Consider the following 57671-nt stretch of genomic DNA (forward strand, 5'->3'; position numbering starts at 1 on the left):
GATCGCGGAGGTCGCGACCAATATTCCGCTGATCAAGGGCTTCTCCATTGTCGGCCTACGCGCTGGCGAATATGCGCGCCGCTTTCCTGAGCGAGGCCGCGCAATCAATGCCGCCATCGCGGATCTCGCCTCGGGGGGCCGGATAACCCCCGCCATCGACCGCATCCTGCCCTTGTCCCGCTGGCGTGAAGGTTTTGAGGCGATGGCAAACCGCAAACTGGTGGGCAAAGTGGTGTTTGAGCCGGGCGGCTAGCCATACAAAAGTCCCCCTGAAGGCAGGGATCTGTATCGAGTCTGCGCTTTGCCCATTAGAGACCCCCGCCTGCGCGAGGGTTCGCGAACATGAAAAAGGCGGCCCAATCGAGCCGCCTCTTCATAATCCACGGTAGGCCAGCGCTTAGATCGCCGAGATTACCTCATCGGCCAGCGTACGGTCGGCGTCGGCATCATGCTTATCAGCGATAATCTTGCGCGAAGCAGAGGCAGCGGCGTCAACCGCGCTGCTGCGAACTTCCTCAACCGCATCGCGTTCCGCCGCAGCGATCTTATCTTCAGCCATACGCTGACGGCGAGCGACCATAGCCGCGCCGTCTTCTTTGGCCTTGGCAAGGATAGCGTCCGCCTCGCGGCTCGCGCCTTCCATCATCGCTTCGGCGTCTTTTTCTGCGCCAGCGATTTTGGTGGCATATTCGTCGCGCAGAGCCTCTGCCTCAGCGCGCAGGCTCTTGGCTTCGTCAAGCTGCTGCTTGATTTCAGCGATCTTCTTATCGAGTCCGCCGGTGATCAAGCTTGGAACTTTCTTCCAAACGAAGATCAGGATCAGCACCAGCATAGCCAGCGAAACCCACTGGTAATCCTGAAGGAACAGCGCTGATGGTTCATCCTTAAGGTAGACCGAACCCGCCTCATCTGTCGCCAACATGCTTTCAGTGGCGTTGCTGAGCGGCAACCAAGAGTGACATGAGATCAGCCATTGGCGAGCGCTTTCTTCACCGCAGAACGCGCGGTGCGTTTGTCGACTTTGGCTCCGGCAAGGCGGGAGACAATGTCTTGCGTTGCTTCAGCAGCGACGGTTTCAACCTCAGCCATGGCGCTGATGCGGGCCTCGGAGATCGCTGCTTCCGCTGCTTCCAGCTTTGCATCGATCTTCGTCTGCGCCTTTGCCAGAGTGGCTTCGGTTTTGGCCGCAGCCTTGGTTTTGGCCTCTGCAATGGTTGCCTGAGCAGCGGCGCGATTTTCATTCTCGCGCTTGCGCCATGCTTCCTCTTGCTCGTCCGCCGCGTCACGAGCGGCCTGCGCCGCAGCCAGATCGTCAGCGATCTGATTGTCACGCAGTTCGACCGTTCCCATCACTTTGGGCACCATTCCGCGTCCGATGACGAAGAATGTCAGGCCGAAAAACACCAGCGACCAGAAAATCTGGCTGGAGTAGAACTCGGCTAATTGGGCTATCTGAGGCATGAGAGCGGTCCGAAACCTGTGAAGTGGATCTTAAAACGTCGTCGATAGAAATTCGGGTGACCCAGCCCACTGGTTCAGCAGGCCGGGATACCAAATCACTATTAGGCAACGAAGATCAAGATCATCGCGACAACAAACGCCAGCAGGCCGAGAAGCTCAGCCGCGGCGAAGCCGATGAACAGGCGACCTTGCTGGCCGTCTGCTGCGCCTGGGTTGCGAAGTGCGGATTCGAGGAATGAACCGAACACGTTACCAACACCAATTGCGGCCATGCCGGCACCGATTGCTGCAAGGCCTGCGCCTACGAGCTTAGCTGCTTCTGCTTCCATGTGAAAAACTCCTTGGGATCAAATATATAAATTAGAGAGATAAACTCAGTGAAGGTGTTCTGCGTCGTTAATGTAAAGCGACGTCAGAAGAGCGAACACGTAGGCCTGAATTCCGGCTACGAGAATTTCTAGAGCGCTGATCGCGACCATCAAAGCAAAGCTTGGCAGGCTGACCATAAGGCCGATGCCAACGCCAGCGTTCACGCCGTCGATCACGAAGCTTGAGAGCACTTTCAACAGAACGTGCCCGGCCATCATCGCCACGAACAGCCGCAGTGCGAGGCTGAGTGGGCGGATGAGGAATGAGAAGAATTCAATCAGCGCAATCGGCAGGATCATCGGCACTGGCGTGCCATGCGGCACAAACAGCGTGAAGAATTTGATGCCGTGCTTCCAAAAGCCGACGACCAGAACGATCGAGAAGCTGATGATCGCGAGCACACCGGTGACGGTGAAGTGGCTGGTAAAGGTGAATGGGTGCAGACCCAACAGGCCAATCGGCAGCAGGCCGAGCAAGTTCGCGAACAGAATGAACATGAACAGGCTGAAGACATAAGGCACATATTTGCGCCCTGCCTTGCCAATGTTTGCCTCCAGCATGTCGTCGATGAAACCGGTAAAGGTCTCAACCGCCATCTGCCAACGACCTGGCACCAGCTGGCGCTTCATGCCGCCGAACACAAATGCCCAGATCAGGACCGTTGTGATGGCCATCCAGAATGCGGAATTGGTGAATGCGATGTTGATTCCGGCAATCTCCCAGCCCGACGAACCAAACATTGGCTCGAGCTGGAATTGCTTCATCGGATCGACTTTGCCTGCCTCGGCTGCCACGATCTCTTAGTCCTTAAACCTTGTAAGAAACGCGCCCCAACTGATGATCCCAAATTCAGGCACTTTAGCCCTCGTCAGTGTCATCGGGGCGAGTGTTCGCCGCTCGAATAATGTTCCTGAAGGCAACGATGATCCCGAAGGCCATCATTATCAACAGACCCGCGGGCGAAGTGTCGGCGAAATAATCAATCGTCCAGCCAATCACTGCGCCGCCAAGAATCCCGCCAAGGAGGTCTGCGAGCACCCGGTTACCGCTGCGATAATTCGCATCAGTGCCTGATACCCGAGGCCGGTTGCGTTCCTCTTCGCGCTCGTTGGCAGCTTTCAGCCGCTCCTCGAGTGCATCGATACGCGCATCCTCGGCGATGGGTTCCTGTGCGGACTTCTTATCGCTCATGTCAGCTTCCTAAAGGTTGGACGCCAAAACACGCGCCACAAGGTGTCCGCCAAGGGCGCGCACCCCTTAGAAGGGGGGCATATCCAAGTCAACCGCCAGTCACAATCAAACGGCCAACCTAGCAAGCAATTATAGCGATAGCCGTTGCGCAAAGCGCAAGTCGCCGTGGGAAAACAGCAACCTGCGCTCTGGCTATTGACGGATACTGGGCGGAATTACGGGCAGCGCGGATCACGCAGCGGCGCCGCGTCTGTGCGAGTTTGCCACGTGCCGTCGGGCGCCTGATATTTCTCACCAGCGGTCGTCCGCAGGATCGCCTGACAACCGGCGGTGAAGGCGTATTCGTCAAGCGTCGCATTGGCCGCCTGTGCACGCTGCGCATAAACAGCGCGGCGCTTAATATTGATATCATTGACCAATCGGCGAAGCTCAGCCGTCTCAGCCCCGGCCACACCAAGATAGCCATCGCGTTTTTCGCCGATGCTACCATTGGCGCGTGCAGCGGCATAGGCCGGATCACGCTGAGCCTGAGCGGCCCCATGAAAGCCAGTGAATGCGACAGTCGCAGCAACGGCAGCGAGCAAAGTTTTGCGCATATTTGTCATTCTCTTATTCCTCCTGCTTTGCGGTAAGCACGAACATCAAAAGATATCCGCATTTTCCTCAAGCGTGTTGGCCGCATCTTCGGCCAAGGCAAAAACCACTTCCTGCCGGATATTGATGTTAAGCTCGATCACAATCGGCTTGTCCGGTGCAGCAACGTTGATGCACCCCGCCAATGGACCGCAAAGCGCAATTGCGCCCGCTCCCATCAATCCGGCCCGACCCGCGGTTCGCCATGAATTCAGTCTATCAGTCATAGATAGGCCTGTGGCAGCGCCGCATAGATCGGTCAAATTCCACATGATCATGGCGTATTCTCGCTTTCTTGAGGCTGAATGGACAGTTCATTTGCCGGAATGTCTTCAGGATTGACGTCAGGCGTGTTCTGACAAGCGACCTGGAAAAACCGGCTTGCGCGCCATTTTGGATCGGACGTCAGGCATGGATCACGCAAATAGTTGGAATCGTAAGTGGAGCGCAGCAGGCGGCTGAGCTCCCAAAATTGTGAGCGGACATTGATGTTGAACCGGATCGGTAGGCGCGCGATTTGCTTTGTCACGAAATTGCGCGAAGTGCCCTCGCCCTGACTGATCCCGTCAAACCGAACGCTGGTGATAATCTCCCCAGTCAGACTCCCATCCATGGTGATCGCCATTTGATTGTAATCGAGGCTGCGCAGCGCATCGAAGGCGTAATTGGAGATCGTTCCCAGATCCTCATAGGCAAGTTCTCCCACATAAGAGAGATTGCCGCCCGGAGGCCGGGAGATCAGCAGACCGCTCTCAATCCGGCCATTGCCCTGCGCATCGAAGATAATCGGGATCGTACCATCAAATATCCCCTGCGCAGCAAGATTGCCGAATTCCATCTCCGATATGAATGTTCCCGCATCGAGCCCGATTATCTCAAAGATATAGCGCCGCTCCTCTGGCACCGCGAAATTGAGGTCGACCCCGCGCATGACCAACTCTCCGCCCATGAACGGCCAGCGCGCGTCTTTCAGCTTGACCAGCTGTCCCTCTTCAAGAGCAAAAGTGATCTTGCCATCCAGCACCTCGATACCTGTGTTGATGGAGCCGAGATCGACTATCTGATCAGGCGCTGTCGTGAGCGCCAAGAGATCGGTGAATTCAACCGTCGCACGCGCGTTCTTCACCGGGCCAAAGGCGGCGGCGAAATCAAACCTTTCTGTGGTGAAAACACCTCCGCTGGAGATATCATCGGCAGTCCAATTGATCTGCCCTTGCCCGCTCACATCACCCTTTGCCAGGGCGACGACGCCGTCGGTGTAGATCGTCAAATCGCTGGGTTGCAACGTATCATCAAAGGCAAGGCGTCCTACATCCAAACGCGCGTTGCCAACGGTTGTGCTGAGATTGTGCACGATATCGACCGCCACGACCTCACGATCTGATCCGGGATGGCGCAGCATGGCCTCGGCGCGAATATCGCTGCCGTTCAGCACCATCACGGCGTCGCGCGCGATCAGCGGCTCAAATCGGTCGACTGCCTCCCGGTCGGTGACGCGGAACTGCGCCTCGTCAATGCTAAGGATGCCGTCTTCATAGAGCCAATTGCCGCTGACCTCGTCCAGATCGAGTGGGACCAGACCAATCATCGCCTCGCCATCGCTGAAGGCGCCGCCGATTGTGTCGCCAAAGCTCGCCTCTAAGTTGCCGAGCGAGAGGCTCAGCCCCTCTTCCCGTGTCCCGATCACCGCCTGAACATTGGAGGCATTGGCCACGCCGGGATAGCCAAGCCGAAGGGCTCCAGTATCGAGCAGCAGCGGACTGCCAGCAATTTCTCCGCGCAGCGCCAGACTGGGTAATTGCGCCGAGATTTTGAGGCTATCATCGTAACGCACCATAGCGCTGCCCACGCCGGGGCACAGTCTTAGGCTTTGCCGATCCAGCGCGAGATCATAGAGCGCAAGGCGATCAAACCGCACATTGGCACAGCTTTGTCCCGCGATCAGCCCGCCGCGCGGCGACCATGTCCCTTCAAGCGGCAGGCTGAGCCCCTGAACGCTGCCGCCCGGCAGCGCGCCAGAGGCCCGCACATCGCCCGCAAATCTCAGAGCCCCGCTTGGCGCCTGCGTCACCAGCAACTCTGGAACGGCGAGCCTGCTGTCCCCGGCTGCGAATTCTTCCATCCTCAGGCGCAGCGCAAGATTGCCATTGCCGACCTGCTCCATCCGACCGGAAATGCGCGGGATCCCCTCGCCGCTGGTCGCGATATTGCCGCTAAGCCGGCCAAGGCCGTCGACCGGGCTGGTCCATGCCAGGCGCGATATTCCGAGCAAAGTCTCGCCCGATGCGCTCTTAAGGCGGGCCTCCGGCACAATCAGGCTCGTCACTTCCGGTGAAACGCGCAATGTCGCATCGGCGATCACCGTGCCATCGCGTGTCGCACTACCGAAACCCTGCTGAAATCGAGCCAGCAAAGGTTCAAGCAATGTGTCCTCGACCGCGCTACGGGAGGCCCGCAATTGCTCGGTCAGGGCACCGCCAATGCTTGCGCCCTCGCCCTCCAAGCGGCCAGCCCATTCCAGTGCATCAAAGCTGGCTTGCGCCCTCAGCGTGCCGTCCAGCGACAGCCCGGCCACCGCGCCATAGGGCGTCACCGCATTGTCCGCGCGCAAATCATGGCGCACTTTCAACTGGGCGTCTTTCCAGCTTAGTTGCACATCGCCATCAAGCGTCGATGCCTCTGACCCAGCTATGGCCAATTGCTCAGCTGTCAGATCCAATTCACCCTCTGCACTGGCGAAATCCGATGCAAGGGTGAAACGCGTGGCCACATCTGCACTCGCGAGCTGCGCGCCTTCATTTGCACAATCGAGCGCACGCAGTCTCAGTGGCCCGTCGAACTCCAGCTCACCACCTGACGTCGTGACGTCACCATAAAGCGTCGCAGCCTGCAGTGAACATCCCGCAATCGCCAGCTCCGGCGCCGTCGCGGCGAGTACACCCTCAAACCCATCGGTCAGCAGCCCTTGCCCCGATGCCTTTAGGCCAATCGCGCCATAATCGCTCTCAATCAGGCCGCGTGCATCGACCAGTTTCACATCGATCGCTGGCAGACCCGGCTCCGCTTCGCTTTCGCCAAAAATCGCCTCATCCAACGTGCCAAAGCTTAACTGGCCATCGCGATAAGAGCCGAACAATCGCGCGCCGATCACCTCTACAGTGCCGATAGACGGCACGCCGAAGCTGTATTCCAGATCAACCACGACCCGCTCAATTGTGAGATCAGGCCGTCCAGCATCGCCAATCACCAGATTGCGCAGAACCTGGCGCTGCGGGCCAATCGATACGATCTCATAGTCAGCTGGCAGCTCTAACTTCGCCAGCTCCGCATCGATGAAATTGCCCGCATATTGCTCGCGCGCCATCCACACCCAAACGCCAGCAATGCCGAGCAGCGACAATACCAATATGAGCGCGCGCCAACGTCTGCGGCGCGGCCACAGGCTCCACTTGGGCGTCTCTTCAAGATGTTCCGTTTGGGCTGACGCCATGATGAGCTCACACTTGCGCGCATCGAGCGTTAAAGGCAATGCAAGCAAGACACTAGCGCGCATAGCCGTGTTATAAGGAGGCAGCTTGCCGCAAGCTGAAGACATGTTTGGCGATGAGCCCGGCACCGGGAACGGTAGCGATGCCGGAAAGCACGCGGGCGCTGGCCATAGAGCGCGGCTGCGCGAACGCCTGCTGAAAGGCGGCGCAGAGGCACTGGCCGACTACGAAGTGCTGGAATTCCTACTGTTTGCCGGAATGCGCCAAGGAGACACAAAGCCCGTCGCCAAGGCGCTGCTCAAACGATTCGGTTCGCTGTCGTCCGTGCTGAATGCGGATCCTGCCGCCCTCAAACAAGTTAAAGGGATCGGTGACAGCAGTGCGGCTGCGCTCAAGAGTGTGGCGATTGCTGCCCGGCGCATGGCGCGCAGCGAAGTGACGGATAAGCCAGTGCTCGGCTCGTGGCAGAGCCTGATGGACTATCTTGCCATCGATATGGCGCATCTGACAGTCGAGCGGGTTCGGGTACTATATCTCGATACCAAGAACCGCTTAATCGATGATCACCATGTTGGCGACGGCTCCATTGACGAAGCCTCCATCCATCCGCGTGAGGTTATTCGTAAGGCGATGGATGTTGGCGCGAGTGCTATGATCCTCGTCCACAATCACCCCAGCGGCAATCCGGAGCCGAGCCGCGCGGATATCCAAGTCACAAAGCAGATTGCCGAAGCGGGCCGATTGCTCGGCGTGATCGTGCATGACCACGTGATCGTTGGCCGCGAAGGGCATGTGAGCCTGCGCGCGAAAGGACTGATTTAAGCCTCATCACGCACCGCCGATTATCAGGACTTCGTGATCAGACGCACGCCAGCGTGATTGGCAAAGAAGCTCCACCCCCAATTGAGGATAACCGTCACCCGGTTGCGCGCTCCTGTTAGGAAGCCGACATGAACTACACCCCACAGCCACCAGGCTAGCGCGCCTGACAGCTTGAAAGCACCAAAATCCGCCACCGCCGACTTGCGGCCAATCGTCGCCAGGCTGCCTTGATGCTTATACTCAAATGGACCTGGGCTTTCCTTGCCCAGCAGCTCAGCCTCGACCAGCCTGCCGACATAGCCGCCTGCTTGTTTCGCAGCGGGAGCAAGTCCAGGGACAGGCTGCCCATCCCATGCGCTGCTGCCCGCAGTATCGCCAATTGCGAACACATCGGTTTGGCCCTTCACGCGCAGCCGCTCGTCGACCAGCACCCGACCAGAACGGTCGCATTCCGCGCCCAGCCATTTGCCCGCTGGAGACGCAGTGACGCCCGCCGCCCACAGTACGGTTTCGGTCTCAATCTTGGTCTTATCGCCAATCATAACATGGCGCGCGGCGATCTCTGTCACCCGCCCACCAGTGCGAATTTCCACGCCAAGCTTTTCAAGCGATTCGGCAGCTTTCGCCGCCAATTCTTCAGGAAAGGCCGGGAGTACACGCGGCCCCGATTGCACCAGGATCACTCGCGCGCTGCCGGGGTCAATTGTGCGAAACTCCCGCTCGACATTGATCTTGGCAAGCTCTGCAATTGCCCCGGCCAGCTCCACACCGGTCGGCCCCGCCCCGACTACGACGAAGGTCAGCAAGCGTTTCACCCGCTCTGGGTCATTGCTTGCCTCGGCCTGCTCAAACGCCTCAAGGATCGATGCGCGCACCGCAACGCCATCCTCAACCGTCTTCAGACCGGGAGCAAAGGCGCCCCATTCATCCTTGCCAAAATAGCTGTGCGATGCCCCGGTTGCGAGCACCAGCTTGTCATAGATCAACGTCTGATCGCCAAGCTCTCCGCCACCATAAGTCAGCGTCTTGGTCTCTGCATCGATCGCCGAAACCTCTCCCTTAATCACCCGCACATTGCCATCGGGTTTGAAAAGGCTGCGGATCGGCGTCGCGATATCCGCCGGGTTCAATGTGGCCGTGGCGATCTGATAAAGCAGCGGCTGAAACAGGTGGTAATTGCGCTTATCGATCAAAGTGATGCGCACTGGCAGGCGCTTTAACCGCGCAACCGCCGCCAGTCCGCCAAAACCAGCGCCAACCACCACAATATGCGGCCAATGATCCGGAATATCGGCATAATCCCGGTCGAACAGAATGTTCCTTTCCATCCAGGCGTAGATCAGGTTGTCGAGCGACACGCTGCCCGCGCCGCGCGATTCATAAATCGCCAGAAACAGGATCGGGTAGAAGGTGATATTCGGATGCACGCCGACGATCATGAATAGGCCAATCAGCAGCACAAGCGCATAGGACACCAGGCTCGCCGCAAACCCTGTCGCGAGCAACACCGCAAAGACAATCGCCAGCCATTCTGGAAAGCCAGTAAAGATAGTTATCGGCAGCCACGTCGCTAACGCCACCGAAGGCTCAAACACACCAGCAAACGCCAACAGAGTGAGCGCCAGCCAAAGCCGGATCAGCATCATCGCCATGGGCGCGCCGCGCTCCTTCAGCAGCTCTCCAAATCGAACCGCTGTTCGCGCCAATGGCAATGCACTGTTTTTCAGGCCCGAAGACAGCAGCCGGTCGAGCGAGAATGCCGCTGGCCCATGGAACACGTACCAAAGCAGCATAGCAGAGATCAGCACATTGCTGGTCGTGGGGACATAAACAGCCTGCGAAATAATCGTCAGCACCGCCATCGCCAGCGCCGCTGGTCGGGTAAAAAATCCAAGCAGCAGCAAGACCGGACCGATCAGCTCTATCGACAGCCCCACCGCAGCGGCGGTATATGGTGCCATCCAGCCAACCGGATATTCATTCGCCGCCAGAAAAACCGCTTTGTCCCAGTCTGCTGCCTTTACTAAGCCCGACCGAAAGAAGCTCTGCGCAAGAAAAAATCGGACGATGATGTCGGTAAACGGCCAAAAGACTTCGGCCCCGCCGGAATAGAGCTTTGCCCAGCTGCGCAAGGTCACCCGCACAAATGGCGACAGGCGCTCCTCCTGCAAGGTCATTTCTGCCGCGTTCGTCATACGACCAAGCCTCCTTGCAGCTAAGTTCGTGAAGCCATGACCTTAGTTACAAGAATGCGGACATGCAAAGCTGTGCTGACCGAACGGCAAATCATCCCCTCTAGGCAATTCTAAAGGTCAAAGCCCCAGCGCCGATAACGCGTTGCGAGCATTGGCTCCCGGGCCAGCGCATCGTCGACATCTGCTTGACCGGCCTTGTCGCCTCGCTGGAGCCGGATCAGGCCGCGCAGCAGCACCGAGGCCGTTTGATCCGGCTCCAATTCGAGCGCCGCATCAATATCGGCCATGGCTTTGTCGAACATGCCATTACGCAGATAGATCATCGCGCGGCTGTCAAGAATGTTGGCCGATTCGCCGCTATTCTCAACCGCCTTGGTGCATACGGAAATCCCGTCTGAAACCGCGACATTCCATGTTCCGCTGAACCAGCAGGCTTCGTTGAGCAGGCCTGAATCGTTGGGATCATCGGCAAGCATTTCATTGATTGTAGCGAATCCTTCGCTTGCCCGACCTTCCATCGCATCCAGCTCTGCGAGAGCAACCGTGAGACCTTGGCGAACTTCCTCGTCCCCGTCCTCATATTCGATAATTTCGCGCGCACCGGCGATGTCCCCTAGGTCGGCCATTGCGGTGGCGAGATCCATCGCACGCCACGGAGTGGGATCGAGCGCATAGGCCTCTTCCAAATCCGCTTTGTTGGCTTCCAAATCGAGCAATTGCGAATGCACAGAACTGCGCTGGCCGTAATATTCCGCCGTCGCCTCAAGCTCGATGACCTTGTTCATATCTTCCAGCGAACCGGCCCAATCATAGGTGACATAGCGAAAGCCGGCCCGGTGTAGATACGGATCAACCTCGTCAGGATCATTGGCGATCAATTCCGCGTAGGCCGCCTCTAGCGGTTGCAGGACGCTGCGATCCGCCCCTCTTGCAAAACGCCAGCGGCGCGGCACATCATCAGAGGTCGTCAGCTTCGTCTCTTGTCGAGCTAGGCTAAGCAGCTTTCCGGCGTTCCTCGCGGAATGCCTCAGGCAAAATTTCACCGCCCCGCGTGCTCACGATTTCGGACACTTGAAGCACCCGATCGTCCAAGCTCGTCTGGCGCGTGTAGCGCTGTCCAGCGACCTCAACGTCAATCGGATCGCTGCCGGTGAGCTCATAGCCATCGAAGTCATCAGGCAGCGTGATTGTCATGCTGTAGGCTACGCTTCTGCTAGTCCCAACGGAAACCGGCAAATCGCGCCATTCCTTGCGCGAACGATTGGGCGCAAATGTGATTTGCTTTGCCGCTATCGGTGCGTCAATTTCACCCTTTGCACCCTCGAAAGCGAATAGGTTTTCGGAAATTCCAGTCATCAGGAGGGTCGCTTCGCTATCATCCTCGCCAGAGATGACTTCCACGTCCAGCACAGCCATTTCGCCGCCAAATCTGCGACCAATCTGCTTTCGACTTTCATCGTTCAGCTTTTCCGCCTCAGCGTTCATTTGCGCTGCGGCGGCGTCCCAAAATTTTATCTCGAAGGTCACCAGCGTGGGCAAATCCAGACCAGCAGAGGTATCGATCGCGATGTCCATTTCTACTTCCGGCGCGCGCGGCAGAACCTGCTTAATCGGCTCAAGCTGCGCACCGGCGGTCCGAATGGGCAGGCTGTATTCAAACGGTGGGACATTGCCGACCGTACGCATATTCGCGCCAAGCGATGTGCCATCGAGGTAATACAGATTGCCGTCTATCTCTGCGCGCACCAGCACGTGGTCAAACGCACCGGGGATTGGTAAGGAAATTGGAGCGGCATTGCCTGCGCGGCTCGAAACCAGCACCGCCTCCGCCGCAATTCCAAGATGGTCCAGGATCGCCAGCAAGATAACAGTCTTCGCTTTGCAATCGCCGTATTTATTTTCCCACGTTGTCGCGACATCCTGGGGCAGGTAATTCCCGCCATCCAGCCCGTTCAGCAGATAGCGGATGTCCTCTTGCACCAGTTCCAGTGCGGCCACGGCTTGCTCAAGATCGCCGGTATGTTCGGTGCGAATGGCCTCTACTTTGACCATTAAATCATCAAGGCCGTCGAGTGCGCCATCGGTCTCGTAATACGGGGCCATTGTGCTGGACACTTCGGCCCAATCGGCAAACGTGCCCAATTGCAACATTGTGCCCCGGCGATAGCGCAGCGGTGCATCACTGGGCAGCTCGTCGGCCTCTTCCAATGGCAGCGTCACCTCCAGCCATTTGTGGCCGCCTGATTGCTCAACCTGCGGCAGGTCAAAGTTGGGGCCTGCCTTGTACCGAACATCCAGATCGTTGGGCCATGAGGCGCGGATGCGCGCAAAATCGGCCACCCTATTGGGCTCTCGCCACAGGAAACGCTGGGTCTGGACCTCTTCGCCCAATGCCTGATCGGAATTGGTCACTGAATAGCGCATGCGCAGTTCATCACCGACTTCGAGGCCGGGGACCGACAATGTCGCGGTTAGGGAGCCGTCCAAAATGCGTCGTTCCAGCATCCGCTCGCGGCGCAGCACCTCCATAACCTCGCCCTGTTCGACCAGATCGATCACCTCGTCCCCGCGCAGAATCGAAATCTCGTGGACGATCAAATCGCCTTTGTCCGGCAGCCATTGCGCCGTCAGAGTGCCGACATTGGACAGGTCAGACAGGCTGGCGACGCGGTAAACCACATCGGTGTATTCCCAGTTCAGCCCATTTTCGATGCGAATCTGAGTGTCGTTGACGATTTGCCGATTGGTGGGATCACGCTCAACCTCGGCCAATACGACCGGCTCAATCCAAGCGGGCGCGGGCTGATACAGCGGCTCTTCCCCCGCGATCACCGCCGACGAACAGCACAGTGCGATCAGCGAAACTGCCGTCCGCGAAACTTGGAATGTCATGAATTAGGCCCCGTTTTCCCTGTATTGCCGCCAGACTATAACGCGAAATACTGCTGTCAAATGAGAAAACAGCAATTCGATTGATAAACAATTTAGAGCCGGCTGTCGCGCATACTAATTCATGCAGAAACTGGGGCAATGCGCGCCCCTCGCCCTTGCCAAGTGCACAGATGCGGCATAGCCGCGCAGCCACATCTTTACCCACGCAATTTCTCACTGGAGTTCTCAAGCCATGGTCCCTCGTTATGCCCGCCCGGAAATGAGCGCATTGTGGGAACCTGAGGCGAAATTCCGCATCTGGTTCGAGATTGAAGCGCATGCGACCCAGAAACTGGGCGAGCTGGGCGTGGTACCGGAAAGCGCGGCAAAGGCATTGTGGGATTGGTGGGCGACGAACCCAAAAATCGACGTTGAGGCGATTGACGCGATTGAAGCGGTGACCAAGCATGACGTGATCGCCTTTCTAACCTGGGTCGCCGAGCAAGTTGGCGATGAGGCACGCTTCATGCACCAAGGCATGACCAGCTCCGACGTGCTCGACACAACGCTGGCGGTGCAACTGGCGCGCGCGTCTGACATTCTTCTTACGGATTTGGACGCACTGCTGGCAGCAATCAAACGCCGCGCTGAAGAGCACAAATACACCGCCACCATTGGCCGCAGCCACGGCATCCACGCAGAGCCGGTGACGTTCGGCCTCAAAATGGCTCAGGCCTATGCCGAGTTTGACCGGTGTCGCACCCGCCTGATCGCGGCGCGCGAGGAGATCGCGACCTGCGCGGTCTCCGGCGCGGTCGGCACATTTGCCAATATCGATCCTGCGGTTGAAGAACATGTTGCGCAAAAGCTTGGCCTGAAACCTGAGCCGGTCAGCACACAAGTGATCCCGCGTGATCGCCACGCCATGTATTTCGCGACGCTGGCCGTCATCGCTGGCTCGATTGAGCGCCTCGCAGTGGAAGTGCGGCACCTGCAGCGCACCGAAGTGCTGGAGGCTGAGGAATATTTCTCACCTGGGCAAAAGGGTTCCTCAGCCATGCCGCATAAGCGCAACCCGATCCTCACCGAAAACCTCACGGGTCAAGCCCGCATGATCCGCAGCTATGCCATGCCAGCGCTGGAGAATGTCGCGCTGTGGCATGAGCGCGATATCTCGCACTCATCGGTCGAACGTTACATCGGACCCGATGCGACCATCGCGCTCGATTTTTCGCTCGCGCGCCTCACCGGGGTGATCGACAAGCTGCTGGTCTATCCAGAGCGCATGCAGGCCAATATGGACCGGATGGGCGGCCTTGTTCACTCACAGCGCGTGCTGCTCGCCCTGACCCAGGCCGGTGTCAGCCGCGAGGATGCATATCGCCTGGTTCAACGCAATGCGATGAAGGTGTGGGAATCGGATGGGCAACTGCAATTGCTCGACCTGTTAAAGGGTGATGAGGAGGTTACCGCCGCCCTCACCAACGAACAGCTCGAAGACAAATTTGACCTCGGATATCACTTCAAACACGTCGACACGGTGTTTGCCCGCGTCTTTGGCTGATGCACCGCAGCGTAGCTGACGCTAGACTCAAGGCTGAAAAGGCTTAGGTTCTGGGTCGCTCAAACATCGCCAGTGGCTTAGCCGTTTAGGAAACTCTGCATGCAAATTTTGCGCACGATCATCTGGATTGCGATTCTGATTGCAATCATCGCCTTCACCTTTGGCAATTTTGACCAAGAGACTGAGCTGCGCATCTGGCCCGGGCTTGTTCTTGAAACGAAGCTTCCCGCGATCGTGATCATTTCTCTCATGCTCGGTATTGTACCGATGTGGCTGTATCACCGCGGGGTGAAATGGTCGCTCAATCGCCGCATCCGCAGCCTTGAGAACGCGGTGAAATCAAACGCTCTGTCTCAGCGTCACGCCCCGGCAGCGACTTCGGATGCTCCTGCGCCGGACGCCGCACCCGAGGCGGTTGAGATGCCGGACACAGGCACCCTCACTCCTGACCCCGCCGCAGCGAAACCTGAAAGCACCTGATATGAGCAATCCGGTCTATCTCGCGCTCGACATGCCGCAAATTGAGCCTGCCAAGGCTCTGCTTGAAAAGGTAAAAGCGCATATCGGCGGCGTGAAGCTGGGTCTGGAGTTTTTCTGCGCGCATGGCAGCCACGGCGTCCATGAAATCGCGCATGTTGGCCTGCCCATCTTTCTTGATCTGAAATTTCACGACATCCCGAACACTGTCGCTGGCGCGATGCAGGCGGTACATTTGTGCGAGCCGGCCATCGTCACCGTGCACGCCAGTGGTGGCCGCGCCATGATGGAAGATGCCAAGGCAGCGGCTGCCGAGGGCTGCAAAGTCGTCGCCGTGACCACACTCACCAGCCTTGACGCAAACGACCTCACGCGCACCGGCGTTTATGGCAGCCCGGAAACGCATGTGATGCGGCTTGCCGAATTGGCACATGATGCAGGCCTCGATGGGGTCGTATGCTCCGGCCAAGAGGTTGGCCAGGTGCGCAAGCAATGGAAAGACGGCTTCTTCGTCGTCCCCGGCCTGCGCCCCAATGGCAGCGGAACCGGCGACCAGAAACGGGTGGTGACCCCGCGTTCTGCGCGAGACAATGGCGCGAGCGTACTGGTAATTGGTCGTCCGATCAGCCGCGCAGAAGATCCAGTCGCCGCTGCAAGAGCGATCGAAGCGACGCTTTAAGCTTAGTTACCTTCGCCCCTATTCCGCCGCTTCCGGTGCGGCTTCGTAGATCAATCCATCACCCTCAAGCTTTGAGAAGTCGTAATCGTCGATCAGCGGCGATTGCACCACGTAATTGATGAGCATCCATCGCTCACCTTGCTCGCGGTAACCAAACGTCTCCAGCGCTTCGCCATTCGCAAATTGACTGCGCATCACAATCTCGACGCTGGTCGTGCCATTCATTGAATTGACATTGATGCTCTGACGATTGGTGCTTTCGAGTTCGCCCAGAATTTCGCGAAAATCGGTGAGCATTATCGACAATTGCGGTTTCTTCACCAGCTTGCGAAACTCCGGATGGGTCGTCCGCCAAATCGCGTCCAAATCGCCGCTTTGAAAGCGTTCCTGGAACTGAGCAATCTCCGCCTCTGCGCCTTCCGTTGCCGCAACCGGATTGCAGGCCGCCAGAAAAAGCGCCGCAAACGCCGTCAAAAACCCAGTAAAACGCATTAGACATTCCCCAATTGAAGCGCACATTCGCCAGCAAAACCTGTGCAGCAGCGGATAATTCTAGCTATGCGCTGCGCATTGCAAGCTCTAAAGCACGCCCATGACAAGCACATCGCCATTAATCAAAATCTGCGGGCTCAAAACGCCCGAGACCATCGAGGCCGCAGTGGCCGCTGGAGCAACGCATATCGGCCTGGTGCACTTTGAGAAAAGCCCGCGCCACGTCTCGCTGGTGGAGGCCGCGCGGCTGCGCGCGCTCATCCCATCCTCGGTCAAGGCCGTCATGCTGACCGTGAACGCCGATGTCACCGCAATGGGCAAAATCATCGCGGACGTGAAGCCAGACGTCGTCCAGTTTCACGGCGGCGAAACGCCCGAATGGACCGGATTGGTGCGAGAGAAAACCGATGTTGAGGTTTGGAAGGCCGTTGGCCTGAGAGACGAAGGAACGCTGGAGCGCGCCAGTAAGTTCATCGGCAAGATCGACCGTTTCCTGTTTGATGCTCCCGCAAAGGAGTTGCCCGGCGGCAATGGCGAAACCTTCCGCTGGGAATTGCTGCATGGGCACGATCATAAGGTGCCATGGGGCCTCGCCGGCGGCCTCAATGCGGAAAACGTGGCGCCAGCCATTCGCGCTACCGGGGCGGAGCTGGTCGACACCTCATCTGGGGTGGAAACCGCGCCCGGCGTGAAGGACGTGGACAAGATCGCGGCCTTCTGCGAAGCCGCCCGAAACGCTTGAATACATGCCCAAAGGCGCACGATGAACAAAACCACCCCCAATTCCTTTAAGAACCAGCCTGACGATCGCGGGCATTTTGGCGAGTTTGGCGGACGTTATGTTGCCGAGACTCTCATGCCGCTCATCCTCGATCTGGAGCGGGAATATCGCGCGGCTCAGCAAGACCCGGCCTTTGCGGCTGAGTTTGACGACCTGATGAAGCATTATGTCGGGCGCCCTTCCCCGCTCTATCATGCCGAGCGCCTGACCGAAGCGCTAGGCGGCGCGCAGGTCTGGTTCAAGCGCGACGAGCTCAATCACACCGGCGCGCACAAAATCAACAATTGCATCGGGCAGATCCTGCTCGCGATCCGCATGGGCAAGACCCGCATCATCGCAGAAACCGGCGCGGGACAGCACGGCGTTGCGACCGCGACTGTGTGCGCGCGCTTCGGATTGCCCTGCGTAATCTACATGGGCGCAGAGGACGTCAAACGGCAATCGCCCAACGTCTTCCGCATGAAATTGCTCGGCGCAGAGGTGGTGCCCGTCACCAGCGGCGGCGCGACCCTGAAAGACGCCATGAACGAGGGGCTGCGCGACTGGGTCGCGAATGTCCACGACACGTTCTACATCATCGGCACAGCCGCCTACCCGCACCCCTATCCAGAGATGGTGCGCAATTTCCAAAGCGTAATCGGCACCGAAGCACGCGCGCAAATGCTGGATCGCGTGGGCCGTCTGCCCGATTTGCTGGTCGCGTGCATTGGCGGCGGCTCAAACGCGCTTGGCCTGTTCCACCCTTTCCTCGACGATGCTGATGTGAAAATGTTGGGCGTAGAAGCGGCAGGCCACGGGCTGGACGGTGATGAACACGCCGCCAGCCTGCTGGGCGGATCGCCGGGCGTGCTGCACGGCAACAAGACATACCTGCTGCAAGACGAAGACGGCCAAATCACCGAAGGCCACTCGATCAGCGCCGGGCTCGATTACCCGGGCATTGGGCCAGAACACGCGTGGCTGAAAGAAAGCGGCCGGGTGGAATACACCGCCGTGACGGACAAAGAGGCGCTCGATGGCTTCCAATTGCTGTGCCGCACCGAAGGCATCATCCCCGCCTTGGAGCCAAGCCACGCCATTGCCGCCGTTGCCGAGCGCGCGAAGCAAATGGGCGAGGATGAAATCATCCTGATGAACCTATGCGGCCGCGGCGATAAAGACATCTTCACCGTGGCGGAGAAGCTTGGGGTTGAGATGTGAGAAACGCCGAAGGCGAAGTGGGCAGGCCTCTGGCTATTTCCTTGTTGGTAATCTGGCTATTCGCGACAGTTTTATACTTCATCATTGACCCTCTGTTGGACGCGCAAATCGCGGAATCCATGACGAAGTATCCCGACGCTCCCACTGGTATTCCCATCGGAATTCTCAGCCCAGGCCATGCAGTTTCTTATGGCGTTGCACTCTCTATCGCCTTTGCAATCCACTGGTGGCTTTCTGGTCTCTTCGGAAAGCCGGGCGCATCGCGCAAGCTCATTGCGAATACGATGCTCATTGTCGCAGGAGTTGCTGCACTGTTTGAGATATTCGAGCACGGAGCACTAGATTTTTACGACTACAGCCTATTCTGCAGCGCAGACGAACCGACTATCGTGATTTTGGTCGATGAAGTGTATCGATGTGATCGTTCATTGGCCGTCCGCAAGGCCGCTCAATTGGCGATGTTCGTGTTTCCAATCCTAGCCATCCCAGTCCGAATTCTTGAGTCACGATTGGGAGGCAACAAAGCGTGACCCGCCTGCAATCCGCCTTCTCAAAACCCACCCCCGCATTCGTCGCGTTTATCACCGCATGCGACGGTGACGCGGTGACTGAAAAGCTTCGGGTGGCGACGTGAAATTTCGAAAATTCGTCGGCTGGCTGGCCCTCGCCGCGCTGCTCATCACAGGTTACATTTTCGATGGCGAGTTATCTTTGGCCGCTTTAGCCACCTTTCTAGGTGCAGTCTGCATTGCTATGTTTATGGCGCTGTATGACCGCGCAAATTTCTCTGATTTCGAAGTTGGTTTTGACCCTCGACGGGGCGCGCGATACTTCCTAGTGGGTTTTCTCGTCTTTCCCATAATGATTGGCTTTAGGGCTGCATTCGGTTCGACCATATGGATCGAAGGCGCGATCATATTTACTGTCGGAGCTTCGGTGGTAATCGGTATTATCGGCACGTTTATGGATGTCCCTGGAATATGACACGTCCCCCTTCCCCACTCACTGCGGCCTTTCACAAGGGTCATCCTGCGCTGGTCGCCTTCATCACGGCTGGCGATGGTGACACCGCGGCCAATCTTGATGCGCTGGTCGCGGGCGGCGCGGATGTGATTGAACTGGGCATGCCCTTCACCGATCCGATGGCCGATGGCCCCGCGATCCAAAGCGCGAACCTGCGCAGCCTTGGCGCGGGCACGACGACCGCAGATGTGTTCGCAATAGCCGCAGACTTCGGCAAGCGGCATCCCGACATTCCGCTGGTCCTGATGGGCTATGCCAATCCAATGGTTCGGCGCGGGGAGAATTGGTTCTCCGTCAATTGCTACAAAGCGGGCGTCAGAGGCGTAATCTGCGTCGATTTGCCACCTGAGGAGAACGAAGAGCTGAAATGGGACCTCGATGCCCATCTCATCGACTGGATCCCGCTGGCCACGCCCACCACCGATGCGGAGCGCCTGCCCGCCGTGCTGGAGGGCGCCAATGGCTTCCTCTATTACGTCTCTGTCGCCGGGATCACCGGCAAACAGCAGGCCGCGCAGGACAGCATCGAAGCGGCGGTTGCGCGGTTCAAAGCGGCCACTGACCTGCCGATTGCCGTCGGGTTTGGCGTGCGCACGCCAGAGCAAGCCGCCGATATCGCCAAAGTCGCCGACGGCGTTGTCGTGGGCTCCGCACTTGTGGAAATCATCGGCGAATATGGCGCACAGGCTCCCGCCAAGCTACAAGAGCTGACATCGGCATTGGCGCACGCGGTCCACACGGCTAGAGCCTAGATCGCCCAAGCAAACAGGATTTTGAAATGAACTGGTTCACCCGCGTCCGCAATTCCCTGGGCTTTAGCGACAAGCGCAGCTCTGAGAAGGATTTGTGGATCAAATGCAAATCCTGCCAGGAAATGCTGTTTGTTCAGGAGTTTGAGGACAATCTCTCGGTCTGCCCGCGCTGTGAGCATCACGGCCGGATCAGCGCCGATGCGCGGCTGAACCTGCTGCTGGACGAAGGGTTTGAATTGCTGCCTCAGCCGCAGGTCACCGAAGACCCACTAAAGTTCAAGGACAGCAAGAAATACACCGACCGACTGAAAATCGCGCGAGCCAACAACCCGCATCACGATGCCTTTGTCGTCGGATCGGGCACAATTGACAGCCACCCTGCGGTCGTCGGGGTGCAGGATTTCGGCTTTATGGGCGGATCGATGGGCATGGCCGTGGGCATGGCGTTTTGCGCTGGGGCCGAGCGCGCGCTGACCCGCAAATGCCCCTTTATCGTGGTGACCGCCGCTGGTGGAGCGCGCATGCAGGAGGGCATTCTCAGCCTGATGCAAATGCCGCGTGCCACCGTGATGACACGCCGCCTGAAAGAGGCCGGCCTGCCCTATATCGTTGTGCTGACCGACCCGACCACGGGCGGCGTAACCGCCAGCTATGCGATGCTGGGTGATATCCAGATTGCAGAGCCAGGCGCGCTGATCGGATTTGCCGGACAACGGGTGATCCAGGACACCATTCGTGAGCAATTGCCCGAAGGCTTCCAACGCGCGGAATACCTACACAAGCACGGCATGGTCGACATGGTGGTGAAGCGTCATGATCTGAAAGCCACTTTGGCCAATGTCATCGACTATCTGCAGCCGCCCGTCGCGGCGTAGGCACGCATCTGGTCGCCGGTAAAGCGATGGATTTCGGAAAGTCCGACGACCCGCGCGTTCAGGCTCAGCTTGACCGTCTAAGCCAGCTGAGCGTGCCGGAAGGCCGCATCGGGTTGGAGACGATCACCGCGATGATGGAGCGGCTCGGTAATCCGCATCGCAAATTGCCGCCGGTTTTCCACGTCGCCGGCACCAATGGCAAAGGCTCTACCTGCGCGTTTCTGCTCGCGATGCTGGAGGCGGAGGGTTACCGCGTCCATATGACCACCAGCCCGCATCTGGTGCGCTATAACGAGCGGATCAGACTAGCCGGAGAATTGATTTCCGACGCGGATTTGGCGATGTTGTTGGCCGAGGTTCTCAACACCTGCGAGGATCTGGGGCCGAGCTTTTTCGAAGTCACCATCGCCGCCGCCTTTCTGGCGTTCAGCCGCGTGCCCGCCGATGCCTGCGTGGTCGAGGTCGGGCTTGGCGGGCGCTTAGATGCAACCAATGTGCTGGAGCCGGATGCGCTCGCGGCCTGCGGGATTGCGGCGCTGGGGATCGATCACGAGAAGTTCCTGCTCGCAGCCGAGGAAGGCCTGCCAGTTGAGCTGGCGGCAGCGCCGATGCGGCGGATTGCGTTCGAAAAGGCCGGGATTGCAAAAAAGGGCGTGCCGCTGCTTTCCATCAACTGGAAGAGCCCAGAGCGTAAGCAAATTCAGGTCTGCTCGGCCGCTGCTGGATCGTTGCTGTATCGTATTGAGCGCGACTGGAATTACGGCGATGAAGGATATCGCGACAAGCATGGCATCCTTCATTTCCCTGAACTCGCATTGCCGGGAGAGCACCAGTCCAGCAACGCCGCTCTGGCAATCGCTATGGTCCGGCATCAGGACAAATTAGCGATCTCGCAAAGCGCGATCATGCAAGGACTGCAAAGCGCCACATGGCCCGCACGGCTGCAGCGCCTATCAGATGGGCCGCTGACGAGGCTGGCGACCGGGCGGAATTTGTGGCTCGATGGTGGCCACAATCGAAGCGCAGGCGAAGCCATCGCGGCAGAATTTGCGAGCAAGTCCCTGCACCTAATCCTCGGCATGCTCGCCAACAAAGATCCGCGCGCGTTGCTCGACCCGCTAGGCGATGCGGTGCGCAGCCTCACCATCGTCCCGGTGCCCGGTCAAGATTGCCACCCACCCGAAGCATTTGGACCCGATGCGCGAGCAGCATCGGACATTGAAGACGCGCTGCTGCATATTCCCGAGGACGGTTACCCTGTGCTTATCGCGGGATCGCTCTATCTGGCAGGCGAAGTCCTGCGCCTGAATGACGAGATCCCGGACTAGCTGGGGTCCAATTGCTCCCTGCCCGCCGTGCCCATGGAATCGTCGACCAATCCAGTGCGCATCATCCACCAGAAAAGTACAATCCCCGGCACCGCCAAAACGGTGGTGAGCAAGTAGAAATTCACATAGCCCGTGGCCTCAATCAGGCCGCCCGCCATGGTCCCTGTGATCAGCCTGCCGACGATGCTCGCCGCCGCGCTGATCATCGCATAATGCGCCGCGGTAAAGCGCAGGTCGCACAGCGCCGAGAAATAGGCGACCACTACCACGCCGCCATAACCACTCGCAAAATTCTCAAACCCGATGGCCGAGGCCAGTCCCAGATTTGAGTGCCCCACCGTCGCCAAGGCCGCGAAGCTGACGTTGGACACCGCCATCAGGATCAGCGCGATCAGCACCGAGCGTTTCAGGCCCAGGCGCGCATAGATCATTCCGCCCACAAAAATACCGATCAGATAGGCCCAAAAGCCCACACCCACGTCGTAAATTGCGATCTCATCATTGCTGAACCCCAGATCATCGAACAGCAGCCGGAATGTAAGGTTCGCCAACGTATCGCCGATTTTGTGGACGAGGATAAAGGCAAGTACGAGCCACGCGCCGTGGCGCTGAAAGAACTCTTTGAAAGGGCCAGCGATCGACTGCCACACGTCTGAAACACCCTGGCGCGCGATTGTGACTCGCCGCCGCGCGGGCTCTCCCATGATCAGCGCGGTGAGCATCGCGGGCAGCGCCAGCAAAGCGCAGGAGAGATAGGCTGCCTCCCACCCATATCGCACCGCGACCACCAGCGCGATGGCCCCTGCCCCCGCAGAGCCGACGCGCCAGCCATATTGGTTCATGCCTGAGCCTGTGCCCAGCTGATACGGCTTCAGCGTCTCGATCCGGTAGGCGTCGATCACAATGTCGAATGTCGCGCCGGCGATACCGACCAGCACAGCGGCAAGGATTGTCGCGGGCAGATTGCCCGATGGGTCGACCAGCGCGAGATTGACCACCGCCGCGATCACCATTACGCCGGATAGCAGCATCCACGAAACCCTCTGCCCCAACCGGCCGAGCAGCGGGATCCGCACGCCATCTACCACCCACGCCCAGAACACTTTAAAATTGTAGACAAGAAACGCGAGCGTGAACGCGGTGACGGTCGCCTTGTCGATCCCATCTTGCGCGAGCCGCGTCGTCAACGTCGCGCCGATCATCGCATAGGGAAAGCCGGAGGACACGCCGACAAAGAACGCCGCGAGCGATTCCTTCTCAAAATAGGGCGTCACCGCGCTCCACCAATCGCGCTTCGCAGTTAACTGAGGCTCAGCCAAAGGAGCCTACTCCGCTGGCTGCGCCTCTGGCGTGACAACGCCTGATCCCGTCGGTCCGCTGCGCGATTGGCGGAACCATTCGGCCAGGCACAGGGCGACCGCGATGAAGCCGATCAGCGTCGTCAGGATGAAGACATCGTAATAGCCCTGATCCTCAATCATCTCGCCCAATGCGCCGCGCCCTAATGTGCCGACCAGCAATGTGAGCGAGGACAGCAAAGCGTATTGCACCGCGCTGAAGTTCTTATTCACGATGGAGGATAGCCACGCGATATAGGCCGCGCCAGCGATGCCGATCGCCAGATTTTCAAAGAATATTGTGAAGGTCAGCTTGGCAAGCGACGGGCTGCCGATGACGGGCACTTGGCTGATCGCCCAGGAGAAGCCAACTGCATCGCTGACCGTCTGCATATTCGCCCCGCCGAGCGCCAGATCGGCATACAGCAGGTTGGTGAGCGCAGCGAGCAAAGCGCCAATCGTCAGCGTGAGCATCCGGCCCATCATGGTGAGCATAAAGCCGCCCAGCGCAAGGCCCAGGATGATTGCGCCGACGCCGAAGAACTTTGAGGCGAAGGCAACCTCGTCTTTGGTGTATTCCAGCTCTCCGAGGTAGAACGGATAGGCAAAGCTGCCCCAGATCGCGTCGCAAATCCGGTAGGTCAGAACGAGCGACAGGATCAGCACCAGCGACCAACCGATGCGCCCGACGAACTCGACCAATGGCAAAACGAGCGCACGGTAGAGGTGATCCACTACAAAACCGCTGCCCTGCGGCGCAGGCGCGTCTTCGGCGAGCAGATAATTGCCTTGCTTCTTTTGGCTCGCCAGCCAGCCCGCGATCAGCGCAGGCACCACCACAGTCGCAACAATAATCCATGGCCCCCAATTGACGGTGAACTCCGTGGGGTTCGGGCGGTCCTCTGGCGCGTAGAACAAAGACATATACATGAAGGTGAGCACGACGCCGATCGCGCCCGCCCATAAGCCGCCAACCACCAGCAGCGCCTTGGCGCGAATGCCGGGCTCCAGCTCGCCTTGTTTGCGCAGACCCACGAACAGCTCGTCGACGACCGCAGGCTGTCCCTCGGCCAGTTTCTTGCTGTCGCTGTCAGGCGCGAACAGGCCGATAAAGCCAATCCCGAGCAGGATCGCGCCCATCAGCAAATAGGTCTGAGGCCAGCCGATCCGCGCGGCGATAATCAGGCCCAGTGCCCCGCCAACCAATGCGGCCAACCGGTATCCCATTTGATAGACGGTTGAGAGGATATCGAGCGTCGCTTTCTCGTCAGCGACATCGATCCGCCAGGCGTTGATCGCAATATCCTGCGTCGCGCTGGCAAGTGCTCCGATACCTGCGAGCAGGCTGAACCAGCCGATGCTTTCATTGGTGGGATTGCTGAGCGCGAGTGACACAAGGATAACACCCAGCAGCAATTGCGAGGGCACGATCCACTGCTTACGCTTGCCCAGGCGGCGCATACCGGGAATGTTCACCTTATCGATCAGCGGCGACCACAGGAATTGGAACGCATAGGCCAATCCGATGAGTGAGAAGACGCCCATCGTCTCCAGATCAACCTCAGCATCGCTCAGCCATGCGAACAAAGTGCCTAGGAACAATGCAAAGGGCAGACCACTGGCAAAGCCGAACAGCGCCATATAGCCGGTCTTTTTCTGGCCCATCGCGCGAAAGACCTCTGCCCAGCCCGGTTTGCTCGCCTTGGCCGCTGCCTCTGACATATTCGAACGTCCTTTCGATCCCAGTCTTGCGATCCCGGTCTTTCGATCTTGACCGATTTCTGCGACACTACCCGCGGATGAGAGGAATAGGAACGCTTCGATGAACGCGCCAACAACGCCATCAACACCTTTAGCAGGTGGCCCGGCCCAAATCTTGCGGCCGACGGCAGGTCAATTGGCCCTGGCCGAGCAAATCAAGGTGGGCGGCACGCGGCCAAAAGATGGGATCAAGACGCTCCCTGCGAGCCTCTATACAGCTCCTGCGCATTTCGCGGCAGAGAAAGCAGCGCTGTTTGACCGGCTCCCGCAAGTGCTTGCACCCTCTGCTTTACTACCAGAGCCGGGAATGTCTGTGCCGCATGATGGCACGGGTCGCCCTTTGCTGATTACCCGCGATGGCAGCGGCAAGGTGCATGTGTTCCTAAACGTTTGCCGTCACCGGGGCACGCGGCTGGTCGAGGTTGAAGAGGTGCAATGCACCAGCCGTCTGGTCTGCCCCTATCACGCGTGGACATACAAATTGGACGGGGAGCTACTTGCCCTGCCCCGTGCAGAGACTTTCCCCGGCCTCGATAAGAGCGCGCATGGGCTGGCTGAGCTTCCTTCCCTTGAGGCGGGCGGGCTGATCTGGTTTGCTCCTGAGGCGGCAGCAGACTTCAGTCACGCGAAGACATTGGGCGAAGACTTTGCCGCCTTTGGCATGGGACAGGCCCATCTCTTCCGTCGCAAGACTCATTCGGTTGCGGGAAATTGGAAGCTGATCATGGATGCCTTCCTTGAAAGCTATCATGTCACCCGCCTGCACGCGAACACCATTGGCCCGTTCTTTAAGGATGGGGTGACCAGCGGCGATAATGTTGGCCCACATCAACGCTCTGCGGTTGGGCGGCTGGAAGAGATGGAGGGCCTGGACTTTGAGGACATGGCGCAGCTGCGTCAGGTGGTTACTTTTGCCTATCAATTGCTGCCTGCGACCGTCATTGTCCCCAGCCCCGATTATGTGAACGTCATGGTGTTGATGCCCAGCGCTCACAATCATACCCTAGTTGAGGATTTCATGCTGATCCCAGAGGAACCGCAGACCGACAAAGCGCGCAGCCATTGGGAGCGCAGCTGGGATCTGCTGGATGGCGGCGTGTTCGCCAGCGAAGACTTCCGCGCAGCAGAATTGGGTCAGCAGGGCCTCGAAAGCGGCGCGATTGATCACCTCACCCTAGGCACATTGGAAGGCGGCATTGCCCGCTTTGACGAGGCCATTGCAGCGGCCATGGCCAAGAGCGCGTAAAGCCCTTTCTATGAACACCGTCAATTCACAGCAAAGCTATGAAGTGCGCCGCTTTGGCAAAGAGGCCGAGCCAGTCGTGATCATTGATGGCTTCTCTGGAGAGCTGGAGCGCCTGATCACTATCGGACGCCGAGCCAGCTACGCGCCAGCTCAGGGCTATCCGGGTATTCGCAGCCCGCTTGATCCGAACTATCTAAGCTCCAAGGGGCAAGTGCTCTCTGAAGCGCTCGCTCGCGAATTTGGCCTTACCAAGCAAATCACCATCGAAAGCTGCGCCTTTTCGATTGTTACGACACCGCCCAGCAAACTCTCCCCGCCTCAACGTATCCCGCATTATGACGGCACAGAGGCCAATCTGATTGCCGTGGTGCAATACACTCAAGGGGCGGACCAAGGCGGGACCAGTTTTTATCGCCACAGGCGCACTGGCTTTGAGACCGTGTCGGCGGAGCGGGCGCAGGCCTACAAACAAGGCCTGGCCGAGGATGATGCGGAATTTGATGCACCGCCCGCAAGCTATCACCACGGCGATAGCGACCGCTATGAGATGATTGGCGAAGTTGAGGCGAAACCCGACCGCCTTATCCTCTATCGCGGATGCCGTTTGCATTCCGGCTATATTCCGAACCCGCCTCAGGCACTTTCACCGGGCAAACCGCTACCAGATGACAGCCGCCTAACCGTTACAGCGTTCCTGATCGGCACGCTATAGACGTCCCTTAGGCGGGCCCAACACCTCGCGAGATTGTTGCGCGATGCCCGCGGACGGCCTAGGCGCGAGCCAGCCATGACAAACTCTCCCAAAACGCCCCCCAAAACGCCAAGGTCGGCAGACCGCCCAGAGGGCGACCGCATCGCCAAGCTGCTCGCACGCGCAGGCATTGCCAGCCGCCGCGAGATTGAACGGATGATCGATGATCGCCGCATCACACTGAATGGCAAGCCGGTGGAAACGCCCGCGACCTTCCTCACCAACCTGCGCGGTGTCGCCGTCGATGGCAAAGCGGTCGGCCCGATTGAACCATCGCAGCTCTATGCCTTTCATAAGCCAACCGGGCTGCTGACGGCAGAGCGTGATTTCACTGGCCGGGCGACGATCTATGATGCGCTGGTCAATGCCCTGCCCAAAGGTACCCCGCGATTGATGCCAATCGGCAGGCTCGATCTTAACACCGAAGGGCTGCTGCTGCTTACCAATGATGGCGGACTGAAGCGCCAAATGGAGCTGCCCGCCAGTGGCATACCCCGCACCTACCGCGCGCGCGCATTCGGCGACGTCTCACAGGAACAGCTCGAAGCCCTGGCCGAAGGCATTGAGATCGATGGTGTGCGTTACGGATCAATCAATGCGAACAAGGAACACGGCGGCAAAGGCGGTGGCCGCAATCAATGGATCGAAATGACCATTACGGAAGGCAAGAACCGCGAAGTTCGCCGGGTGCTCGAATATCTCGGTCTGGAGGTCAGCCGCCTGATCCGAACCGCCTATGGCCCGTTTGAGCTGGCTGATTTGGGACGCGGCCAGGCCGTGCGTATTCGCAAGGGCGATCTTGACCGTTTTGTCAGCACGCTGAAACAGGCGCGTAAGCAAAATAAGCAGGATAATCAGAGCCAATGAGGATCATCGCAGGCGAATGGCGCGGGCGCAAAGTTACCGCCCCTAAAGGCGATGCAACCCGGCCGACGGCTGACCGGACACGCGAAACGTTGTTCAGTATGCTGGGCAGTCGCCTGGGCAGCTTTGAAGACCTACGCGTCGCAGATCTGTTCGCCGGGTCCGGCGCTTTGGGCCTCGAAGCGCTCTCTCGCGGGGCCGCGCATTGCCTATTTGTAGAACAAGATCGCGCAGCGCTCGACACGCTCCGCGCGAATATTGCGGCGCTGGGCGCGAGAGACCGCGCCGATGTGCAAGGCGGCTCTGTCATGAGCCTGGGACCGGCGCGTGCATCGTATGATTTGATTCTAATGGACCCACCCTACTTTACAGGCGCGGGAATGGTCGCGCTGGACCGGTTTCAACGTCTCAATTGGATTGGCCCAGCCACCTGGATCGCATTGGAAGTGGCAGCCAAAGAAGACGTCTCGGTCAAGGGATTGGAAATCGAAGCGGAACGGCGGGTCGGCAAAGGCAAACTTGTGCTGTTTCGCGCAAATCCACCTCAGGCAGAGGACACTGCACCTCCCGCCGCTCGCTCCGATTGATATGATCGGCCGGACTTGACCGATCACACCTTACTCTCAGCCTTCTGGTGGCGGCGCGTCTGCCGGTTCACCTTCGGGGGCCGGTGCAGGCTCCGCTGCACCTGATGCGCGCGCTTCAATCACCTGCCATGTCGATTCGCGGTCCGGTCCGCTCATGGAGGTGATCAGCACCCGATCCTCGTCCGACAGGCGCCAGAACAGCTCCTGACGATCAGGCGAGAGTGTCCAGTAATATCCGCGTGTCTCCATCGGCCACGTGTCATAGGCGGCCTGCTGATCAGGTGGCCAACTGTCATAAGCGGCCGTTTGATCAGGTGACAATTCGGTGGATGTGGAAGGCGCTGCTTCGTCCTGAGCCAGCGCGGTTGAACCAATTGGAATTGCTAATGCCATCAGGCCGGCACTGGCAAAAAGTGAAAAAGACTTACGCATGGGAATCTCCATTAAAGTTGTCCCAAGCGCTAACGAACGCGACCCGCTTGCCCGTACGAGTTCCCCTCTTGAGCAAGCCCCATTCTTATGGCGATGGTTTTGTCCCATGCGAAGACTTTGGCCGAGCACGCAGCGCGTCCAACGCACGGCTAAGCGTCATGCGTGGCGAAAGCGCGATGGGTTGAGAATGGCTCGCAAATAGTGCGCTTGGATTGCGCATTTCCCTCAAGAAGAGGCGTGCATGAACGAATATGCGTGCTTGCGGGGCGCGATCACGTTCTCTACTTGTTCACAGCATTGTTATGACAGAACCCCATGCCATACCCGCCAACGCTCCGCCGCCCGACAGCGCACCGATCCCGGCCTATGCCGCACAATTGAACGCGCCGCAGCGAGAGGCTGTGCTGACTACAGAGGGCCCAGTGCTGATGCTGGCGGGGGCCAGCACTGGCAAGACAGCGGCGCTGACCGCGCGGCTGGCGCACCTGGTCGCCACCCGGCGCGCCTACCCCAGCCAAATCCTGTGCGTGACCTTCACCAATAAGGCCGCGCGCGAAATGCGCGAGCGGGTTGCCCGTCATCTGGGTGAGAGCGTTGAGGGCATGCCGTGGCTTGGCACGTTCCATTCGATCTGCGCCAAGATGCTGCGCCGTCATGCAGAGCTGGTTGGCCTGCAATCCAATTACACCATCATCGACACCGACGATCAGCTGCGCTTGTTAAAGCAGCTGATCCGGGACGAGGATATTGATGAGAAGCGCTGGCCTGCGCGTCAGCTGGCGGGATTGATCGACCGCTGGAAGAACCGCGGGCTGAACCCCGGCGATCTCGATGTCGGGGATAGCGAGGCCTTTGCCAATGGCCGGGGGAAAGCGATGTACCGCGCCTATCAGGACCGGCTGATCGCGCTCAACGCCTGCGATTTTGGCGATCTGCTGCTGCATATCCTCAATATCTTCCGCAAGCATCATGATGTGCTGGTCGATTATCAGCGGCGCTGGAAATATATCCTTGTTGACGAATATCAGGACACCAACGCCGTCCAATATCTGTGGCTGCGCCTGCTGGCTCAGGAGCATAAGAACATCTGTGTCGTCGGCGATGATGACCAGTCGATCTATTCATGGCGCGGGGCGGAGGTTGCCAACATCCTGCGCTTTGAAAAGGATTTTCCGGGTGCACATGTGGTTCGGCTGGAGCAGAACTATCGCTCCACCCCACATATTCTTGGCGCGGCCTCTGGCCTGATCCGCGCCAATAGCGAACGACACGAAAAGACGCTTTGGACCGAGGTGAACGCAGGCGACAAAGTGAAAGTCGTGGGCGTTTGGGATGCGCCAGAGGAAGCCCGCCGGGTAGGTGAAGAGATCGAACGTCTGGAGGGCGAAGGCGCACCGCTCGACCGGGTCGCCATTTTGGTGCGCGCGCAATATCAGACCCGCGAGTTTGAAGACCGCTTCATCCAGATTGGCATCAACTACCGGATCATCGGCGGCTTCCGCTTCTATGAACGCGCCGAAATTCGCGACGCCCTCGCCTATCTCCGGGTAATTGCTCAGCCGCAAGACGACCTCGCCTTTGAGCGGATTTACAACCAGCCAAAACGCGGGCTTGGCGCAAAGACGCTGGAAAAAATGCACAGCCATGCGCGTCGCACCGGCATGCCGCTGGCCGCTGCCTCGCTCGATCTGGCTGACAGTGACGAGCTGCCTGCGCGCGCGGCGAACACCATTGGCGCGCTCATGCGGCAATTCCTCAGCTGGCGCGAAAGCGCGGATGAGCTGACCCCGGCCGATCTGCTGCGGCTGGTGCTCGATGAAACCGGCTATAACGACATGCTGCAAAACGAGCGCAGTCCAGAGGCCGCTGGCAGGCTCGAAAACCTCTCAGAGCTCGCCCGCGCGATGGAGGAGTACGAGACGCTCGGCGATTTCCTGGAACATGTCAGCCTGGTGATGGACAATGATCGCAGCGATGATGAAGAGACCATCACAATCATGACGATCCACGGGGCCAAGGGTCTCGAATTTGACCATGTGTTCTGCGTCGGCTGGGAAGAAGGCGTCTTTCCATCACAGCGCTCTCTCGACGAAGGCGGCCTCGCCAGCCTGGAGGAGGAGCGCCGCCTCGCTTACGTTGCGATCACCCGGGCCCGGCGCAAATGCCACATCTTCCACGCCGCCAACCGCCGGATTTACGGCCAATGGACCAGCTCGATCCCCTCGCGCTTTATCGAGGAATTGCCCGACGAACACATCGATCAGGAAACCACCATGACCGGTGGCGCCTCCCTGTGGCAGGCGAATTGGAGCGAGCAGGACGACCCCTTCGCCCACGTCGCGCAGACGCAGCCCGGCAAGTCGGAAAACCGCGGCCCCGGATGGCAGCGCGCGCTCGCCACTGGCTATGACACCAAGCCAAAGCGTATGCGCGAAAACACCCGCTCCGCCGCCAGCTTCGCCGCGAAACCGCGTAGCGACATCACCATCGGCGCTATGGTGCACCACGAGAAATTCGGGACCGGCTGCGTGACCGATCAAGAAGGCAACAAGCTGGAGATCGAGTTCGAAGAATTCGGCACAAAACGCGTGCTCGACAGCTTTGTGAAACTGACTGAGTGAGCCATCCAATTCTAGTCGATCTGTGGATGTTGCGGAATGGGGGTTAGTCAAAAGCGATGAGAATTGTATTTTGGGTCCTCGCCCTCTTTGGGCTGAGCGCAATCGCAGTCGTTCAACTCGATCCAGAGCTAATGAAACGCGTGGATCCAAGGCATCCGATGCTGGCATCCGGAATGCCACCCCAAATTGAGCTCATTGAGAGCATCGCCACAAAAAATGGGTGGGAAATTTCGTGCACCGGAAGTGCAGGTGAAATGACGGTTGTAAGGCTTCTCCCGAGCTTTTCATTGCCTTGGCCGGTGTCTTCTGACGATCTCTGGGACGAACTAACACCTGTGGCAACTTCATTGAAACACGATGCTAACAGCAACTCAGAACAGACATCATGCGATCTCCCAGAGAACCATTTCGAGCTTTCAGTCGATGCGGAAGATGAGCCAGTGGTAATGGGTGTAGGTCCGCGAGACTATCTTGAACCATTTCTGAAAATAGCAGAGCAGTGCGATGTCCGCGGAGCGAAAATTGCTCCAATAGAGGCTGAGGAACAGCGCATCTTTGAAGGCGAATTACCCATGCGGCTCGTTGGGCTTGATTGTCGACCCCGCGCAGGAAGCAAGAACAGGCTCGATCATGTGCTTGGGCCTTCTTTCTCACCGCCTTGAGCAATCGACCGATCCGGAAGAGTAAAGTCGAACCTGCATTCTCCAGGCTCTCGCAACACACGATGCGTGAAATCGCATTGGCACCGCTTCGCCGTTATATTATCCACTGCACACACAGCAGGAGGAGCCGATCATGCGAGCATTGCCTAAGCCAATAGCGAAGGGCCTGCCCCTGCTGCTTCCCTTGGCCGCTATCGCGTTGGCCAGGTTTCTCACCTTCACACCTTGGGCACAGGCAAATTCAGGCTGGGCCGCCATCCTTTTCGCCTGGATTGTCGCCGATGCGCTGCTGCTCGCCCTGATAGCAAAGGCGGACGATCACAAGCCTGCGTTCGTCCAGGTGATCGGTGCGCTATCCATAGCCAGCATTGTCGTTCTGATCGGTGCCTCTGCTCCCGTTCGCGCAGAGTACTTTGCGCTTCCGCACGTGTTGATCGCCGCCAGTGCCACCCTCGCCCTCTATTTGGTGATGTGCGCGCTTCACATTGTCTCCGCCTACCGCGAAACCGGGTCGATCATCGCCGGCTTTGAGCGCATCTTGCCAAAGTCACTGGTCAAACAGGTGGTGACAGAATCAAAAATGCTTAGCCTTGGCCTGCTGCGCTGGGGCGCGCCTGTCGATGTGCCCGCCGGAGCGCGCGCCTTCTCCTATCACACCTATTTAACACCTATGATCGCCACGTTCCTGGTGCTTCAACTGATCGAGATCAGTGTGGTTCATTTCCTACTGATGCTGTGGAAGCCCACTGTGGCTTGGGTGCTGCTGGCACTGAGCATTTGGGGCGTGATCTGGACGATGGCACAGCTCAAAAGCTTCCGCATCAATCCCGTATTGCTAACGGAGGACAGCGTGCGCGTGCGCAGCGGAATGCTGTATGATTTTGAGGTTCCCCGCGGCTCAATCGAGTCAACTCATACCCGTTTCACGAGCGAGGAGTTGGAGAGCAAAGAGGTCTTGAGCCTCGCGATTATGTCCTCGCCCAATTGCAGTCTGCGCCTCAAACATCCGATCAGCGTTCCAACGCTTTTCGGCCGTACCAAGGCAATTTCCGGCGTGGCGTTGCGATTGGATGAAAGCGACGCGTTCCTAGCCGAATTGACGAAAGATCATGAACCCAAGAGCGCCTAGGTTCGCTTCCAACTTCCTCTATGGTTCAGAATGTGCCAACTTCAGGCAACGGCTTTTGACATAGGGAAAATCATGAGCATGCTTAAATCTGTACTTGGCGGCGCGGCTCTTATCGGCGTCTCGCTTACCGCGCCGCTGGCCACCGCTCAGGAGCAGGCCAATCCCGGCGGCATCGTGCTGGGCAATGGCGAAGCCAATTGGATCATAGTCGAAGATTTAAAGCTAGCTGAGGAGCAACGCCCCTACACCGAACAGCGGATCACCAATCGGACCAGCGCGGTGCGCCGCGGTGATGGAACCACGCTGACATTCTCAGAGGTTCACATCGACGGCGATGGCTGGCTGGTCATGCATCCGTTTATCGATGGCAAGCCCAATGGCGACTATGTCGCGGGCTACACCCACATCAAAAGCGGTACCAACAAAGATGTGACGATCACTCTCAATCCCACACCGGAAAGCGGCGCGATGTATATCGTGATGTTGCACAGCGACAGCAACGCCGACGGCGTGTTCGATTTCGTTTTCGTCGACGACACCAATGTTGAGGACCGCGCCGTCTTTGAGGGCAATCGCATGATCGCCCACGCTGTTGCGGTGCCCTAGGCCGAAAAGACCTTAAAACCCATATCGAGAATGCCGGGCGCTGGAACGTTCCATTCGCCCGCTCGCGCTGCTTCATCGTCTTCAGCGCGGCAATGTGAACCCCTAAAACGAGCTCGCTTGCGGTCTTTGGCCAAGACGACCTCACTCAGTTCAATATTCTTGAACATTCGAGCACAAAAAAGCCCCGCGCGCGTTTCCGCGGCGGGGCGTGTAGTGCAGGTTCGATGCTCGAACCTCGGGTCGCAAAGGCTTCATACCAACCAATTGCACCGAGGAAATGGGTAACCCCACCCAATTTTCAAAAAATCTACAAGGGTGCGGAGCAATCCGCGCTTCTCAGTCCTTGAAGCCCATGTCGAGGAAGCCGGGCTTTGGACCGTTCCACTCGCCCGCTGGCACTGGCTCATCGTCCTCGTCGCGGCGGCGGCGTCCGCCGCCCCGGTTGCGCTTTTCTGACTTCTCAACGCGTTCTGGTCGTTCTTCACGTTTGTCGCGTTCCGGGCGCTCTTCACGATCTGATCGCTCTTCGCGGGCGCGGCGCGGCTTGCGCTCTTTCTTTGCCTCGCGCGGTGCGTCCTGCGTATCACCGTCCTCGTCACGCTTTCTAGAGCGAGAGCGGCGGGCGGGCTTTTCCGACTTCTCCGGCTTTTCGCCCTCATCATCGGAGGATTTCGATGCTTTTGGATCAGCAATCTCAACGCGAACGTCGTCTTTGCCAAACACCGGGATTGTGTTCTTGGTCAGCTTCTCGACATTGTCGATCGCCTCTGCGTCGGATTTCGTCACAAAGGTGAACGCCCGGCCTTTTGCCCCGGCGCGGCCCGTGCGGCCGATCCGGTGGACATAATCATCCGGATGCCACGGCGTATCATAGTTGAAGACGTGGCTAACGCCTTTGATATCGAGCCCGCGAGCGGCCACATCAGAGGCGACCAGAATATTGATATCGCCTGACTTAAACCGTTCTAGCTCTTTCTGGCGCGTGTTCTGATCAATATCGCCGTGGATCTCTCCACTGCGGAAACCGTCGTTCTGCAGCTTCTTATTGAGTTCACGAACGGTCATTTTCTTGTTTGAGAAAACGATCGCGGTTTCAACGAGGTCGTTGCGCAGCAGCCATTGCAGAGTCGACAGCTTCGCGCGCTGCTCCACGTTCACCTTAAAGGCGGTGATATCTTTGTTGGTGGTCGCCGCACGGGCCGTCTCAATCCGCTTGGGATTGGACAGGAACGTCTTTGCCAGCTTTGCAATGGGCGGCGGCATGGTCGCTGAAAACAGCATGGTTTGCCGGGTTTCCGGCAGTTTGGAACAGATGAACTCGATATCGGGAATAAAGCCCATGTCGAGCATGCGGTCCGCTTCATCAATGACCAGCAATTCGCAGCCATTGAGCAGGATTTTGCCGCGCTCAAACAGGTCCATCAGGCGGCCCGGGGTCGCGATCAGAACATCGACACCTTCGTTCAGCGCTTTGAGCTGATCCCCCATTTGGACGCCGCCGATAAGCAGCGCCATTTTCAGGTCGTGGTTCTTGCCATATTTCTCGAAATTTTCTGCAACTTGCGCGGCAAGTTCGCGTGTAGGCTCAAGAATAAGTGAGCGCGGCATCAGTGCGCGGCGGCGGCCACTGGCCATGATGTCGATCATGGGCAGCACAAAACTGGCGGTCTTACCCGTGCCGGTTTGCGCAATGCCGATGATGTCTTTCATCATCAGCACGGGCGGTATCGCCTCTGCTTGGATGGCGGTGGGCTCAGTGTAGCCAGCGTCTTCGACGGCTTTGAGCAATTCAGGTGAGAGGCCGAGATCGGCGAAAGTCATTATAAGCGTGTTTTCCGGATATAGCGGGCAGCTTGCTCGCTGCCGGTCAAAATCTCACATGAACCCTTCATGCAAGAATTGCTGCGCCAATCGCCGAAACTGGCCGTAAAGTCAAGGAAATGGGCGCTTGGCTGGACGGCGAAGCCACGCCCGGCGCTGCGCGGCAGCTAGTCTTTGACGGCCACCAATTGCCGCATGCGTTCAACTTCGCATTTTGAACCAGCGCGCGATTGCAACTTGTCGCGCGAGACGCACAGCTTTCCGTCATCGTTCTTCTCGACATAAAAGCCGGAATAGAACTCACGGGCAAGACAGGCCTTTTCAAGGTTGAGCGAGATGATCCGGCGGTCGCGCAGGAACAGCAGCAGACGATTGCCCCGCCCGGTTTGCACGCCCGCGATGTCTTCCACCGCAAGGCATTTGTCCATCTTACGCTCTTCATAGCGAGTGTTGAGCCCCTGACGCGGGAGGTCGGCCAGCAATTGGCTGCCCCGGCTCGGCCGCTGAGGCGAAATGCGGATGATCACCCGCTGCTCAATGCGCACTTGATGGGCGGTGTTGGTCTGCTGCCACGCGTTCAGCGGATTGGCGGAAACGGGAATGTCAGCCTGACTGCGCGTCTTTGCCGGCGATTTGGCCAGCGGCGGTTTCTGCTCATCGCTCAGCGCATTGGAAGGGGCGACATCGGGCGCCTGAGTTTCAACCGGAACGGGCGAAAAAGGCGCCGGAGCTGCATTGGCAACGCCCGTGCTTTGCGAGGCGAGCGCGGCGAACAACGCAATTGGGGCCGCAAATGCGAGCATGCCTTGCATGGTTTGGGCCTCCTAAAAAGTGTCGCTCACCCCCCTGTGGGCTTGCTCGATTGGACGCGTTTAGCAGCTAGAATTGAATGGCGGCTTAATTGATTGTCAGTTTGATTACAAAACTCTGGAGCATTCGCATCGCTGTGTGGCATAGCGCGCGCAATGACGAACCACGATAGATTCCTCGCCGCAGCGGCGCAATTGCTTGGGGCTAAAGGCTTCACACAGGACAATGATGCGCTGGAGCCATGGCTGACCGACTGGCGTGGGCGCTACACCGGGCGCGCACTTGCCCTCGCCTCACCTGCCTCAACGCAGGAAGTGGCCGAGCTGGTCAAACTGTGCGCGCAGCATTCGATCCCCATTGTCCCGCAAGGCGGCAACAGCGGCATGTGCGGCGGCGCAACTCCGGATGAGAGCGGCGCGGCCATCCTGCTTTCGCTGCGCCGGATGAACGCCATCCGCAGCATGGACGCCGATGCCTGAGCCAGACCGTTTGCGAGGCGGGTGTGATCCTGCAAACTCTGCATGAGGCCGCTGAAGCCAAGCAGATGCGCTTTCCCCTGACGCTCGGCGGTAAAGGCTCTGCAACAGTGGGCGGGCTTGTCTCCACCAATGCGGGCGGCACGCAGGTGCTGAGGCATGGGACAATGCGCGCTCAGGTTCTTGGGCTAGAGGCGGTGCTGCCCAATGGTGAGATTTTTGATGGGCTGACCGCGCTTAAGAAAGACAATCGCGGGTTTGATCTCAAACAATTGCTGATCGGATCAGAGGGGACGCTGGGCATCGTCACCGCCGCGAACCTGCGCCTGCTGCCCGAGCATCGTGGGCGGATCGCCGTATGGGCGGGCCTATCCAGCATCACGGCGGCTCGCACGCTGCTGCGCCATGTAGACCGCGCGCTGGGCGACACGCTGGAGGGCTTTGAGGTCGTGCCTGATCACTGCCTGATCAACGTTCTCGATCACCTGCCCGATGCACGCTCTCCGCTGAACCAAAGCCACGCCTGGTATGCGCTTATCGAGTTCGTCTCCACCGCCGAGGATGCAGACGCCCTGCGCGAGCAGGTCGAGACCATTATGGCCGACGCATTCGAGCAGGAATTGCTCGAAGATGCCGCGATCGCCGCGAATGAAACGCAGGCGGAGCAATTCTGGCTGCTGCGCGATTCGATTTCTGCTGCAGAGCGCGCCATCGGTCCAGCGATGCAGCACGATATCTCTGTGCCGGTGGAGAAAATGCCCGAATTCATCCTTAAGGCGATTCCGGCGGTAGAAAGCGCCTTTGCCTAGGCACCACAGCGGCGGCCTTTGGCCATTTGGGCGATGGCAATGTCCATTTTCATGTCCTCGCCCCCAACGGCGCCACACCGGGGACATGGGAAGAAACCGAGGGTAAGAAAATCTCCAGCCTCGTTTATGAAATGGTGTGCGAATGGGGCGGTTCGATCAGCGCAGAGCACGGCATCGGGCAGCTCAAAGTGCATGAATTGGAGCGGCTGAGCGATCCCGCCGCGCTCACAATTATGCGCAGCGTAAAGCAGGCGCTCGACCCCAAATCACTGTTCAACCCGGGAAAGCTGCTCATCAATCATTGAACCGTGCTTGCGCACGGGCGCATGAACGCCTACAGCGCGGCCCGTTCGGCTTATAGCTTGCTATCCAGTCGCCCACATTTTTCAGCACCGTAATATTCGGAGAACCGTCATGGCCAGCGCGCCTCAGCCGCAGCTTCCACTGTTTTACAAAGACCTGCTCCCGCTTAACAGCAAGGAGCACAAGGATTGGAAGGTAAAGCCTTTCGACGATGCGTCTTTCCTAGCCGACACTCACGCAATCCCTCTGACGGTTGACGAGTTCGTCGATGCCCAGCGTTCTTACCCGATTGTCTTTACCGCTGGCGAGAACCCACTGCCGATCGCACTGATGGGTCTTAACGAAGGCGTGAACACCTTCATCGGTGACGACGGCAAGATGATGGCTGACAATTACGTGCCAGCTTACGTGCGCCGCTATCCCTTCATGCTCGCTAAACTGCAGGAGGGTTCAGAAGAACTCTCGCTCTGCTTCGACCCAAGTTCTGGCGTCGTTGGCGATCACAAAGACGGCAACGAACTGTTCGACGATAAGGGTGAATCCAGCGAATACACCAAGAGCGTGCTCGATTTCTGCAGCAAGTTCGAAGAGTCCGGCCAGCGCACTCGTGCGTTCCTGGACGAATTGAAAAAGCTCGATATTTTGATGGATGGCGAAATTGCGATCACCCGCAATGACATGCCTGACAATCCATTTGTTTATCGCGGTTTCCGCATGGTTGACGAGAAGAAATTGCGTGAATTGCCAGCGGACACACTGGAGGCGCTGAACAAGAACGGCATGATCTTGCTGATCCACGCTCACCTGTTCTCGCTGAACCTGATGCGCACCCTGTTTGAGCGTCAAACCGCACAGGGAAAGATGCCTGAACCAACACCTGCGCCAGCTACGGTCAACTGATCTACGCGACGCAGCTTTCTTAACGAAGCACTCAGGGCTTGGCCGGGGCTTGAACGAGCTCTTGCCAAGCCCTATTTATCTGGTGTCAGCAAGGTTGCCCTCATGACCGAGCTGACAGACCGCGCCGATTGGCGCGATCCTCCCTGAACCTTGGCCACCTCGTGCAATTTTGCACGGGGTGGTTTTTTATGTGGGTTCATTCGCTTGTTTATGAAAGCTCAGAAAAGCAGGGCGGAACGGCCTGGGTAGAAGCCGCGCTCACTCGGCAGCTTGCGCAAACCGCCCATCATCGCCCAGGCGCGCTGTTTCCGCGCCCAGCTCTCGCACCAGTCCTGCCAGCATTTTTGCCATCGGGCCTAGGCCTGCGCTGGGTTCCGCCATCCGGTCATCCAGATAGGTAGAACGGCACACCTCAACCTGCACCGCATGGATTCCCCGCGACGGCGATGATTGCCGATCGAGCACAAAGCCGCCCGCATAGGGCCGGTTGTGCGCCACGGAATAGCCCTGCCCCTCCAGATAGCGGAACGCGCGGTCAATCAGGCCGCCATTGCAAGACGCACCGAATCTGTCGCCCAGAACCACTTTGGGCGCGCGGGTTTGCAGAATCCGGCTAAGCGCAGCGGCGGCATGGAATGCAGATCAACCAGCAGCGCAGCGCCCCACCGATCGCGAATACGCTCCAGCTCCTGGGTAAGAAAAGCATGGTAAGGCCGGTGAATATTGTCGATCCGTTGATCAAGTTCTCTACGCGGCAAAGCGCTGCGCCATATCTCGCCAAATCCCGGCAAGCGGCGCGGCACGAGCCCCAGCCCGCTGCGCGCGCGGCGATTAACCTGAGAATTGCGCACATTCGGCTTATCATCGCCGATAATCATACCCCAATCGACATCCTCGCGGGAACGATTGAGATCCAGCATCGCACGCGGCGCATGCGCAACCATCAAACCGGTGCCGGTCTGCTTCGCGATGCGACTAGCCAACAGATCAACATAGCGATCCTCCAACCGCAGGGCCGAAAGTTTTGGATCGCGCATTTCCGCGACCACTTTGGACGGATACACCCGTCCGCCATGCGGCGCGGCCACAATAACCGGCAAAGGCATGGAGCCTGGCGCAAAAAAACTGAACGCTGGGCCATGGGCATCGCCCGCGACCCTGCCGCCGCTTTCACGGCGCGAGATCGTCCTGATTTTGTTTGCCGAAAACCATAGCCACAGGTTTGCTGCCTGCTTTCGCGGGCCAAGTCAAAAACATCCCAAATACAGTAAATGCGATGATCCATGTCTCAAAGCAGGGCAATCGCATCTTCGGCTAGGATTTCTTAAGCTCGCGGTGCTATTGGATTCGCATGACGACAAACCCCTCTCCCAAGATCCTCCTCGCCGAGGATGAAGAAGCCATGCGCACCTATCTAGAGAGGGCATTGACCAATGCCGGCTATGAGGTGTCGACGGTGGATCGGGGAACCGAGGCCGTGCCTTTGCTTGAAAAAGAGCATTTTGACCTGCTTCTGTCAGATATTGTCATGCCGGAAATGGACGGGATTGAACTGGCGCAGCGCTGCGCCGAGATCAGCCCGCGCACCAAGGTGATGTTTATCACTGGCTTTGCCGCCGTTACCCTGCGCGCAAGCCGCGAACAGCCGCATGCTAAAGTGCTCTCCAAACCATTCCACCTGCGCGATCTCGTACTTGAGGTGGAGCGTGTGTTTGAAGAGCAGCGCGAGGCGAGTCTTTAGATTTTAAGTGCGCGCGCGAGCTAATGGCTTGCACGATTGAAAGAGCCGCGTTAATGCGCCGCTCCGCTATGAGCAATCATGGCATTCCTGATGGTGCGGGCGTATAGCTCAGGGGTAGAGCACTGTATTGACATTGCAGGGGTCCCAAGTTCAAATCTTGGTACGCCCACCATCATGAAACTCACGAAGACCCGCCCTTACCCGGCGGGTTTTTGTTTGCGCGAGTGCAACTTTGTGGATGTGTGCGTACGCGCTGGAATTGGCGCTAAACCGAAGCATCGGTACGCGGATCAATCACTTTCCTACTCCACATGGGCCGGGATATAACGGCACGCATGCTCAGCCCTCGCCATTTATCGAGAAATCCGATCAAACAGGCCCCGTGTGATCGATTGGATTTTCACGCTAAGACTGTGTTCCAGGTGTTCCAAGCGTGCCCCAGCTGCGATGAACCGATGGCAGCCGTGAATGGCACGAAAACCCGCAAAACAATGGTATTTGGGGGCATGCTGACGCTTGAGGCACGGGCAAAAGCTGCTAAGGCCTGCGATCAGGGATTATCTAACACAATCCGAACACACGAAATCCAATGAAGGACGGGACACCTCCCATGCAAAAAATCCAGGTCAAGAACCCGGTCGTTGAACTCGACGGCGATGAGATGACAAAGATCATATGGCAATGGATCCGCGAACGGCTGATCCTGCCGTATCTCGACGTTGACCTGAAGTATTACGATCTCTCAATTGAGAAACGCGACGAAACCGACGACCAAATCACGGTCGATGCGGCGAACGCGATCAAGGAATACGGCGTTGGCGTGAAATGCGCGACCATCACCCCTGATGAAGCCCGCGTTGAAGAGTTCAGTCTCAAGCAAATGTGGCGTTCGCCAAACGGCACGATTCGCAACATCCTGGGCGGTGTTGTCTTCCGTGAGCCAATCGTGATCGACAACGTACCGCGTCTGGTCCCGGGTTGGACTGACCCAATCGTGGTTGGCCGTCACGCCTTTGGCGACCAATACCGTGCAACCGACACGCTGATCCCTGGCCCGGGCAAGCTGCGCCTCGTATTCGAAGGCGAAGATGGCCAGAACATCGATCTTGATGTCTATGAGTTCCAGTCATCGGGTGTCGCCATGGCGATGTACAACCTGGACGACAGCATCCGCGACTTCGCGCGGGCTTGCATGAACTATGGTCTGGATCGCAAATGGCCGGTCTATCTCTCGACCAAGAACACCATCATGAAGAAGTATGATGGCCGTTTCAAAGACCTGTTCGAAGAGGTCTATGACAATGAGTTCGCTGCCAAATTCAGCGAAGCTGGCATCACTTACGAACACCGCCTGATCGACGACATGGTTGCATCTGCCCTTAAGTGGAGCGGTAAGTTCGTTTGGGCTTGTAAGAACTATGACGGCGATGTTCAGTCCGACACTGTAGCTCAGGGCTTCGGCTCGCTTGGCCTGATGACGTCCGTTCTGATGACCCCTGATGGCAAGACCGTGGAAGCGGAGGCTGCACACGGCACCGTTACCCGTCACTACCGTCAGCACGAGCAAGGCAAGGCGACCTCGACCAACCCGATTGCATCGATCTTCGCTTGGACCCGCGGCCTGATGTATCGCGGCAAGTTCGACGAGACGCCTGAAGTGGTGAAGTTTGCTGAAACGCTTGAGCGGGTCTGCATCGAAACCGTCGAAAACGGCGCGATGACGAAAGACCTCGCATTGCTGATTGGTCCAAGCCAAAACTGGCTGACAACCGAGCAGTTCTTCGAGGCGATCGTCACGAACCTTGAGAAGGAAATGGCGAACTGGTCGTAATATCGATCTTGCTTGAAACAGGAGCGGCGCGGATGGCTGGTGATGCCTTAGCGCCGCTTCTGGCCTACTGACATGGCGGGCGAACTCTCTCTATCACCAATGATGAAGGATGCGTTGGTCATCCTGGGCGCGGCCGGGATCGTCATTCCTGTATTCGCCAGATTCCGCATCACTCCGATCATTGGCTTCATCCTGATCGGCGTTCTGGTCGGCCCTTACGGCCTTGGCACTCTAGTCGAAGCCGTCCCGGGTCTCAGACATGTGACCATATCAGACCCAGAGCGATTAACGCCCTTCGCCGATTTCGGCATCATCCTACTACTGTTCGCCATTGGACTAGAACTCTCGTTCAACCGCCTGTGGCAATTGCGAAAACTGGTGTTCGGACTTGGCTCGCTTGAGCTGCTAATCATCGGTTCCGCGTCCGCCGCGTTCTTCGGCTACATCAGCGGAATGGACTGGACCGGGGCGCTCGCGCTTGGATTCGCCCTCGCCTTCTCATCCACCGCTATCGTACTGCCAATCTCAGGGACGAAATCACCGGTTGGCCGCGCGGCGCTGTCCATGCTGTTGTTCGAAGACATCATGATCGTACCGATCGTCTTCATCCTTGGCGCGCTTGCCCCGCACGCGCAGGCCGAGGGCTGGAGCGGCCTCACCGACACGCTGTGGCAAGGCGGTCTCGTCATTCTCTCGCTGCTGGTGCTCGGCCGTTTCGCGCTCCCTCGGCTGTTCTCACAGGCTGCGCGAACGAAGAGCCCGGAGCTGTTCCTGGCCGCTTCCCTGTTGGTCGTCATCGGTGCCAGCCTAGCCACTTCAGCGGTCGGTCTATCGCCCATCGTTGGCGCGCTGATCGTCGGCCTGCTGATCGCGGAGACTGAGTATCACGGTGAAGTTGAGAGCATTATGGAACCCTTTAAGGGCCTGGCACTCGGCGTGTTCCTGATCACCATCGGGATGAGCATCAACCTCGCAACGATTTGGCAGAACCTGGCTGAGATCATGCTCGCTGTCGTAGGCGTTCTGGTGTTCAAAGCTATCATTACGGGTGTGCTGTTGCGCCTGATGGGCGCGCGCAAGAGCACCGCAGCAGAGACCGGCGTGCTGATGGCCAGCCCGAGCGAGACGACGCTGATCGTCTTGGCGGCGGCTACCACCGCCCTAGTCGTTGATGCAGAAGCCGCGCAATTCTGGCAAATCGTAACGGCAATTGGCCTTACCATCACACCGCTGCTCGCCCGCCTTGGACGGGTAATCGCCCGGCGAGTGGAACCCGTCCCAGAGCTGCCCGACGAAGACGAGGACGAAGCGCGCACCATCATCATCGGTGCGGGCCGTGTCGGTCGCCTGATCGCGGACATGCTGGTGATGCACGATCAGCCGTATGTTGCGCTCGATTCGGACCCTGACCTGATCGAACGCGCGGCGCGCGATGGCTACCGTTCGGCATTCGGTGATGCGGCGCGCGGAGACGCATTGTCACGGCTCGGGATTGAAAAGGCTCCGGCAATCGTCCTCACCATGGATGAGCCTGTCCTGGCTCAACGCTTGGTCACAAAACTGCGAAAGAGCTATCCCGAACTGCTGATCGTTGCCCGCGCGCGCGACACAGATCACGCCGCCGCGCTATACCGCGCAGGTGCCAGCCATGCCGTGCCGGAGAACTTAGAGAGCTCGCTTCAGCTATCGGAGGCCGTACTGGTCGACATCGGCATACCCATGGGGCCAGTAATCGCCTCTATCCACGAGAAGCGCGATGAATTTCGCGAGCGGTTAGAGCGCGACGGCAAACTCACCAGCAAGCCGCAATTGCGCACCTCAACCAACACGCCTTAGCCTGTACCTACCCAGCGATGGCAGCCTTGACCGCTGCCAGAGCATCCGCCGCTTTACTGCCATCCGGACCGCCGCCTTGCGCCATGTCGGGACGACCGCCTCCGCCCTTGCCGCCAAGCGCTTCCACGCCAACACGTACTAGAGACGTGGCGTCAAACCGCTCTGTCAGATCATCAGTCACTGCGACCGCAATAGCGGCCCGACCATCGTTCACGGCGATCGCCGCTGCGATACCGGAACCAAGGCGTGTCTTCGCCTCATCGAGCAGCGGGCGCAGTTCCTTCGGACTCAGGCTATCGAGTACCTGGCCGCTGAAGGTTACTCCACCAACATCTTCATCCGTTTGCGCGGGACCATCGCCGCCGCTCGCGCCGCCGCCCAATGCCAGAGCCTTCTTCGCCTCCGCGAGTTCCTTCTCAAGCCGTTTGCGCTCATCAAGCAACGCCGCGACCCGTGCGGGCACCTCTTCTGGCGTCGCACGAATTGCACTCGCCGCCGCCTTCAAAGCATTCTCGCGTTCGACCAGCCAAGTGCGCGCAGCCTCACCGGTCAACGCCTCTATGCGCCGTACACCAGAGGACACGGCACTCTCAGAGATGATCCGGAACACGCCAATGTCGCCTGTGGCCGAAACATGCGTTCCGCCGCACAGTTCGACCGAGAATGAACGCCCTTCCGAGCCAGCGCGCCCCATCGAAAGCACGCGTACTTCCTCGCCGTACTTCTCACCAAACAGTGCCAAAGCGCCCGCCTCAACGGCGTCATCTGGGCTCATTAGGCGTGTACCGACTGGTTCGTTAGCTCTAATCTCGGCGTTCACCTCAGCCTCGATGACAGCTATGTCATCAGCTTCCAAGGGCTTTGGGTGCGAGAAGTCGAAGCGCAGCCGGTCCTCTGCGACCAGCGAGCCCTTCTGCGTAACATGTCCACCAAGTCGATTGCGCAGCGCCGCATGGACCAAATGGGTTGCGGAGTGATTTGAGCGTACCTGCGCGCGTCGCACATTATCAACCTCGAGATGCACATTGTCGCCGACCGACACTTCGCCTTCAGTTACTTCGATCTGATGCGCATGAAGGCGTCCCAGCGGTTTCGCCGTGTCAGACACATTGGCGGCAAATCCGCTCGGCGTGCTGATACTGCCGGTGTCTCCGGTTTGCCCACCGCTTTCGCCGTAGAACGGTGTCTGATTGGTCAGCAAAACGGCGCTCTCGCCAGCTTTGAGCGATTGAACCTCTGCACCGTCTTTTACGACCGCAACCACAGTCCCCTCGCCTGACGTGGAATTGTAGCCGGTGAATTCTGTCGCGCCTTCGCGTTCTGCGATGTCGAACCACACCTCGCCCGAGGCCGCATCGCCAGACCCTTTCCAAGCCGCGCGAGCCGCCGCCTTTTGGCGCTCCATCGCAGCTTCGAAGCCTTTGCCATCCACGCCAATCCCGCGTTCGCGCAGAGCGTCTTCGGTCAGATCATAGGGAAAACCATAGGTGTCGTAGAGTTTAAACGCGGTCTCGCCATCGAGTTCGTCTTTAAAGCCCTCTAAGTTCCTAATCGCATCGGGCTGACCTGGTTCAGCATTGAGGGTATCGAGAAGCGTCTCGCGGTTGCGTTCGATAATCGCTACTTCTGCATCAAGCAGCTTTAGACCCTTGTCTAATGTCTTGCGGAACTGCGTTTCTTCACGCTCAAGCACTTCCTGGATCAAGGTTTGACCGCGGGTGAGCTCCGGATAGGCTTGTCCCATTTCCGTGACCAGCGCCGGGACAAGCCTGTGCATCAGAGGCTCGCCCGCTCCGAGCAAGTGTGCATGCCGCATCGCGCGGCGCATGATCCGACGAAGGACATATCCACGCCCCTCATTTGACGGCAGCACACCGTCAGCCATCAGGAAGCTGACCGAACGCAAATGGTCCGCGATGACCCGGTGGCTTGCCACTGCATCACCTTCGCCGCCCACTCCGGTGAGCTGCTCCGAGGCAGCGATCAGCGCTTTGAACGTGTCGGTGTCGTAGTTGTTGTGCACACCCTGCATAACCGCAGCGATGCGTTCCAGCCCCATACCAGTGTCAATCGACGGGCGCGGCAAGTCGGTGCGCTCACCACTAGCCTTCTGGTCAAACTGCATGAAGACGAGATTCCAGATCTCGACAAAGCGATCACCGTCTTCATCCGGGCTACCCGGAGGGCCGCCTGCAATATGCTCACCGTGATCATAGAAAATTTCCGAACACGGTCCGCATGGCCCGGTGTCGCCCATTGACCAGAAGTTGTCGCTGGTCGGAATGCGAATGATCCGTTCCTCTGGCAGGCCGGAAATCTTGCGCCACAGATCGAACGCTTCATCATCGGTGTGATAGACCGTCGCGGTGAGCTTATCTGCGGGAAGCCCCCATTCCTGCGTTAGAAGCGTCCAAGCGTTCAGGATCGCTTGCTCTTTAAAATAGTCGCCAAACGAAAAATTGCCGAGCATCTCAAAGAAGGTATGATGCCGCGCTGTGTATCCGACATTGTCCAGGTCATTGTGCTTACCGCCAGCGCGCACGCATTTCTGCGAAGACGCGGCGCGCGGCGCAGGCGGCGTCTCCAGTCCAGTGAATGCGTTCTTGAAAGGCACCATGCCCGCATTCACGAACATCAATGTCGGATCGTTATAGGGAACCAGTGGTGCACTGGGCACCTCAGCGTGGTCAGCATTCCCGAAGAAGTCGAGAAAAGAGCGGCGAATATCGTTGGTCGAAGTCATTTCGAGAATGCAGTTAGGCAATCACGCGGTCAGCGACAAGCCACCGCGTGATCAATGCACACTGAGTTCGTAATTCTTCATTACCATAATGTGGCTTTAGACGGACTGACATCCGGCAAGTTTGCGAAGCGCAGCCCCATGCCAGATGCAGAAAAGCCGGCATCGCCAAGGGGGATGGCGCATACCGGCTTTCCGATTTTCCGAATGCGATTACCGCACTCGCTTGAGGATCAGTCGTCAGAGTCCGCGTCCGGCCCTGTCATCATCTCCTCGGCAACCTCGTCGGTGCGGCCGCGAATGGCGGCTTCCAACTGATTGCACATCTCTGAGTTCTCTTTGAGGAAGGTCTTGGCGTTTTCACGTCCCTGACCAATTCGCACGCTGTCGTAAGAGAACCAACTGCCTGATTTCTCTACGAGGCCTGCCTTCACGCCAAGATCAAGTATCTCACCAATCTTGGAAATGCCCTCACCGTACATGATGTCGAATTCAACTTGCTTGAACGGCGGTGCAACTTTGTTCTTCACCACTTTCACGCGGGTTGAATTGCCAACCACTTCGTCGCGGTCCTTAATCTGGCCCGTGCGGCGGATGTCCAAGCGAACAGAAGCATAGAATTTAAGCGCGTTGCCGCCGGTTGTCGTCTCTGGGTTACCGTACATGACGCCGATCTTCATCCGCAATTGGTTGATGAAGATGACCATGCATTTGGAGCGGTTGATCGACCCGGTCAGCTTACGCAGCGATTGGGACATAAGCCGCGCTTGAAGGCCGACATGGGAATCGCCCATTTCACCTTCAATTTCTGCGCGGGGGACGAGCGCCGCGACCGAGTCGACCACCAGCACGTCAATCGCATTGGAACGGACCAACGTGTCAGTAATCTCGAGTGCCTGCTCACCTGTATCAGGCTGAGAAACAATCAATTCATCAATGTCGACGCCCAGTTTGTTGGCATAGACCGGGTCAAGAGCATGCTCTGCATCGACAAAAGCCGCTGTGCCACCGGCCTTCTGAGCCTCTGCAATCACATGCAATGCCAAGGTGGTCTTGCCCGAACTTTCAGGCCCGTACACTTCTATCACGCGGCCTTTCGGAAGGCCGCCAATACCAAGCGCAATATCCAATCCTAACGAACCGGTTGGAATGGACTCGATATTCATTGCTTCGCGAGAACCCAGCTTCATTGCTGAACCTTTACCGAAAGCACGATCTATTTGCGCAAGTGCAGCGTCGAGCGCTTTTTGACGGTCCACTGTCTTTCCTTTTTCTACCAATTTCAGACTTGCAGACATCGCATGGCCTCCTTGACTTGCCTAGGGTCGACAAATTGTTATCGACCGCCCCTTGTGGAGACAGCTTGTACCCACTTTGTTCCAATAGAACAAGTAGGGAACATGGGAATTCGTACGTGACCCCATGAAGGCACGCGCCAAGATTTTGAATTTATGGGAGAAAGACCGCAGAAAAAAATTATGCCAGGTCGCGAATAGACCACCGGAATGTGCGTTCCGAATTCGCGGGAACATCCACTTCTGCAATAATACGGCCATCCTTCGTGCGAGTCTTTGCCCCCCTAAAGCGCACCTCCCAAAGAGAGGATTCGCCCAGGTCAATCCGAACAGTAATCGGATGCGCATTGGCGTTGGTGATCTCCACCCCATTGCCAAACCAACTGTTCATATTTCCGGTTGTCACTGGGCCAGGGGCAGGCAGACATTTCGCAAAGACCTGATTGCTTGCCCCCATTTCAAGCTCGACGTCCTGATCTTCCGCATAGTCCCGCATATCAACATCAGCGACCAATTGCGGACCAAAGCTGCTCGGTTCAAACACGGTCAAACCGCCTTGAGGCAGGGCCACACCCAGTCCTCGCTCGGTTTCGTTCTTCGTAACGAGCAGCATGTCCGCATTTTCAAAGCCAGGGTTGGGCTGTCCCTCACGCGTGACCAAAAATCCGCAATTCACCCGGTAGAGATAGCGCGCATCGACCTCTTGTCGATTGAGAAACGCAATTTGTTTCAGGCCCTTGGCCGACACATTCACTCGCTCTGGTACACGGTAAAGCTTGAGATCGCCAAGCTGCTCTTCGACCGCTTGCATTACCTCCGCCTCACTTACTCCCACCGCCGCGTCGGCCATCGCCATTACCGGTGCAGGCGCAGAAAGCTTCATCCGCGATTCATTGCGACGACCAGTCACCACAATCGACTGAGGGGATTGGCCTGGAGAGCCAGCAGCCGTGCTGCCTATCGGATAGCATGTCAGGCGCAGCGGCGCGGCCCGAGGCGGCGTCGCAAGACTGCGAAAATCGCTCACCACGCTGAGCGAGCCCGCAATCACCAACAATTCTGCATCGTCGAAGCTCTGACCATTGTCATTGAGGATCGTCAGCCAGCTCATCAGGCCGAGTTTGAAATTGCCGTTCTCCCCTCGCCTCGTCGAGCCTGCGACCGAAGCGCTCCCGGGATCAGGCAAAGTCGCGACATAATTCGCCTGCCAATCGAAGCCCCATGCGAGATAGGTAAGGACGACTTCATAAGTTCCCCCGTTCGCATCCTGAGTGTCGATGGTAAAAATCGGTTTTGCCGACAGCCCCTTTGGCACACGATCAAAGGTCAATCGCTCGGGCAGGCCCGCGCAGCGCACCGCCTCATATCCTTGGTCCGTTTGCAGCACCAAGCCGCCATCGGCCCTGGTGCGAACAATTGCGCTTTGAGGCTCTTCTGCTCCGGTCGCGGGATTAGTCCGCGTCAAGGTCACACGGTTGCCAAGCGCCCCGTTCACCAAGGCGGCGGGTGACAGCAAGTCAGCATTGCGGTTTTTCTCGATCGTACCGCCAGGTAAGCCTGAGACAATTGCGCTGACCCCGACCATACCCTCGGCCACGCCCTCAAAGCGGATCGTCGATTGACCAGGCGGCAAAGTGACCGTGCGAGTCTCGCTGATCATGGCGAAGCCTTGCGGCCAACGACGGTTCATCTCTTGGCCAAGCTGCCTACGCGGATCACGGTAGACAGTGACCGAAAGCGATTGCGGCGCAGAAGCGTCGACCGCATGACGGGTTCGCTGCGTTTGGGACGGAGCTGGCGCTTCAGTACCAGCCGTCGCGCCCTCTTGCGCGCTGGCAGGGGTGCTGACAACCACGCTAGCCAACAGGCCAAGCGCCAATCCGATAGATGCGGGGCTCCGCATGATCGCCCGCCCCCTTAGTAACGGGTTTCGTAGGTAACGCGGATCACGCGCTCGCCGTTGGCTGGCACTGGCACCACCCATTTGCGCCGATCGAAATTGATCTGCTCGCCTGTGATGTCCTCGCTGACCACACGGTAATCGTTCGACCAATATCCGCGGTAAAGCCCGCTTTGGGTCAGATCGACATCAACCGACGTGCTTTTAGCATTGGTCAACGTATAGCGCATGGTTGTGCGGTAATATTGTTTGGGTCGTTCAACCTCAATCTGGCGGGTGGTCTCGCCATCCTCAATCACCCGGAACCGTGCCGTGCGCTCCCAATCTGAACTGGTGATTTCTTCGCGCTTCTCCACTTCGGCTTGCACAAAAATGTCAAAGGCGTCGCCGGTTCTGAGCGAGAGCTCGCTGCCCATGGGCGTGTGGCCAATGCTATTCTCGCCGATAAATTGAGGCGTACCTTGGTTGTCGCGCTGATAAAACCGAACGGTGCCCGACGGCAGAGCATCACCCAACCCCTGATCGCGCGAAGTTGAGAAGGAAATGGCGCTTGAGACATTCACGGGGCTGCGATCGTTCGAGAGCCAACCAACTGTCCGCTCATAGATCTTGCGCGCTGGGACCGATTGCACATCGAGGAAGCTCACTTGCTTGGTCTGCGCATTGGCAATCGTTGTGCGCCCACTGATCGGATAGAGATAGAAATCGCCCAGCTGCTCTCGCGCGGCGGTTTCCGTTCCGGGTCGGATCAAGTTTCGGTTTCCGCCTCCACGGCCGCGGCCTCCGCGATTGTTAGGATTGCCAGCGACCAGCAGTGTCTTCGCCTGATTGAATGTGGTTCCGGTGTTGTTCGTAAGCGTCACCCAGCCTTGCATATCAATCGAGTCGGTTTGCTCATTGTAAAGCGCGACATAATCCGCGCTCCAACCAAGTCCGCCCGTCAAATAGCGGATCGAGACCGGGCGCGTACCGCCACGAGTGCTGTTGAGGTTTACCGACAATGTTGGGCGGGCGCGCAGATTGGGGGGCACTCGATCAAAAATCACGCGGACCGGAAGGCCATCATCGCGCAAGACCTCGATTCGATTGCCGATTTGGACTACCACACCGCCCGCAGTCGACAGAACCTTCGCGCGCTCACGGGTCTCTCGCCCGGTCGCAGGATTGGTGCGCAGCAGAGTGACTGTTTGACCAATCGCCTTTTCCATCATCTTGGCCGGTGTCAGCAGATCAAAGTCAAAATTCTGCTCGATGATCGATGTGTTCGGTGCAAAAAAGCTCAGCGTTTGCGGTTGAATGGTTGCGGAAACATCTGGAAACTCAACTCGGCTGCGACCACGCTCAATGTTGATTTGGCGCACGTCCTGCACCAGCGCGAGATTGTTGTTGTAGATCGTAACCGCGACATCGCCCTGCGCTGTTTCATCCGGATCTGGTAGCGATTGTGAGTTGGCCGTCGTTGCTCCAAGAGCGCTCATCCCAAGTGCCAAACCTGACACCAATCCTAGCTTAATCGCGTTCATCACCCAGCCTCCTATTGAACCCACCAATAAGCATGACGGGGTGTACTGTATGCGCGATGAATGGACTTTGAGCTAGTGCAAATGCAGTGACAACCGCTTGTGAAAATCGACACTTTTGATTGTATATTCAATGCATTAGCAATGCAATCCTTGAGAGGTTTAACTCCGCCTGACCCGCTGCATTACATTGCCGACCTTGTCCCCGATCGCCTGAACACTGAACGGTTTGGGGATGAAATGCATGTCTGGAATATCGATGTCTTTGCGCAACTGTTCCTCGGCATAGCCTGACATAAACAGCACCGGCATATGCGGCAGCTTTTGGCGAATCGCGCGCACCATGGCCGGGCCATCCATGCCAGGCATCACGACATCGCTGACGATCAGATCGAACTCACCGCCGTCTGAGATTGCGGCCAAGCCCTCTTCCCCGCCCGGACATGCCGTGACTTCATAACCCGCGCGGGCAAGCGCGCGTTCGGCAACTGCGCGGACCATGTCTTCGTCCTCGACGAGCAGGATCCTGCCACCTTCGGCCCAATCAGACGATGGCTCTGGAGGAGCTTCGGTGATTTTTTTGGGTGCCTCACCGGCGTAGACCGGGAAATATATTGTAAAGCGCGCACCCTTAGGTCGGTCATTTTGATCCATGACATTGTCGACGAAGATGAAGCCGCCCGACTGCTTTACAATCCCGTAAGCGGTGGAAAGGCCAAGACCGGTGCCTTTGCCTTGCTCCTTGGTGGTGAAGAATGGCTCAAACAATTTGGGCAGGACGTGCGGGGGAATGCCGCCCCCGGTGTCCTGCACGATCAGCACGGTGTAATCAGCCGCTGGGAGAATTTCCGACCCCAACTTGATCACTTCCTTGGCTTGCAGGCTGCGCGTGAGCAGCGAAATGCGCCCGCTGCCCTTACCGTTTGACTGGATCGCATCGCGGGCATTCACTGCGAGGTTCATGATCACTTGCTCAAGCTGCTGCGGGTCAGCTCGCACTGGCCCCAGGTCGCGATCATGTTGGACGTAGTATTGGATCTTCTCGCCCAGCAGTCGTTTAATCAACGGCCCAACTTCGCTCACCACATCGGGCAATTGCAGGATTTCAGGGCGCAGGGTTTGCTGCCGAGAGAATGCCAGCAATTGCCGGGTCAGCGATGCAGCACGATTAGAGTTGGCGCGGATCTGTTGAATGTCGTCATAGTCGCTGTCGCCGGGCGTATGGCGCAGCAGCATCAGATCACAGGTGCCGATAATGGCCGTCAGCACATTGTTAAAGTCATGGGCGACACCGCCCGCCAATTGCCCAACAGCCTGCATTTTCGTGGCCTGTGCAACCTGGCGCTTGAGCTGGTTTTCCTCGCTCGAATCAGCAAGGCTAAGCAGCACCGCCGCTTCGCCCAGACCGCGCACGCCAGCGAGGCCAATCGAAACCGGCTCTTCGGGCTGGATTGAGAGGCGCACCGCCATATCCCCGCTAGTCGCAGGGCCGCGGCCGTGGCGCCGCACAGCGTCGGACATAGCGCCCTTGTCTTCGCGCACCACAAGGTCAGTAGGGAATGCGGGCAGGCCGCGCCCTTCCCGGTCGACCGAGCGCAAGAAGGCATCATTGCAAAACAGGAAGCGGCCATCGCGGTCCGTCATCGCCAAACCAAGGGGCAATTGCGCGAGCAGTGCGTCAAGCTGGGCCACGCCTGCTTGCGAGGATCCATCCCATCCGCTGCCAATCCCGACGCCGCTATCGACGAGCAGCATAAGCGAGGGGCCTTCATCCGGGCCAGACTGGATCTGCGCGCTCGGATCATCGAGCGGTACGTGGATCAAAGTTTGCGGCGTACCCCCTCTCCCCTCGCGGGCGAAGAATATCCGGTCGCGGTCATCAGAGCGCAGATAGGTCACAAAATCCTGACCCGCCATGGTTGCGCTGGCGTCGCCAACCGAACGCTCGGCAAAGCCTGAGCTCACCATTTTGATGACTCCATCCGAGCCAGTGATCGCACTTTCGATGCCTGCGCGACTCAACATGAGGCCAAACGGTCCAGCCAAATCAAGATCGGCCAGCGCGTCACTGCTCGGCATGACGTGGCGCCGGAAACGCCAGATCAGGTGATCTTCACCGCGCCCTGCGCGTTCAACGGTTACTTTCCAAGGAGTTTCGCCAGTCTTCCCCGCCAGTTCCTTTAATGCGCCCGAGCCATCACGCCAGGCTTCGCGGGCGAGGCGCGTCATCGCCTCTAGCCCTTCACGCTCAAGCGGAAGCGAAGGCGGCGCAGCACCAATCCCAAACCCATCGATGAAAGCAGAATTTGCGCAGACCAGGCGGTTCGCCCGGTCCGTAATCGCAACCGCCTCACCCGCTTCTTCGATGGCGGCAATTGTAACCGTCCAATCGGGTGCGCTTTCGATCTGAGCCGCTGGCTCTGCGCGCATTCGGTCAAAGGTGAACACGCCGACCAGCAATACGCCGAGTCCCAATGCATAGGACAAAACCAGCGCAGGCTCACGTGTTGCCAGCCACAGGATCCCAGTACTGACGCACAGGGCAGCCGCCAGCCCTGCGATCATCAATCGGTTTTGATCATTGGCCTGCAAGACGGCTTTCATAGCGCTCTTTTCTCTCGCACTTTACGTTTTGGTTCAGCGGTACGGATGCAGCATCTTGTCGGCGCTGCGCAATAGGGATCGTTCGTGGCTCTTACCGAACCAACTATTCCAATCTTTAATTGGCATTGAGCCGCTGGTCGAGCCGTGCTTCCATCCGCGCCAAGCGTTTTGCACGGCGACGCGCAACCATCACGCGCCACACTGCGCCGGAGATGAGATAACCCACCGCTGACGATACGATAGCAAGCACTACAAAGCCAAAGGCGGTAACGCCGGCGAGTTGGAACAAGTCGATGAGCCAGCTCCATCGGCCACTGGCAAGCTCATCATTGGCGAGCCCGCCGACCGCCGCGTCAAGGTTTAGCGTCATTTTGCCAACTTGGTTGGCGATCACGATCCAAAACGGAAAGGTGAAAGGGTTAGTGATGAAGGTCACCATAGCCGCCAGTGGCATATTCGCACGCGCTCAGCAGGGCGAGAAAGGCGGCGAGGAAGATTTGCCCAACCGGGATAATAAAGCCCGCAAACAGCCCCAACGCTACGCCGCGCGGGACCGATCGCCGAGTAAAACGCCACAGCTCCGGCGAGAGAAAACGGTGCGCAAATGGCTTGAGATATTTGTTGCGCGCCATCTGCTCACGCGTCGGCATATATTTGCGCAGCATGTCCATCGCCCAGGTTTTGCTGCGTTTTTCAATCATGAACCGTGCACCTGATTGCCACATGCAACGGACAACTGCCCATCCATGGTGGAAAGCTGCGGAAATGCAGGAATGTGCAAGGGGTAAGACATGGACATCATATGGGTAGGAATTGGCCGCTGAACAGTGGGTTGCTGACGATCTTACAAAACTTTGCGACTATTACGTGACTAAAGCGTTTGCATGTCAGTCGGGGCTATCCCTTTTCACGCATCAGGCGGGCCTTATCCCGTTTCCAATCGCGATCTTTAACGCTCGCGCGCTTATCATGCGCTTGCTTGCCTTTGGCCAGTCCGAGCTCGACCTTCGCGCGCCCCTGCTTGTTGAAATAGATCGACAGCGGAACCAGCGTCATACCCTTGCGCTCAACCGCGCCGAACATTTTCCCAATCTCGCGCGCATTGAGCAGAAGCTTGCGCGGACGCTTCGGTTCGTGATTCAGGCGATTACCGTGGCTGTATTCCGGGATGTTAGAGTTGATTAGCCAAACCTCGCCGTCACGCACTTCGGCATAGCTTTCCGCGATGGTCGCCTGACCGGAGCGCAGCGCCTTTACCTCGGTTCCGTGCAGCACCAGACCCGCCTCATATTTATCTTCGATGTGATAGTCGAAGCGCGCGCGGCGGTTTTCCGCCACGGTCTTGTGCTTATCAAAGGTCTCAGGTTTGGGTCTCGCCATGATGCGCGTGATGTAGTGGCTTGTTCGAGATTCGCAATCGGTCCCTTTGATTACTTGAAACTTCAGTTGGTTTTGGCATTATGTAGGGGCGCTAAGATAAAGCGTGGGGCAACTACAGCCGATCAACATATGGATCGGCAAGGGGATTATTCGATGCGTTCGTTTTCAATTGCGGTTTTCACTGCGCTCTTTTGTGCAACTGCGCCAGCAGTCCTTCTTGCACAGGATGGAGAAGCAACGACACCCGCGAGCAGCGATACAAGTAAGCAGTTAGAAACATTGCCCCTAACGGCTTACGGCGCGCTCCCCGACATCGAAGATGCAGCTCTGTCAGAATCGGGCAAACGTATCGCGATGATCACCACCGTGAAGGGTACTCGGGCGCTCATCGCTCTCGAGAACCAAAACACGGTACTCACTTCCGTTGCAGTTGGTGATATGAAAATCCGTAACATTCAGTGGATCGGTGATGAACGAATTTTGCTCACCTCTAGCCAGACCGAAGACTTGGGATTCAATTTCACTACCGACAAAGCTGAATTCTATGTTGGCCGGGTAATACCCGTCACCTCAGGCGCAGAAGCCGGGATGATTTTTTCTAAAAAACGCAATATCTTGGATGCGATCATAGATGACTACGGTGTCCGTAAAATTGATGGCCGCTATTACGGGTTTTATGGCGGGATACAACTCAAGAAGAATCATCGGTCAGATTATATATTTGATCACGGTCGACCTTTTTTGTTTCGGGTCGATATGCAGGACTATTCTGTCAAGCGAGTGGCGAATGCGGCCCGGCCTGGGCACGATAACGATTGGCTGATTGATGCAAACGGAAACATTGCCGCAACCTTCGACATCAACCATGAGAACGGTAAATGGAAGCTCAGTAACGGGTCTGGTGATGAAATCGCCAGCGGACAAAATGTGCAGGCACGGATCGGCTTGGTTGGACTTGGTTACAGCGGCGCAACAGTCATTCTGTCTGAGCGCACGGATGACGGCATAAAGTGGCAAGAAGTGCCAATTTCCGGCGGAGAGATGACAGATTTTCTGCCCGACGTTGGTCTTGAACGAGTGTATTTCGACAAACAGACTGGCCACCTGATGGGTTACCGTGAGCGTGGCGGTAAAGAACGCATCGTATTTCAAGATGAAGCAAAGGGCAGCGCTTTGCGCAAGGTTCGCCGTGCATTCAAAGACTTCGATACGAGTCCGATCGATTGGACCGGAGACCTGTCACAGATGATCGTGCGCACTGCTGGCAACGGTGACAGCGGCACCTGGTACGCGGTGGATGTCAAAAACTTGCGTGCGAATGCTATTGCTTATGAACGGACCGCAATTGGTCCGGAGCATGTTGGTCTGATCTCTACCTTTGGGTACACCGCCAGCGACGGCCTCGATATGGACGGCATCCTAACCTTGCCACCAGGTCGCGAAGCGAAGAACTTACCAGTTGTAGTTCTGCCGCATGGCGGACCGCACGCACGCGACAAGGCCACGTT

At 58.0% G+C, this 57671-nt stretch carries 50 protein-coding genes, 1 tRNA gene and 2 pseudogenes (2 of these 53 only partly in view); 27 read left to right on the forward strand and 26 right to left on the reverse strand.

Going from position 1 to position 57671, the window contains the following annotated elements:
• A protein-coding gene (locus AC0V6Z_RS13080; RefSeq protein WP_472638882.1) for an NADPH:quinone oxidoreductase family protein crosses the window boundary here: on the forward strand, window positions 1-253 show its 3' end. Its footprint begins 740 nt before the window's first position; 253 of the gene's 993 nt are visible here — the last part of the coding sequence; its start codon lies off the left edge, out of view; its stop codon occupies window positions 251-253.
• Between the two features lie 144 nt (window positions 254-397).
• Here the strand turns inward: AC0V6Z_RS13080 and AC0V6Z_RS13085 are convergent, their stop codons facing one another.
• From AC0V6Z_RS13085 to AC0V6Z_RS13120, 8 genes are all read right to left on the reverse strand, one after another.
• Window positions 398-922, reverse strand: coding sequence for a F0F1 ATP synthase subunit B family protein (locus AC0V6Z_RS13085; RefSeq protein ID WP_472638883.1), 525 nt, complete (start codon window positions 920-922; stop codon window positions 398-400).
• Window positions 923-966: 44 nt separating this feature from the next.
• Window positions 967-1461: a F0F1 ATP synthase subunit B family protein gene (locus AC0V6Z_RS13090; protein WP_472638884.1), complete on the reverse strand. Its 495-nt coding sequence runs from the start codon at window positions 1459-1461 to the stop codon at window positions 967-969.
• Window positions 1462-1562: 101 nt separating this feature from the next.
• Entirely contained in the window at window positions 1563-1790 is a 228-nt protein-coding gene (locus AC0V6Z_RS13095; RefSeq protein WP_027442220.1) for a F0F1 ATP synthase subunit C, read from the reverse strand.
• Window positions 1791-1835: 45 nt separating this feature from the next.
• Entirely contained in the window at window positions 1836-2594 is a 759-nt protein-coding gene (locus tag AC0V6Z_RS13100; protein ID WP_472640920.1) for a F0F1 ATP synthase subunit A, read from the reverse strand.
• A gap of 94 nt (window positions 2595-2688) precedes the next feature.
• Window positions 2689-3021, reverse strand: a complete 333-nt coding sequence (locus AC0V6Z_RS13105) for an AtpZ/AtpI family protein (RefSeq protein WP_472638885.1) — start codon at window positions 3019-3021, stop codon at window positions 2689-2691.
• A 215-nt stretch (window positions 3022-3236) separates the two neighbouring features.
• Entirely contained in the window at window positions 3237-3626 is a 390-nt protein-coding gene (locus tag AC0V6Z_RS13110) for a YdbL family probable chaperone protein (protein WP_472638886.1), read from the reverse strand.
• A gap of 36 nt (window positions 3627-3662) precedes the next feature.
• Window positions 3663-3881, reverse strand: a complete 219-nt coding sequence (locus AC0V6Z_RS13115) for a YnbE family lipoprotein (protein WP_472638887.1) — start codon at window positions 3879-3881, stop codon at window positions 3663-3665.
• A gap of 47 nt (window positions 3882-3928) precedes the next feature.
• Complete coding sequence (locus AC0V6Z_RS13120) at window positions 3929-7144, reverse strand: intermembrane phospholipid transport protein YdbH family protein (protein ID WP_472638888.1); 3216 nt, start codon at window positions 7142-7144, stop codon at window positions 3929-3931.
• Window positions 7145-7229: 85 nt separating this feature from the next.
• Between AC0V6Z_RS13120 and radC the strand changes: the two genes are divergently transcribed.
• Window positions 7230-7964, forward strand: a complete 735-nt coding sequence (gene radC, locus AC0V6Z_RS13125) for a RadC family protein (protein WP_472638889.1) — start codon at window positions 7230-7232, stop codon at window positions 7962-7964.
• Between the two features lie 23 nt (window positions 7965-7987).
• Here the strand turns inward: radC and AC0V6Z_RS13130 are convergent, their stop codons facing one another.
• The 3 genes from AC0V6Z_RS13130 to AC0V6Z_RS13140 form a co-directional block, all read right to left on the reverse strand.
• Window positions 7988-10159: an FAD-dependent oxidoreductase gene (locus tag AC0V6Z_RS13130; protein ID WP_472638890.1), complete on the reverse strand. Its 2172-nt coding sequence runs from the start codon at window positions 10157-10159 to the stop codon at window positions 7988-7990.
• Window positions 10160-10269: 110 nt separating this feature from the next.
• Window positions 10270-11202 carry a tetratricopeptide repeat protein gene (locus tag AC0V6Z_RS13135; RefSeq protein ID WP_472638891.1) on the reverse strand — a complete coding sequence of 311 codons (933 nt, stop codon included), beginning with the start codon at window positions 11200-11202 and terminating at the stop codon, window positions 10270-10272.
• Window positions 11153-13051: a DUF3857 domain-containing protein gene (locus AC0V6Z_RS13140; RefSeq protein ID WP_472638892.1), complete on the reverse strand. Its 1899-nt coding sequence runs from the start codon at window positions 13049-13051 to the stop codon at window positions 11153-11155. Before AC0V6Z_RS13140 ends, AC0V6Z_RS13135 begins: the two co-directional genes overlap by 50 nt.
• A 232-nt stretch (window positions 13052-13283) precedes the next feature.
• Between AC0V6Z_RS13140 and purB the strand changes: the two genes are divergently transcribed.
• The 3 genes from purB to pyrF all read left to right on the forward strand — a co-directional run bounded on the left by purB (window position 13284) and on the right by pyrF (window position 15750).
• Window positions 13284-14594, forward strand: coding sequence for an adenylosuccinate lyase (gene purB, locus AC0V6Z_RS13145; RefSeq protein ID WP_472638893.1), 1311 nt, complete (start codon window positions 13284-13286; stop codon window positions 14592-14594).
• A 99-nt stretch (window positions 14595-14693) separates the two neighbouring features.
• Window positions 14694-15074, forward strand: a complete 381-nt coding sequence (locus tag AC0V6Z_RS13150) for a DUF1049 domain-containing protein (protein ID WP_472638894.1) — start codon at window positions 14694-14696, stop codon at window positions 15072-15074.
• 1 nt (window position 15075) lies between these two features.
• Window positions 15076-15750 carry an orotidine-5'-phosphate decarboxylase gene (gene pyrF / locus AC0V6Z_RS13155; RefSeq protein WP_472638895.1) on the forward strand — a complete coding sequence of 225 codons (675 nt, stop codon included), beginning with the start codon at window positions 15076-15078 and terminating at the stop codon, window positions 15748-15750.
• Window positions 15751-15768: 18 nt separating this feature from the next.
• Here the strand turns inward: pyrF and AC0V6Z_RS13160 are convergent, their stop codons facing one another.
• On the reverse strand, window positions 15769-16242 hold the full coding sequence (locus AC0V6Z_RS13160; RefSeq protein ID WP_472638896.1) for a hypothetical protein: 474 nt from the start codon (window positions 16240-16242) through the stop codon (window positions 15769-15771).
• Between the two features lie 100 nt (window positions 16243-16342).
• On the opposite strand from AC0V6Z_RS13160, the gene AC0V6Z_RS13165 reads away from it, so the two are divergent.
• From AC0V6Z_RS13165 to AC0V6Z_RS13195, 7 genes are all read left to right on the forward strand, one after another.
• The gene (locus AC0V6Z_RS13165; RefSeq protein WP_472638897.1) at window positions 16343-16984 is read left to right on the forward strand and encodes a phosphoribosylanthranilate isomerase; all 642 of its coding nucleotides are present in this window, start codon (window positions 16343-16345) and stop codon (window positions 16982-16984) included.
• A 21-nt stretch (window positions 16985-17005) separates the two neighbouring features.
• Window positions 17006-18223 carry a tryptophan synthase subunit beta gene (gene trpB, locus AC0V6Z_RS13170; RefSeq protein ID WP_472638898.1) on the forward strand — a complete coding sequence of 406 codons (1218 nt, stop codon included), beginning with the start codon at window positions 17006-17008 and terminating at the stop codon, window positions 18221-18223.
• The gene (locus AC0V6Z_RS13175) at window positions 18220-18753 is read left to right on the forward strand and encodes a hypothetical protein (protein WP_472638899.1); all 534 of its coding nucleotides are present in this window, start codon (window positions 18220-18222) and stop codon (window positions 18751-18753) included. The genes trpB and AC0V6Z_RS13175 overlap by 4 nt, the downstream gene beginning before the upstream one ends.
• A 100-nt stretch (window positions 18754-18853) precedes the next feature.
• Window positions 18854-19207, forward strand: coding sequence for a hypothetical protein (locus AC0V6Z_RS13180; RefSeq protein ID WP_472638900.1), 354 nt, complete (start codon window positions 18854-18856; stop codon window positions 19205-19207).
• Window positions 19204-19998, forward strand: coding sequence for a tryptophan synthase subunit alpha (gene trpA / locus AC0V6Z_RS13185; RefSeq protein ID WP_472638901.1), 795 nt, complete (start codon window positions 19204-19206; stop codon window positions 19996-19998). The genes AC0V6Z_RS13180 and trpA overlap by 4 nt, the downstream gene beginning before the upstream one ends.
• 26 nt (window positions 19999-20024) lie before the next feature.
• A complete protein-coding gene (accD, locus tag AC0V6Z_RS13190; protein ID WP_472638902.1) occupies window positions 20025-20873 on the forward strand; it encodes an acetyl-CoA carboxylase, carboxyltransferase subunit beta in 849 nt (282 codons plus the stop codon).
• 26 nt (window positions 20874-20899) lie between these two features.
• Window positions 20900-22201, forward strand: a complete 1302-nt coding sequence (locus AC0V6Z_RS13195) for a bifunctional folylpolyglutamate synthase/dihydrofolate synthase (protein ID WP_472638903.1) — start codon at window positions 20900-20902, stop codon at window positions 22199-22201.
• Here AC0V6Z_RS13195 and AC0V6Z_RS13200 read toward each other — a convergent pair.
• Both AC0V6Z_RS13200 and AC0V6Z_RS13205 read right to left on the reverse strand, forming a co-directional pair.
• Window positions 22198-23520, reverse strand: a complete 1323-nt coding sequence (locus tag AC0V6Z_RS13200) for an AmpG family muropeptide MFS transporter (RefSeq protein WP_472638904.1) — start codon at window positions 23518-23520, stop codon at window positions 22198-22200. The genes AC0V6Z_RS13195 and AC0V6Z_RS13200 overlap by 4 nt on opposite strands.
• Window positions 23521-23526: 6 nt before the next feature.
• Window positions 23527-25260: an AmpG family muropeptide MFS transporter gene (locus AC0V6Z_RS13205; RefSeq protein ID WP_472638905.1), complete on the reverse strand. Its 1734-nt coding sequence runs from the start codon at window positions 25258-25260 to the stop codon at window positions 23527-23529.
• A 100-nt stretch (window positions 25261-25360) separates the two neighbouring features.
• Here AC0V6Z_RS13205 and AC0V6Z_RS13210 point away from each other — a divergent pair, with 100 nt between their 5' ends.
• The 4 genes from AC0V6Z_RS13210 (at window position 25361) to rsmD (ending at window position 28747) form a co-directional block, all read left to right on the forward strand.
• On the forward strand, window positions 25361-26545 hold the full coding sequence (locus AC0V6Z_RS13210; protein ID WP_472638906.1) for an aromatic ring-hydroxylating oxygenase subunit alpha: 1185 nt from the start codon (window positions 25361-25363) through the stop codon (window positions 26543-26545).
• Window positions 26546-26555: 10 nt separating this feature from the next.
• Entirely contained in the window at window positions 26556-27257 is a 702-nt protein-coding gene (locus AC0V6Z_RS13215; protein WP_472638907.1) for a DUF6445 family protein, read from the forward strand.
• Between the two features lie 75 nt (window positions 27258-27332).
• The gene (locus AC0V6Z_RS13220) at window positions 27333-28163 is read left to right on the forward strand and encodes a pseudouridine synthase (RefSeq protein WP_472638908.1); all 831 of its coding nucleotides are present in this window, start codon (window positions 27333-27335) and stop codon (window positions 28161-28163) included.
• Window positions 28160-28747 (forward strand): 16S rRNA (guanine(966)-N(2))-methyltransferase RsmD, encoded by a 588-nt coding sequence (gene rsmD, locus AC0V6Z_RS13225; RefSeq protein WP_472638909.1) that lies wholly within the window; start codon window positions 28160-28162, stop codon window positions 28745-28747. The genes AC0V6Z_RS13220 and rsmD overlap by 4 nt, the downstream gene beginning before the upstream one ends.
• Before the next feature lie 36 nt (window positions 28748-28783).
• Here rsmD and AC0V6Z_RS13230 read toward each other — a convergent pair whose 3' ends face one another.
• Window positions 28784-29179, reverse strand: a complete 396-nt coding sequence (locus tag AC0V6Z_RS13230; RefSeq protein ID WP_472638910.1) for a hypothetical protein — start codon at window positions 29177-29179, stop codon at window positions 28784-28786.
• A 302-nt stretch (window positions 29180-29481) separates the two neighbouring features.
• Between AC0V6Z_RS13230 and AC0V6Z_RS13235 the strand changes: the two genes are divergently transcribed.
• From AC0V6Z_RS13235 to AC0V6Z_RS13250, 4 genes are all read left to right on the forward strand, one after another.
• Window positions 29482-31800: an ATP-dependent helicase gene (locus AC0V6Z_RS13235; RefSeq protein ID WP_472638911.1), complete on the forward strand. Its 2319-nt coding sequence runs from the start codon at window positions 29482-29484 to the stop codon at window positions 31798-31800.
• Between the two features lie 56 nt (window positions 31801-31856).
• Entirely contained in the window at window positions 31857-32462 is a 606-nt protein-coding gene (locus tag AC0V6Z_RS13240; protein WP_472638912.1) for a hypothetical protein, read from the forward strand.
• 133 nt (window positions 32463-32595) lie between these two features.
• Window positions 32596-33591: a hypothetical protein gene (locus AC0V6Z_RS13245; RefSeq protein WP_472638913.1), complete on the forward strand. Its 996-nt coding sequence runs from the start codon at window positions 32596-32598 to the stop codon at window positions 33589-33591.
• Window positions 33592-33663: 72 nt separating this feature from the next.
• Window positions 33664-34197: a DUF7282 domain-containing protein gene (locus AC0V6Z_RS13250; RefSeq protein WP_472638914.1), complete on the forward strand. Its 534-nt coding sequence runs from the start codon at window positions 33664-33666 to the stop codon at window positions 34195-34197.
• A 336-nt stretch (window positions 34198-34533) separates the two neighbouring features.
• On the opposite strand, the gene AC0V6Z_RS13255 is transcribed toward AC0V6Z_RS13250, so the two are convergent.
• Window positions 34534-36018: a DEAD/DEAH box helicase gene (locus tag AC0V6Z_RS13255; protein ID WP_472638915.1), complete on the reverse strand. Its 1485-nt coding sequence runs from the start codon at window positions 36016-36018 to the stop codon at window positions 34534-34536.
• A gap of 167 nt (window positions 36019-36185) precedes the next feature.
• The gene (locus AC0V6Z_RS13260) at window positions 36186-36830 is read right to left on the reverse strand and encodes a hypothetical protein (protein ID WP_472638916.1); all 645 of its coding nucleotides are present in this window, start codon (window positions 36828-36830) and stop codon (window positions 36186-36188) included.
• Between the two features lie 153 nt (window positions 36831-36983).
• On the opposite strand from AC0V6Z_RS13260, the pseudogene AC0V6Z_RS13265 reads away from it, so the two are divergent.
• Both AC0V6Z_RS13265 and AC0V6Z_RS13270 read left to right on the forward strand, forming a co-directional pair.
• Window positions 36984-38418, forward strand: a pseudogene (locus tag AC0V6Z_RS13265) (FAD-binding oxidoreductase).
• Window positions 38419-38527: 109 nt separating this feature from the next.
• Window positions 38528-39316 carry a SapC family protein gene (locus tag AC0V6Z_RS13270; protein WP_472638917.1) on the forward strand — a complete coding sequence of 263 codons (789 nt, stop codon included), beginning with the start codon at window positions 38528-38530 and terminating at the stop codon, window positions 39314-39316.
• A gap of 258 nt (window positions 39317-39574) precedes the next feature.
• Here AC0V6Z_RS13270 and AC0V6Z_RS13275 read toward each other — a convergent pair.
• Window positions 39575-40422 (reverse strand): annotated as a pseudogene (locus tag AC0V6Z_RS13275) (N-formylglutamate amidohydrolase).
• Window positions 40423-40667: 245 nt separating this feature from the next.
• Between AC0V6Z_RS13275 and cpdR the strand changes: the two are divergent.
• The 4 genes from cpdR (at window position 40668) to AC0V6Z_RS13295 (ending at window position 44724) form a co-directional block, all read left to right on the forward strand.
• Complete coding sequence (gene cpdR / locus AC0V6Z_RS13280; protein WP_472638918.1) at window positions 40668-41057, forward strand: cell cycle two-component system response regulator CpdR; 390 nt, start codon at window positions 40668-40670, stop codon at window positions 41055-41057.
• Window positions 41058-41154: 97 nt separating this feature from the next.
• Window positions 41155-41229, forward strand: a tRNA-Val gene (locus AC0V6Z_RS13285).
• 438 nt (window positions 41230-41667) lie between these two features.
• Window positions 41668-42888: an NADP-dependent isocitrate dehydrogenase gene (locus AC0V6Z_RS13290; protein WP_472638919.1), complete on the forward strand. Its 1221-nt coding sequence runs from the start codon at window positions 41668-41670 to the stop codon at window positions 42886-42888.
• A gap of 72 nt (window positions 42889-42960) precedes the next feature.
• Window positions 42961-44724: a cation:proton antiporter domain-containing protein gene (locus AC0V6Z_RS13295; RefSeq protein WP_472638920.1), complete on the forward strand. Its 1764-nt coding sequence runs from the start codon at window positions 42961-42963 to the stop codon at window positions 44722-44724.
• 7 nt (window positions 44725-44731) lie between these two features.
• On the opposite strand, the gene alaS is transcribed toward AC0V6Z_RS13295, so the two are convergent.
• The 8 genes from alaS to smpB all read right to left on the reverse strand — a co-directional run bounded on the left by alaS (window position 44732) and on the right by smpB (window position 56163).
• Window positions 44732-47467, reverse strand: coding sequence for an alanine--tRNA ligase (gene alaS / locus AC0V6Z_RS13300; protein WP_472638921.1), 2736 nt, complete (start codon window positions 47465-47467; stop codon window positions 44732-44734).
• A 230-nt stretch (window positions 47468-47697) separates the two neighbouring features.
• Window positions 47698-48762, reverse strand: a complete 1065-nt coding sequence (gene recA, locus AC0V6Z_RS13305; RefSeq protein WP_472638922.1) for a recombinase RecA — start codon at window positions 48760-48762, stop codon at window positions 47698-47700.
• A 178-nt stretch (window positions 48763-48940) separates the two neighbouring features.
• Window positions 48941-50662, reverse strand: a complete 1722-nt coding sequence (locus AC0V6Z_RS13310; protein WP_472638923.1) for a DUF4139 domain-containing protein — start codon at window positions 50660-50662, stop codon at window positions 48941-48943.
• Between the two features lie 14 nt (window positions 50663-50676).
• The gene (locus AC0V6Z_RS13315) at window positions 50677-52182 is read right to left on the reverse strand and encodes a DUF4139 domain-containing protein (RefSeq protein ID WP_472638924.1); all 1506 of its coding nucleotides are present in this window, start codon (window positions 52180-52182) and stop codon (window positions 50677-50679) included.
• A 159-nt stretch (window positions 52183-52341) separates the two neighbouring features.
• Window positions 52342-54783, reverse strand: coding sequence for a PAS domain-containing sensor histidine kinase (locus AC0V6Z_RS13320; RefSeq protein ID WP_472638925.1), 2442 nt, complete (start codon window positions 54781-54783; stop codon window positions 52342-52344).
• A gap of 115 nt (window positions 54784-54898) precedes the next feature.
• Window positions 54899-55237: a DUF2062 domain-containing protein gene (locus AC0V6Z_RS13325; RefSeq protein ID WP_472638926.1), complete on the reverse strand. Its 339-nt coding sequence runs from the start codon at window positions 55235-55237 to the stop codon at window positions 54899-54901.
• Window positions 55203-55484 carry a DUF2062 domain-containing protein gene (locus AC0V6Z_RS13330; protein WP_472638927.1) on the reverse strand — a complete coding sequence of 94 codons (282 nt, stop codon included), beginning with the start codon at window positions 55482-55484 and terminating at the stop codon, window positions 55203-55205. The genes AC0V6Z_RS13325 and AC0V6Z_RS13330 overlap by 35 nt, the downstream gene beginning before the upstream one ends.
• A gap of 196 nt (window positions 55485-55680) precedes the next feature.
• On the reverse strand, window positions 55681-56163 hold the full coding sequence (gene smpB, locus AC0V6Z_RS13335; protein WP_472638928.1) for an SsrA-binding protein SmpB: 483 nt from the start codon (window positions 56161-56163) through the stop codon (window positions 55681-55683).
• Here smpB and AC0V6Z_RS13340 point away from each other — a divergent pair.
• Window positions 56128-57671, forward strand: partial view of an alpha/beta hydrolase family protein gene (locus tag AC0V6Z_RS13340; RefSeq protein WP_472638929.1) — the 5' portion only. It continues 637 nt past the right edge of the window; the window shows 1544 of its 2181 coding nt (coding positions 1-1544); it begins with the start codon at window positions 56128-56130; its stop codon lies beyond the right edge, outside the window. The genes smpB and AC0V6Z_RS13340 overlap by 36 nt on opposite strands.

The sequence above is a fragment of the Erythrobacter sp. SN6-5 genome, from assembly GCF_057364945.1.

Coding starts and splice junctions, on each gene's coding strand:
- AC0V6Z_RS13085 (WP_472638883.1), bottom strand. CDS start 922: ATGTTGGCGACAGATGAGGCGGGTTCGGTCTACCTTAAGGATGAACCA.
- AC0V6Z_RS13090 (WP_472638884.1), bottom strand. CDS start 1,461: ATGCCTCAGATAGCCCAATTAGCCGAGTTCTACTCCAGCCAGATTTTC.
- AC0V6Z_RS13095 (WP_027442220.1), bottom strand. CDS start 1,790: ATGGAAGCAGAAGCAGCTAAGCTCGTAGGCGCAGGCCTTGCAGCAATC.
- AC0V6Z_RS13100 (WP_472640920.1), bottom strand. CDS start 2,594: ATGAAGCAATTCCAGCTCGAGCCAATGTTTGGTTCGTCGGGCTGGGAG.
- AC0V6Z_RS13105 (WP_472638885.1), bottom strand. CDS start 3,021: ATGAGCGATAAGAAGTCCGCACAGGAACCCATCGCCGAGGATGCGCGT.
- AC0V6Z_RS13110 (WP_472638886.1), bottom strand. CDS start 3,626: ATGACAAATATGCGCAAAACTTTGCTCGCTGCCGTTGCTGCGACTGTC.
- AC0V6Z_RS13115 (WP_472638887.1), bottom strand. CDS start 3,881: ATGACTGATAGACTGAATTCATGGCGAACCGCGGGTCGGGCCGGATTG.
- AC0V6Z_RS13120 (WP_472638888.1), bottom strand. CDS start 7,144: ATGGCGTCAGCCCAAACGGAACATCTTGAAGAGACGCCCAAGTGGAGC.
- AC0V6Z_RS13130 (WP_472638890.1), bottom strand. CDS start 10,159: ATGACGAACGCGGCAGAAATGACCTTGCAGGAGGAGCGCCTGTCGCCA.
- AC0V6Z_RS13140 (WP_472638892.1), bottom strand. CDS start 13,051: ATGACATTCCAAGTTTCGCGGACGGCAGTTTCGCTGATCGCACTGTGC.
- purB (WP_472638893.1), top strand. CDS start 13,284: ATGGTCCCTCGTTATGCCCGCCCGGAAATGAGCGCATTGTGGGAACCT.
- AC0V6Z_RS13150 (WP_472638894.1), top strand. CDS start 14,694: ATGCAAATTTTGCGCACGATCATCTGGATTGCGATTCTGATTGCAATC.
- pyrF (WP_472638895.1), top strand. CDS start 15,076: ATGAGCAATCCGGTCTATCTCGCGCTCGACATGCCGCAAATTGAGCCT.
- AC0V6Z_RS13160 (WP_472638896.1), bottom strand. CDS start 16,242: ATGCGTTTTACTGGGTTTTTGACGGCGTTTGCGGCGCTTTTTCTGGCG.
- AC0V6Z_RS13165 (WP_472638897.1), top strand. CDS start 16,343: ATGACAAGCACATCGCCATTAATCAAAATCTGCGGGCTCAAAACGCCC.
- trpB (WP_472638898.1), top strand. CDS start 17,006: ATGAACAAAACCACCCCCAATTCCTTTAAGAACCAGCCTGACGATCGC.
- trpA (WP_472638901.1), top strand. CDS start 19,204: ATGACACGTCCCCCTTCCCCACTCACTGCGGCCTTTCACAAGGGTCAT.
- accD (WP_472638902.1), top strand. CDS start 20,025: ATGAACTGGTTCACCCGCGTCCGCAATTCCCTGGGCTTTAGCGACAAG.
- AC0V6Z_RS13195 (WP_472638903.1), top strand. CDS start 20,900: ATGGATTTCGGAAAGTCCGACGACCCGCGCGTTCAGGCTCAGCTTGAC.
- AC0V6Z_RS13205 (WP_472638905.1), bottom strand. CDS start 25,260: ATGTCAGAGGCAGCGGCCAAGGCGAGCAAACCGGGCTGGGCAGAGGTC.
- AC0V6Z_RS13210 (WP_472638906.1), top strand. CDS start 25,361: ATGAACGCGCCAACAACGCCATCAACACCTTTAGCAGGTGGCCCGGCC.
- AC0V6Z_RS13215 (WP_472638907.1), top strand. CDS start 26,556: ATGAACACCGTCAATTCACAGCAAAGCTATGAAGTGCGCCGCTTTGGC.
- AC0V6Z_RS13220 (WP_472638908.1), top strand. CDS start 27,333: ATGACAAACTCTCCCAAAACGCCCCCCAAAACGCCAAGGTCGGCAGAC.
- rsmD (WP_472638909.1), top strand. CDS start 28,160: ATGAGGATCATCGCAGGCGAATGGCGCGGGCGCAAAGTTACCGCCCCT.
- AC0V6Z_RS13230 (WP_472638910.1), bottom strand. CDS start 29,179: ATGCGTAAGTCTTTTTCACTTTTTGCCAGTGCCGGCCTGATGGCATTA.
- AC0V6Z_RS13235 (WP_472638911.1), top strand. CDS start 29,482: ATGACAGAACCCCATGCCATACCCGCCAACGCTCCGCCGCCCGACAGC.
- AC0V6Z_RS13240 (WP_472638912.1), top strand. CDS start 31,857: ATGAGAATTGTATTTTGGGTCCTCGCCCTCTTTGGGCTGAGCGCAATC.
- AC0V6Z_RS13245 (WP_472638913.1), top strand. CDS start 32,596: ATGCGAGCATTGCCTAAGCCAATAGCGAAGGGCCTGCCCCTGCTGCTT.
- AC0V6Z_RS13250 (WP_472638914.1), top strand. CDS start 33,664: ATGAGCATGCTTAAATCTGTACTTGGCGGCGCGGCTCTTATCGGCGTC.
- AC0V6Z_RS13255 (WP_472638915.1), bottom strand. CDS start 36,018: ATGACTTTCGCCGATCTCGGCCTCTCACCTGAATTGCTCAAAGCCGTC.
- AC0V6Z_RS13260 (WP_472638916.1), bottom strand. CDS start 36,830: ATGCAAGGCATGCTCGCATTTGCGGCCCCAATTGCGTTGTTCGCCGCG.
- AC0V6Z_RS13270 (WP_472638917.1), top strand. CDS start 38,528: ATGGCCAGCGCGCCTCAGCCGCAGCTTCCACTGTTTTACAAAGACCTG.
- cpdR (WP_472638918.1), top strand. CDS start 40,668: ATGACGACAAACCCCTCTCCCAAGATCCTCCTCGCCGAGGATGAAGAA.
- AC0V6Z_RS13290 (WP_472638919.1), top strand. CDS start 41,668: ATGCAAAAAATCCAGGTCAAGAACCCGGTCGTTGAACTCGACGGCGAT.
- AC0V6Z_RS13295 (WP_472638920.1), top strand. CDS start 42,961: ATGGCGGGCGAACTCTCTCTATCACCAATGATGAAGGATGCGTTGGTC.
- alaS (WP_472638921.1), bottom strand. CDS start 47,467: ATGACTTCGACCAACGATATTCGCCGCTCTTTTCTCGACTTCTTCGGG.
- recA (WP_472638922.1), bottom strand. CDS start 48,762: ATGTCTGCAAGTCTGAAATTGGTAGAAAAAGGAAAGACAGTGGACCGT.
- AC0V6Z_RS13310 (WP_472638923.1), bottom strand. CDS start 50,662: ATGCGGAGCCCCGCATCTATCGGATTGGCGCTTGGCCTGTTGGCTAGC.
- AC0V6Z_RS13315 (WP_472638924.1), bottom strand. CDS start 52,182: ATGAACGCGATTAAGCTAGGATTGGTGTCAGGTTTGGCACTTGGGATG.
- AC0V6Z_RS13320 (WP_472638925.1), bottom strand. CDS start 54,783: ATGAAAGCCGTCTTGCAGGCCAATGATCAAAACCGATTGATGATCGCA.
- AC0V6Z_RS13325 (WP_472638926.1), bottom strand. CDS start 55,237: ATGCCACTGGCGGCTATGGTGACCTTCATCACTAACCCTTTCACCTTT.
- AC0V6Z_RS13330 (WP_472638927.1), bottom strand. CDS start 55,484: ATGATTGAAAAACGCAGCAAAACCTGGGCGATGGACATGCTGCGCAAA.
- smpB (WP_472638928.1), bottom strand. CDS start 56,163: ATGGCGAGACCCAAACCTGAGACCTTTGATAAGCACAAGACCGTGGCG.